55 protein-coding genes, 1 pseudogene and 1 riboswitch (2 of these 57 running past the window's edge) are annotated in these 55981 nt (G+C 73.8%); of the genes and pseudogenes, 32 read left to right on the top strand and 24 right to left on the bottom strand.

The genetic code is table 11. The annotated features are described in order from the left end of the window. From IE94_RS0117195 to IE94_RS0117170, 6 genes are all read left to right on the top strand, one after another. On the top strand, positions 1-491 hold the 3' portion of the coding sequence (locus IE94_RS0117195) for a CopD family protein (protein WP_030184859.1). 517 nt of this gene lie to the left of the window's left edge; only the last 491 of its 1008 coding nucleotides appear in the window; its start codon lies beyond the left edge, outside the window; the stop codon is at positions 489-491. Between the two features lie 139 nt (positions 492-630). Then, a complete protein-coding gene (locus tag IE94_RS0117190; protein ID WP_030184855.1) occupies positions 631-1617 on the top strand; it encodes a DEDDh family exonuclease in 987 nt (328 codons plus the stop codon). A gap of 63 nt (positions 1618-1680) precedes the next feature. After that, the gene (locus tag IE94_RS0117185; RefSeq protein WP_051777537.1) at positions 1681-1914 is read left to right on the top strand and encodes a hypothetical protein; all 234 of its coding nucleotides are present in this window, start codon (positions 1681-1683) and stop codon (positions 1912-1914) included. A 49-nt stretch (positions 1915-1963) separates the two neighbouring features. Further along, a complete protein-coding gene (locus IE94_RS0117180) occupies positions 1964-2755 on the top strand; it encodes an SURF1 family cytochrome oxidase biogenesis protein (RefSeq protein WP_030184850.1) in 792 nt (263 codons plus the stop codon). A 64-nt stretch (positions 2756-2819) separates the two neighbouring features. Continuing rightward, on the top strand, positions 2820-4607 hold the full coding sequence (locus IE94_RS0117175; RefSeq protein ID WP_030184847.1) for a glycoside hydrolase family 15 protein: 1788 nt from the start codon (positions 2820-2822) through the stop codon (positions 4605-4607). A gap of 5 nt (positions 4608-4612) precedes the next feature. Next, positions 4613-5368, top strand: a complete 756-nt coding sequence (locus tag IE94_RS0117170; protein WP_030184845.1) for an SDR family oxidoreductase — start codon at positions 4613-4615, stop codon at positions 5366-5368. 22 nt (positions 5369-5390) lie between these two features. On the opposite strand, the gene amaP is transcribed toward IE94_RS0117170, so the two are convergent. Genes amaP through IE94_RS0117145 form a run of 5 tightly spaced genes read right to left on the bottom strand, consistent with a single transcriptional unit; the run spans position 5391 to position 7751 of the window. Further along, positions 5391-5978, bottom strand: coding sequence for an alkaline shock response membrane anchor protein AmaP (gene amaP / locus IE94_RS0117165; RefSeq protein ID WP_030184843.1), 588 nt, complete (start codon positions 5976-5978; stop codon positions 5391-5393). Then, positions 5975-6655 carry a DUF6286 domain-containing protein gene (locus IE94_RS0117160; RefSeq protein ID WP_030184837.1) on the bottom strand — a complete coding sequence of 227 codons (681 nt, stop codon included), beginning with the start codon at positions 6653-6655 and terminating at the stop codon, positions 5975-5977. Before IE94_RS0117160 ends, amaP begins: the two co-directional genes overlap by 4 nt. After that, positions 6652-7035 (bottom strand): hypothetical protein, encoded by a 384-nt coding sequence (locus IE94_RS0117155; protein WP_030184835.1) that lies wholly within the window; start codon positions 7033-7035, stop codon positions 6652-6654. Before IE94_RS0117155 ends, IE94_RS0117160 begins: the two co-directional genes overlap by 4 nt. Beyond that, positions 7032-7217: a hypothetical protein gene (locus IE94_RS0117150; RefSeq protein ID WP_030184832.1), complete on the bottom strand. Its 186-nt coding sequence runs from the start codon at positions 7215-7217 to the stop codon at positions 7032-7034. The genes IE94_RS0117155 and IE94_RS0117150 overlap by 4 nt, the downstream gene beginning before the upstream one ends. Before the next feature lie 51 nt (positions 7218-7268). Next, positions 7269-7751, bottom strand: a complete 483-nt coding sequence (locus tag IE94_RS0117145; RefSeq protein ID WP_030184829.1) for an Asp23/Gls24 family envelope stress response protein — start codon at positions 7749-7751, stop codon at positions 7269-7271. 88 nt (positions 7752-7839) lie between these two features. On the opposite strand from IE94_RS0117145, the gene IE94_RS0117140 reads away from it, so the two are divergent. After that, positions 7840-8604, top strand: a complete 765-nt coding sequence (locus IE94_RS0117140) for a hypothetical protein (RefSeq protein ID WP_030184825.1) — start codon at positions 7840-7842, stop codon at positions 8602-8604. Positions 8605-8620: 16 nt separating this feature from the next. Here IE94_RS0117140 and IE94_RS0117135 read toward each other — a convergent pair whose 3' ends face one another. The 3 genes from IE94_RS0117135 to IE94_RS0117125 form a co-directional block, all read right to left on the bottom strand. Then, the gene (locus IE94_RS0117135) at positions 8621-9424 is read right to left on the bottom strand and encodes an enoyl-CoA hydratase/isomerase family protein (protein WP_030184822.1); all 804 of its coding nucleotides are present in this window, start codon (positions 9422-9424) and stop codon (positions 8621-8623) included. Between the two features lie 157 nt (positions 9425-9581). Beyond that, the gene (locus IE94_RS0117130; protein ID WP_030184821.1) at positions 9582-9803 is read right to left on the bottom strand and encodes a helix-turn-helix domain-containing protein; all 222 of its coding nucleotides are present in this window, start codon (positions 9801-9803) and stop codon (positions 9582-9584) included. A gap of 335 nt (positions 9804-10138) precedes the next feature. Then, positions 10139-11737, bottom strand: coding sequence for an ABC-F family ATP-binding cassette domain-containing protein (locus tag IE94_RS0117125; RefSeq protein ID WP_030184820.1), 1599 nt, complete (start codon positions 11735-11737; stop codon positions 10139-10141). Between the two features lie 210 nt (positions 11738-11947). On the opposite strand from IE94_RS0117125, the gene IE94_RS0117120 reads away from it, so the two are divergent. Further along, positions 11948-12361, top strand: a complete 414-nt coding sequence (locus IE94_RS0117120; protein WP_030184819.1) for a VOC family protein — start codon at positions 11948-11950, stop codon at positions 12359-12361. Positions 12362-12406: 45 nt separating this feature from the next. On the opposite strand, the gene IE94_RS0117115 is transcribed toward IE94_RS0117120, so the two are convergent. From IE94_RS0117115 to IE94_RS0117105, 3 genes are all read right to left on the bottom strand, one after another. After that, positions 12407-13825 (bottom strand): hypothetical protein, encoded by a 1419-nt coding sequence (locus IE94_RS0117115; RefSeq protein WP_209441072.1) that lies wholly within the window; start codon positions 13823-13825, stop codon positions 12407-12409. Positions 13826-14018: 193 nt separating this feature from the next. After that, complete coding sequence (locus tag IE94_RS0117110; RefSeq protein WP_030184810.1) at positions 14019-15149, bottom strand: alpha/beta hydrolase family protein; 1131 nt, start codon at positions 15147-15149, stop codon at positions 14019-14021. Positions 15150-15263: 114 nt separating this feature from the next. Then, the gene (locus tag IE94_RS0117105; RefSeq protein WP_030184808.1) at positions 15264-15986 is read right to left on the bottom strand and encodes a class II aldolase/adducin family protein; all 723 of its coding nucleotides are present in this window, start codon (positions 15984-15986) and stop codon (positions 15264-15266) included. A gap of 224 nt (positions 15987-16210) precedes the next feature. On the opposite strand from IE94_RS0117105, the gene pitH reads away from it, so the two are divergent. The 9 genes from pitH (at position 16211) to cobI (ending at position 28987) form a co-directional block, all read left to right on the top strand. Further along, on the top strand, positions 16211-17473 hold the full coding sequence (gene pitH / locus IE94_RS0117100) for a low-affinity phosphate transporter PitH (protein ID WP_030184806.1): 1263 nt from the start codon (positions 16211-16213) through the stop codon (positions 17471-17473). 34 nt (positions 17474-17507) lie between these two features. Beyond that, a complete protein-coding gene (locus IE94_RS0117095) occupies positions 17508-17729 on the top strand; it encodes a hypothetical protein (RefSeq protein ID WP_030184804.1) in 222 nt (73 codons plus the stop codon). 151 nt (positions 17730-17880) lie between these two features. Further along, positions 17881-18026, top strand: a riboswitch (cobalamin riboswitch). A gap of 104 nt (positions 18027-18130) precedes the next feature. Further along, entirely contained in the window at positions 18131-19096 is a 966-nt protein-coding gene (locus IE94_RS0117090; protein WP_030184801.1) for a cobalamin biosynthesis protein, read from the top strand. After that, a complete protein-coding gene (locus IE94_RS0117085; protein WP_030184800.1) occupies positions 19093-20601 on the top strand; it encodes a cobyric acid synthase in 1509 nt (502 codons plus the stop codon). The genes IE94_RS0117090 and IE94_RS0117085 overlap by 4 nt, the downstream gene beginning before the upstream one ends. Beyond that, entirely contained in the window at positions 20598-24251 is a 3654-nt protein-coding gene (cobN, locus tag IE94_RS0117080) for a cobaltochelatase subunit CobN (RefSeq protein ID WP_030184798.1), read from the top strand. Before IE94_RS0117085 ends, cobN begins: the two co-directional genes overlap by 4 nt. Further along, entirely contained in the window at positions 24248-26275 is a 2028-nt protein-coding gene (locus IE94_RS0117075; protein WP_030184796.1) for a putative cobaltochelatase, read from the top strand. Before cobN ends, IE94_RS0117075 begins: the two co-directional genes overlap by 4 nt. Further along, positions 26275-26874 carry a cob(I)yrinic acid a,c-diamide adenosyltransferase gene (gene cobO / locus IE94_RS0117070; RefSeq protein WP_030184795.1) on the top strand — a complete coding sequence of 200 codons (600 nt, stop codon included), beginning with the start codon at positions 26275-26277 and terminating at the stop codon, positions 26872-26874. The genes IE94_RS0117075 and cobO overlap by 1 nt, the downstream gene beginning before the upstream one ends. Continuing rightward, on the top strand, positions 26871-28241 hold the full coding sequence (locus IE94_RS0117065; RefSeq protein WP_037922858.1) for a cobyrinic acid a,c-diamide synthase CobB: 1371 nt from the start codon (positions 26871-26873) through the stop codon (positions 28239-28241). The genes cobO and IE94_RS0117065 overlap by 4 nt, the downstream gene beginning before the upstream one ends. Then, positions 28238-28987, top strand: a complete 750-nt coding sequence (gene cobI, locus IE94_RS0117060; RefSeq protein WP_030184793.1) for a precorrin-2 C(20)-methyltransferase — start codon at positions 28238-28240, stop codon at positions 28985-28987. The genes IE94_RS0117065 and cobI overlap by 4 nt, the downstream gene beginning before the upstream one ends. A 32-nt stretch (positions 28988-29019) precedes the next feature. Here the strand turns inward: cobI and IE94_RS0117055 are convergent, their stop codons facing one another. Beyond that, the gene (locus IE94_RS0117055) at positions 29020-29748 is read right to left on the bottom strand and encodes a ZIP family metal transporter (protein WP_030184792.1); all 729 of its coding nucleotides are present in this window, start codon (positions 29746-29748) and stop codon (positions 29020-29022) included. 95 nt (positions 29749-29843) lie between these two features. On the opposite strand from IE94_RS0117055, the gene cobM reads away from it, so the two are divergent. The 5 genes from cobM to cobC are packed head-to-tail and all read left to right on the top strand — an operon-like array spanning position 29844 to position 35616. After that, the gene (gene cobM, locus IE94_RS0117050; RefSeq protein WP_030184791.1) at positions 29844-30656 is read left to right on the top strand and encodes a precorrin-4 C(11)-methyltransferase; all 813 of its coding nucleotides are present in this window, start codon (positions 29844-29846) and stop codon (positions 30654-30656) included. Then, positions 30653-31891, top strand: a complete 1239-nt coding sequence (locus IE94_RS0117045) for a bifunctional cobalt-precorrin-7 (C(5))-methyltransferase/cobalt-precorrin-6B (C(15))-methyltransferase (protein WP_030184788.1) — start codon at positions 30653-30655, stop codon at positions 31889-31891. Before cobM ends, IE94_RS0117045 begins: the two co-directional genes overlap by 4 nt. Next, complete coding sequence (cobJ, locus tag IE94_RS0117040) at positions 31888-33648, top strand: precorrin-3B C(17)-methyltransferase (protein ID WP_245235270.1); 1761 nt, start codon at positions 31888-31890, stop codon at positions 33646-33648. The genes IE94_RS0117045 and cobJ overlap by 4 nt, the downstream gene beginning before the upstream one ends. Continuing rightward, positions 33645-34562, top strand: coding sequence for a sirohydrochlorin chelatase (locus tag IE94_RS0117035; RefSeq protein WP_030184783.1), 918 nt, complete (start codon positions 33645-33647; stop codon positions 34560-34562). The genes cobJ and IE94_RS0117035 overlap by 4 nt, the downstream gene beginning before the upstream one ends. Further along, on the top strand, positions 34534-35616 hold the full coding sequence (gene cobC, locus IE94_RS0117030) for an Rv2231c family histidinol phosphate aminotransferase CobC (RefSeq protein WP_030184781.1): 1083 nt from the start codon (positions 34534-34536) through the stop codon (positions 35614-35616). The genes IE94_RS0117035 and cobC overlap by 29 nt, the downstream gene beginning before the upstream one ends. A gap of 399 nt (positions 35617-36015) precedes the next feature. On the opposite strand, the gene IE94_RS0117025 is transcribed toward cobC, so the two are convergent. The 3 genes from IE94_RS0117025 to IE94_RS0117015 all read right to left on the bottom strand — a co-directional run bounded on the left by IE94_RS0117025 (position 36016) and on the right by IE94_RS0117015 (position 38759). Beyond that, the gene (locus IE94_RS0117025) at positions 36016-36948 is read right to left on the bottom strand and encodes an SCO1860 family LAETG-anchored protein (RefSeq protein WP_030184779.1); all 933 of its coding nucleotides are present in this window, start codon (positions 36946-36948) and stop codon (positions 36016-36018) included. Between the two features lie 196 nt (positions 36949-37144). Then, positions 37145-38236 (bottom strand): amidohydrolase family protein, encoded by a 1092-nt coding sequence (locus IE94_RS0117020; protein ID WP_030184777.1) that lies wholly within the window; start codon positions 38234-38236, stop codon positions 37145-37147. A gap of 43 nt (positions 38237-38279) precedes the next feature. Then, positions 38280-38759, bottom strand: a complete 480-nt coding sequence (locus IE94_RS0117015) for a hypothetical protein (protein WP_030184774.1) — start codon at positions 38757-38759, stop codon at positions 38280-38282. A gap of 178 nt (positions 38760-38937) precedes the next feature. Between IE94_RS0117015 and IE94_RS0117010 the strand changes: the two genes are divergently transcribed. The 5 genes from IE94_RS0117010 (at position 38938) to thpD (ending at position 43727) form a co-directional block, all read left to right on the top strand. Continuing rightward, positions 38938-40065, top strand: a complete 1128-nt coding sequence (locus IE94_RS0117010) for a pyridoxal-phosphate-dependent aminotransferase family protein (protein ID WP_030184771.1) — start codon at positions 38938-38940, stop codon at positions 40063-40065. A 329-nt stretch (positions 40066-40394) separates the two neighbouring features. Further along, positions 40395-40907 (top strand): diaminobutyrate acetyltransferase, encoded by a 513-nt coding sequence (ectA, locus tag IE94_RS0117005; protein ID WP_030184768.1) that lies wholly within the window; start codon positions 40395-40397, stop codon positions 40905-40907. A gap of 126 nt (positions 40908-41033) precedes the next feature. Beyond that, positions 41034-42305: a diaminobutyrate--2-oxoglutarate transaminase gene (gene ectB, locus IE94_RS0117000; protein WP_030184766.1), complete on the top strand. Its 1272-nt coding sequence runs from the start codon at positions 41034-41036 to the stop codon at positions 42303-42305. A 117-nt stretch (positions 42306-42422) separates the two neighbouring features. After that, positions 42423-42821 (top strand): ectoine synthase, encoded by a 399-nt coding sequence (locus tag IE94_RS0116995; RefSeq protein WP_030184764.1) that lies wholly within the window; start codon positions 42423-42425, stop codon positions 42819-42821. A 6-nt stretch (positions 42822-42827) separates the two neighbouring features. After that, complete coding sequence (thpD, locus tag IE94_RS0116990; RefSeq protein ID WP_030184762.1) at positions 42828-43727, top strand: ectoine hydroxylase; 900 nt, start codon at positions 42828-42830, stop codon at positions 43725-43727. Positions 43728-43887: 160 nt separating this feature from the next. Here thpD and IE94_RS0116985 read toward each other — a convergent pair whose 3' ends face one another. The 4 genes from IE94_RS0116985 to IE94_RS0116970 all read right to left on the bottom strand — a co-directional run bounded on the left by IE94_RS0116985 (position 43888) and on the right by IE94_RS0116970 (position 48121). After that, the gene (locus tag IE94_RS0116985; protein WP_030184761.1) at positions 43888-44982 is read right to left on the bottom strand and encodes an aminotransferase class V-fold PLP-dependent enzyme; all 1095 of its coding nucleotides are present in this window, start codon (positions 44980-44982) and stop codon (positions 43888-43890) included. Between the two features lie 82 nt (positions 44983-45064). Further along, positions 45065-45778 carry a DsbA family oxidoreductase gene (locus tag IE94_RS0116980; RefSeq protein ID WP_030184760.1) on the bottom strand — a complete coding sequence of 238 codons (714 nt, stop codon included), beginning with the start codon at positions 45776-45778 and terminating at the stop codon, positions 45065-45067. An 87-nt stretch (positions 45779-45865) separates the two neighbouring features. Further along, positions 45866-46474, bottom strand: a complete 609-nt coding sequence (locus tag IE94_RS0116975; RefSeq protein WP_030184757.1) for a DUF1349 domain-containing protein — start codon at positions 46472-46474, stop codon at positions 45866-45868. Between the two features lie 117 nt (positions 46475-46591). Continuing rightward, complete coding sequence (locus tag IE94_RS0116970) at positions 46592-48121, bottom strand: aldehyde dehydrogenase (NADP(+)) (RefSeq protein ID WP_063829715.1); 1530 nt, start codon at positions 48119-48121, stop codon at positions 46592-46594. A gap of 121 nt (positions 48122-48242) precedes the next feature. On the opposite strand from IE94_RS0116970, the gene IE94_RS0116965 reads away from it, so the two are divergent. The 5 genes and pseudogenes from IE94_RS0116965 to IE94_RS35730 all read left to right on the top strand — a co-directional run bounded on the left by IE94_RS0116965 (position 48243) and on the right by IE94_RS35730 (position 52042). After that, positions 48243-49016, top strand: coding sequence for an IclR family transcriptional regulator (locus IE94_RS0116965; protein ID WP_030184743.1), 774 nt, complete (start codon positions 48243-48245; stop codon positions 49014-49016). Positions 49017-49019: 3 nt separating this feature from the next. Further along, positions 49020-49490: a GNAT family N-acetyltransferase gene (locus IE94_RS0116960; protein WP_030184741.1), complete on the top strand. Its 471-nt coding sequence runs from the start codon at positions 49020-49022 to the stop codon at positions 49488-49490. A gap of 112 nt (positions 49491-49602) precedes the next feature. Continuing rightward, positions 49603-51057, top strand: a complete 1455-nt coding sequence (locus IE94_RS0116955; protein WP_030184739.1) for a peptidoglycan D,D-transpeptidase FtsI family protein — start codon at positions 49603-49605, stop codon at positions 51055-51057. 87 nt (positions 51058-51144) lie between these two features. Continuing rightward, positions 51145-51608, top strand: a pseudogene (locus IE94_RS38155) (sigma factor-like helix-turn-helix DNA-binding protein); the annotation flags it as partial. After that, positions 51605-52042: a hypothetical protein gene (locus tag IE94_RS35730; protein ID WP_342450759.1), complete on the top strand. Its 438-nt coding sequence runs from the start codon at positions 51605-51607 to the stop codon at positions 52040-52042. The pseudogene IE94_RS38155 and the gene IE94_RS35730, both read left to right, overlap by 4 nt. Positions 52043-52121: 79 nt before the next feature. On the opposite strand, the gene IE94_RS0116945 is transcribed toward IE94_RS35730, so the two are convergent. The 5 genes from IE94_RS0116945 to IE94_RS0116925 all read right to left on the bottom strand — a co-directional run. Next, on the bottom strand, positions 52122-52919 hold the full coding sequence (locus tag IE94_RS0116945) for an HAD family acid phosphatase (RefSeq protein ID WP_030184737.1): 798 nt from the start codon (positions 52917-52919) through the stop codon (positions 52122-52124). Positions 52920-53049: 130 nt separating this feature from the next. Beyond that, entirely contained in the window at positions 53050-53346 is a 297-nt protein-coding gene (locus IE94_RS41855) for a hypothetical protein (protein WP_030184735.1), read from the bottom strand. A 67-nt stretch (positions 53347-53413) separates the two neighbouring features. Next, on the bottom strand, positions 53414-54748 hold the full coding sequence (locus IE94_RS0116935; protein WP_030184733.1) for a pectate lyase family protein: 1335 nt from the start codon (positions 54746-54748) through the stop codon (positions 53414-53416). Between the two features lie 46 nt (positions 54749-54794). Beyond that, a complete protein-coding gene (locus IE94_RS0116930) occupies positions 54795-55598 on the bottom strand; it encodes a rhamnogalacturonan acetylesterase (RefSeq protein WP_030184731.1) in 804 nt (267 codons plus the stop codon). A gap of 127 nt (positions 55599-55725) precedes the next feature. Beyond that, a protein-coding gene (locus IE94_RS0116925; protein ID WP_030184730.1) for an ABC transporter substrate-binding protein crosses the window boundary here: on the bottom strand, positions 55726-55981 show its 3' portion. The gene runs 1115 nt beyond the window's last position; 256 of the gene's 1371 nt are visible here — the last part of the coding sequence; its start codon lies off the right edge, out of view; the stop codon is at positions 55726-55728.

Genomic DNA, 55981 nt, shown 5'->3' with positions numbered 1-55981 from the left:
CGGTGATCGTCGCGGACGCGCTGCGCGCGCACCCCACGACCGAGTACAGCCCGCTGCTCGGCTCCGGTCTGACCCTCGTCCATCTGACGTGCGCCGCCCTGTGGGTGGGCGGTCTGCTGTACGCGCTGCGGGTGCTGCTGCGGTGGCGGGGCACGGAGGTGGGAGGGGCCCTGCTGGGGCTCTACGCGCGCGTGGCGGCCGTTCTGCTGGCGGTGCTCACGGCGACCGGGGTGTGCAGTTCGCTGCGCCGGATGCCGGCGGGCACGATCCTGGACCAGTTGACGGACACGGCGTACGGACGGGTCCTGCTCGCCAAGGTGCTCCTGGTGGCCGCCGTCGCCGTCCTCGCGCTGTGGGCCAGGATCCGGCTCGGTCGCGCCGCCGACCCGCTGACCGCGTGCTCCCCCGCGCGCGCGGAGGTCGCCGCGCTGGGCGTGGTGGTCGCGGTGTCGGGGCTCCTGACGGCCCTTCCGGTGCCGATCCGCTGGTGACCCTCACGCGGTCCGCCGGTGCCCCGGCCGGGGCACGTGCGCGCGTGGGGGGCGCAACGCCGCCCGTTCGCGCGGAACTTGACGGCACGGGGCCCCTGCGGGACCGGAGTGTCGGTTCCGGCCCGTATCCTCATTGACCATGCTCGAAGACCGCACGACCACAGCGCCGTCCGCCACGGCGTGGCCGGCCGCGTATCCGCAGGGGTACGCGGTCGTCGACGTGGAGACCACCGGCCTGGCCCGCGACGACCGCATCATCTCGGCGGCCGTCTACCGGCTGGACGCCCGCGGCGAGGTCGAGGACCACTGGTACACCCTGGTCAATCCGGAGCGCGATCCGGGCCCGGTGTGGATACACGGTCTGACGAGCGAGGTGCTCCGGGACGCGCCACTCTTCCCGGACGTCGCCGAGGAGTTCGCGGCCCGGCTGGACGGGCGGGTCCTCGTCGCGCACAACGCGGTCTTCGACTGGCAGATGATCGCCCGTGAGTACGCGCGTGCGCAGCGCGAGGCGCCGGTGCGTCAACGGCTGTGCACCATCGCCCTGTCCAAGGCGCTGGACCTGCCGCTGCCCAACCACAAGCTGGAGTCGCTGGCCGCGCACTTTGGCGTCGTGCAGCAGCGGGCGCACCACGCGCTGGACGACGCGCGGGTGCTGGCGGAGGCGTTCCGGCCGAGCCTGCTCGCCGCGGCGGCGGGGGACGTGCGGCTGCCGCTGCACGAGTGCCGGCCGCTGACCGAGTGGTCGGACCGGCCCGCGGCCCGGATCGGACAGCAGGCGGGCTACGGGAGCTACCGGCCGAACAGCTGGCGCCCCTCCCGCAAGAGGCCCGCATGCCCCCATCCCAACCCTGGACGGTACGAAGAGGGCAAACGGCTCAAGCAGGGCATGCGGGTGGCCTTCTCGGGCGACACCTCCGTCGAGCGTGACCTGCTGGAGGACCGCGCCGTCGAGGCGGGGCTGCACGTCGCGACGAGCCTGTCCCGGCTGACCAGCCTGCTGGTCACCAACGACCCGGACTCCGGCACCTCCAAGGTGGTCAAGGCCCGGCAGTTCGGCACGCCGGTGGTGGACGAGGCGGCGTTCGGGCAACTGCTCGCGGACGTCGAGCCTGCGGACGGGTGATTCCGGGCGACTCGCCCGGCACCCGACGGCCCGCGTCCGCGGCGACGGCCCACCCTGTGGCGCATGGCGACATGTGAAGTCTGCGGCAACAACTACGGAATGTCCTTCGAGGTCCACGCCCAGGGAGCGGTGCACGTCTTCGACTGCTTCTCCTGCGCGATCCACCGGATGGCCCCGATCTGCGAGCACTGCCGGGTGCAGATCATCGGCCAGGGCGTCGAGGTCGACGGCCACTGGTTCTGCGGCGCCCACTGCGCCCGCGCGGAGGGGAGGGCGGGGATCGTCGACAAGGTCTGAGCCCGGACCCGGCGCGGGACGCCCCACGGCCCAGAGGTACCGTCGTGGGGTGTACCGCTTCCTGTTGTCCCGCCAGTGGGTGATCCTCACGCTGGTCGCCGTGCTGCTCATCCCCACGATGATCCGGCTGGGCTTCTGGCAGATGCACCGCTACGAGGAACGCACCGCCCGGAACGACCTGGTCGCGAGCGCGCTCGAGGCCTCACCGGTGCCCGTGGAGTCGCTGACCGCGCCCGGCGAGAGGATCACCACGCGTGAGCGGTACCGCACCGTCACCGCGAAGGGCCGCTTCGACACCGACCGCGAGGTCGTCGTCCGCCGCCGCACCGACTCCGACGACAACATCGGCTACCACGTACTGACCCCGTTCGTGCTGAACGACGGCAAGGTCCTGCTGGTCAACCGGGGCTGGATCCCCGCGGACGGCCCCAGCCAGACCGCGTTCCCGAAGGTGCCGGCGCCGCCCCGGGGCGAGCTCACCCTCACCGGGCGGCTGATGCCCGACGAGACGACCGAGGCGAGCGGCATCAAGGACCTCCAGGGCCTCCCGGACCGGCAGATCATGCTCATCAACAGCGAGCAGCAGGCCGAGCGCCTGGACGCCCGGGTGCTCGGCGGATACGTCGTCCTGAAGACGCCGGAGCCGAAGAACGGCACCCCGGAGCCGATCGGCAGTCCCGGCGACGAGAACGCCGCGCTGAACTTCGCCTACGCCATCCAGTGGTGGCTGTTCGCCGCGGCCGTACCGGTCGGCTGGTGGTTCCTGGTCCGCCGCGAGAAGCGGGACCGGGAGACCGCCGAGGACGTGCGACCGGCGGAGGCGGAACCCGCGGCGGTCTAGCCGCGCGGCGGGAGCGCGCGGGCGGACCCGATTGCTCCGGCTGTGGCCGGGAAGAGGTCAACCCGTGCACCCCCGCATCGAGGACTACGCGCTCATCGGCGACCTGCAGACCGCGGCCCTGGTCGGCACGGACGGCTCCGTGGACTGGCTCTGCCTGCCCCGCTTCGACTCGGCCGCCTGCTTCGCCAGACTGCTCGGCGACGAGGACAACGGCCACTGGCGCATCGCCCCCGAGGGCGCCGAGCGCTGCACCCGGCGTGCCTACCGGCCGGACACCCTCGTCCTGGACACCGAGTGGGAGACCGAGGACGGCGCGGTCCGCGTCACCGATCTGATGCCCCAGCGCGACCGCGCCCCCGACCTCGTGCGCGTCGTGGAGGGCCTGAGCGGCGAGGTCACCGTGCGCAGCGTGCTCCGGCTGCGCTTCGACCACGGCTCGATCGTCCCGTGGGTGCGCCGCTCCGACGGGCACCGGGTGGCGGTCGCCGGACCGGACTCGGCGTGGCTGCGCAGCGAGCCCGAGGTGCACAGCTGGGGCGAGGACTTCGGGACCCACGCGCGGTTCACGGTCGCCGCGGGCGAGAAGGTCGCGTTCGTGCTGACCTGGCACCCCTCGCACGAGCCCCGGCCGCCCCTGATCGACCCGTACGTGTCGCTGGAGCACAGCGTCGAGGACTGGCGCGCGTGGGCGGCGCACTGCCGCTACGACGGTCCGCACCGGGACGCCGTGGTCCGCTCGCTGATCACGCTGAAGGCGCTCACGTACCAGCCCACCGGAGGCATCGTGGCCGCCCCCACCACCTCGCTGCCGGAGGAGCCGGGCGGCGTGCGCAACTGGGACTACCGCTTCTGCTGGCTGCGCGACTCCACGCTCACCCTGGGCGCCCTGCTGTCAGCCGGGTACCTGGAGGAGGCCGAGGCCTGGCGCGACTGGCTGCTGCGCGCGGTCGCGGGCAACCCGGCGGACCTGCAGATCATGTACGGCGTCGCGGGTGAACGACGGCTGCCCGAGTTCGAGCTGCCCTGGCTGTCCGGCTTCGCCGGGTCCGCTCCCGTACGGATCGGCAACGACGCCGTGAACCAGCTCCAGCTGGACGTGTACGGCGAGGTCATGGACTCCCTGTCGCTGGCCCGGCTGGCGGGGATGCGCCCCCGTCCGCAGATGTGGGAGCTGCAGTGCGCCCTGATGGAGTTCCTGGCCACGGCGTGGCGGGAACCGGACGAGGGGCTGTGGGAGGTGCGGGGCGGGCGCCGGCAGTTCGTGCACTCGAAGGTGATGACGTGGGTGGCCCTGGACAGGGCGGTGCGCACACTGGAGGACCGTCCCGAGCTGGACGGCGGTGACCTCGACGGCTGGCGCGCGCTGCGCGACGAGGTGCACCGCGAGGTGTGCGAGAAGGGCTACGACCCCGTGCGCAACACCTTCACCCAGTACTACGGCTCGCGGGAGCTGGACGCCTCGCTGCTGCTCGTCCCGCGCGTGGGCTTCCTGCCGCCGGACGACCCGCGCGTGGTCGGCACGGTCGACGCCATCGGCGCGGAGCTGACCCGGGACGGCCTGGTGCGGCGCTACGGCACCGAGGGCGATCCCGTCGACGGCCTGCCGGGCGGGGAGGGGACGTTCCTGGTGTGTTCGTTCTGGTACGCGGATGCGCTGCACGCGACCGGCCGGACCAAGGAGGCCCGTGAGCTGTTCGAGCGGCTGGTGGCGCTCGCCAACGACGTGGGGCTGCTGGCCGAGGAGTACGACCCGGTGGCCGGGCACCAGCTCGGCAACTTCCCGCAGGCCTTCAGCCACGTCGGGCTGGTGAACACGGCCCTCGCCCTGTTCGGGGGCGAGGGGGCAGGATAGGAACCATGGATCTTGGACTGAAGGACCGGGTGTACGTCGTCACGGGAGCCACCCGGGGCCTGGGCAACGCCGCCGCGCGCGAGCTGGTCGCCGACGGGGCGAAGGTGGTCGTCACGGGGCGGGACGAGAAGAGCGTCGCGCAGACGGTCTCGGCACTGGGGCCGGACGCGGTCGGGGTGGCCGCGGACAACGCCGACCCCGAGACCGCCGGGCGACTGGTCGCGACCGCACGTGAGCGCTTCGGCCGCTTCGACGGCGTACTGATCAGCGTGGGCGGGCCGCCGCCCGGGTTCGTCGCCGACACCACGGACGAGCAGTGGCAGTCGGCATTCGAGTCGGTGTTCCTCGGCGCGGTGCGGCTGGCCCGGACGGCGGCGGCCGAGCTGGCGGAGGGCGGGGTGATCGGGTTCGTGCTGTCGGGCTCGGTGCACGAGCCGATCCCGGGTCTGACCATCTCCAACGGCCTGCGCCCCGGGCTCGCGGGCTTCGCCAAGTCCCTCGCCGACGAGCTGGGCCCGCGCGGCATCCGCGTCGTCGGCCTGCTGCCGGGCCGCGTGGACACCGACCGGGTGCGCGAGCTGGACGGGCTGTCCGCCGACCCGGTGGCGACCAGGGCGGCCGCCGAGTCCCGCATCCCGCTGCGCCGCTACGGCGCCCCGGAGGAGTTCGGCCGCGCGTCCGCGTTCCTGCTCTCCCCCGCGGCGTCGTACATCACGGGTGTGATGCTGCCGGTGGACGGCGGCGTGCGGCACGGGTTCTAGAGCCTCCCGGGCTCCCCAGCCCTCAGCTGACCCGCTCCGCCCCGTGCTTGACGCCCCGGAGGTGGACCTCCGCGGGGAGGGCCGTGAGGTTGGCCGAGCGGCGGGCGTGGGTCAGGGCCCCGGTGGTCAGCTCGTGCAGGGCGGTGCCGGGGTCCACGTGCGGAGCCAGCAGCAGCCGGACGCGGGCCGCCGGGGCGTCGCGGCGGCCGGTGAGCCGCACGCCGGCCCGTTCGACCCCGTCCACCCGGTCCGCCTCACCGGCGAGGACGTCCTCGAGCGCCCTGCCGCGCAGCGAGGCACCCTCGCCGTCCCCGGTGTCGACGAGGACCTCGGTGAGCCGGCGGCGCCGTACCACCGCGACCAGCCACCACAGGGCGAGCAGCAGCAGGACGGCGAGGGCCGCGATGACGACCGGCCACCACCAGCCGGCGTCCCGCCACCGGGTCCGTTCGGCGTCGCTCAGCAGCATGTCGTGCGGCCCCTGGTGGACCCACCAGGAGGGCGCGGGGGCGTCGAAGCCCACGGCCAGCACCGCGCCGCCGACAGCCAGCAGGATCAGGCCCGCCAGTCCGGTCAGTACCCGGTTCACCGTCCTGAGCACCGCGCTCACCCCTTCCGTCCGGGTCGCGCCACCCGCAGCGAGACGGCGGGCGGCCGGGCCAGGCCGAGGCCGCGCACCGCGTCGTCGAGCACGCCGTCCAGATCGGCCCGTACGTCGTCCAGTTCCCGGAAGTGCGACAGCGCCCGTACGCGGGCCCTGCGGCGGCGCATCCGCACGCGTGCCGACTGGACCCCGGAGACCTCCATGGCCCGGTCGCGCAGCACCGTGGCGGCGGCGTCCCGGTGCAGCCCGGCGCGTACGTCCGGGTGGGTGCGGCGCATCGGCAGCTCCCGGCGCAGTCCGGGGGTGAGGGCCAGCAGGAGCAGCCAGAGCCCGAGGGCCGCGGCGACCCCCGCGCCGACCAGTACCCAGGTGTCGTCGACGGGCCGTTCGGCCAGCTGCCGGGCCAGGTCGCGGCGCCAGCCCAGCGCGGACCGGCCGGCGCGCACGGCGACGACGTCGTAGAGGAAGGCCCCGGCGAGGAGCAGGAGGAGCAGGGCGACGATGCCGGCGGGGACGCGCCGCGCGGACCAGAAGCGGCCGGCCCGTCCGCCGCCGGACGTCTCCGGCAGGTCCGGCCCGTGCTGCTCCGGGGGCGGGGCCGTGCCCGGCTGCTCGCCGCGTTCCACGACGGGCAGCCGCTGGGTGCTGCCCTCTCCCGTCCCGGCGCCCTGGGGCTCGCTCATCGCGTCCTCCCGTGCCTCGCACCGTATTCCGCCGACAGGTGCAGCCGCTCCACCTGGACGGCGACCTCCGGCACCGCCATGCCCACCAACGCACGTACCCGCTGGACGACTTGGTGACGCACCCGGCCGCAGCGGGCGCCGATGTCGCACGGGTAGTCGAGTTCCAGATGGACCCGGACGCGGGCGGTGTCGTGGTGGACGTCGACGGTGGCGTACGGCCGTGCGGCGTCCGGGTGGAGCGGGCCGAGCGCCTCGCGCGCCGCCCGCGCGGCGACCTTGGCGACGACCCGGTCGGCGATCCGCGTGGCACCGCGCTCGCCCGGCGCCACGCGGGCCAGGGGTTCGAGGAGCTCACCGACCGCGTCGCTCACGCCGGTCACCGCCGCCGGTCGCTGCGGCTGCGGAAGAAGTCACCGAGTTCCATGTCTCCCTCCAGCAGGCGGCCGACGACCAACCCGACGGCTCCCAGGGCCGCCACCAGCAGGAAAGCACCGAATCCGCCGAAGTATCCGGCGAAGCCCAGTGCCATGCCGGCGATCATGCCGACCACGGCCATGCTCATGGCGCGCTCCCCTCAATCACTGTTTCCTCCACCGTTCGGCCGGCGTCCGCGTCACCTGATCCGGGGCTCCGGCTCCTCGTCCTCCTCGTCGGGCAGCTTCACGTCGGTCACCGCGATGTTGACCTCGACGACCTCCAGGCCGGTCATCCGCTCCACCGCCGCCACCACGTTCTCCCGTACGTCGCGGGCCACGTCCGCGATCGACACGCCGTACTCGACGACGATCTCCAGGTCGAGGGCGGTCTGCTTCTCGCCGACCTCGGCCTTCACCCCGCGCGTCACTCCGGACTTGGTCCCGCCGGGCACCCGGTCGCGCACGGCGCCGAAGGTGCGGGACATCCCGCTGCCCATCGCGTGCACACCGGCGACGTCCCGTGCCGCCATTCCGGTGATCTTCTCCACGACTCCGTCGGCGATGGTGGTCCGTCCCCGGGTGCCGGGGTCTCCGCCACCGCGCCGAATCGTCTGGCCCTTGGCCGTTCCGGAGGTCTCGATCGTGTCCTGCCCGCTCCGGTGGCTCTCCATGTCACTCATCGCCATACGTCCCTTTCGGTCGTAGTCCTGATGTCCACGTTAGGCGGGGTTGCGGCGCCCCGCGCCGTGGATGCGGCAGGCTGGAGGAATGACTACGGCGGACCGATGGACGCGGGCGGTGCGGGAGCAACTGGGGCTCGGCAGGCTGCTGCCGCTGGGCGGCCCGCGGGACGGCGCGTGGATCGCCGAGCGGGCGGCCCGGGACGTGCTGCTCACGGCGGCCCGGGAGGTGACGGGGGTGCGTCCGGGTGACCTGCGGATCGGCTCGGCCGACCCGGACGACGCACAGGAACCCGCCGTGCCGTCCCCGCCGGGCGCGCTGCCGCCCGGCCCGCTGCGGGTGAGCGCCGACTTCGCGGCGGTGGTGGGGCCGGCTGCGGCCGCGGAGCCCCTGCCGGCGACGGCCGCGCGCCTGCGGGCCGCGCTGACGCAGGCGGCGGCGCGGATCGGCCTCGCGGCGCCGGAGGTGGACCTGCGGGTGACCGGCCTGCTCGACGGGACTCAGGCCCCCGAGGCGGGCGGCGGACCCGGGCCGGGACCCTCCGACGGGCCCGAGGAGGCGGACGGCGAGGGGGATGCCGAAGGCGGGGGCGGCGGCGACGAGGGGCGCGTCGCCCGGGCCGCGCTGGCGGTGCCGGGCGTGGCGCGGCTGACGGGCGTGCTGGGCCGTCCGGTGCACGTGACGGAGCCGCCGGCGGAGGAAGGGGCGCTGTCGCGCCGCCATGTACGGGTGGAGCTGGCGGTGCACGCTGACCACCGGGCCGTCGAGGTGGCCCGGCGGGTCCGCGCGGTGGTCTCCGAGGCGCTGCCGGACCGGCCGTCGGTGGCGGTGGTGGTGACGGACGTCGGCTGAGAGGCCGTCGGCGCCGTTACTCGCCGAGCCCCGCCAGGTCGCGGAGCCGGCGTCCCTGCGCCGCCCGTTCGGCGGTGCGCTGGGCCTCGTGGTCCCGCGTCAGGGCGCCCTGGAGCAGCGCCTTGGTCTCGACGACCGCGTCGCGCGGTGCGGCCAGGATGGCGGACACCAGGTCGTGCACGGCGGGGTCGAGCTGGTCCACGGGCACGGCGAGGTTGGCCAGGCCGGTGCTCACGGCCTCCTCGGCCGCGACGAAGCGCCCGGTGGCGCAGATCTCCAGCGCACGGGCGTACCCGACCAGGGACACCAGGGGGTGCGTGCCCGTCAGGTCCGGCACCAGGCCCAGGCTGGTCTCGCGCATGGCGAACTGCACGTCGTCCGCGACGACCCGCAGGTCGCAGGCGAGGGCCAGCTGGAAGCCCGCCCCGATGGCGTGCCCCTGCACGGCGGCGACCGACACCAGGTCGCTGCGCCGCCACCAGGTGAACGCCTCCTGGTACTCGGCGATGGTCGCGTCCAGCTCGGCGTCGCCGCCCCGCGCGAGGTCGATGAACGACGGTTCGCCGTCGAAGCCCTCGGGGGTGAAGGCCTGCCGGTCGAGCCCGGCCGAGAAGGACCTGCCCTCGGCCCGCAGCACCACGGCGCGGACGGAGCCCGGCAGCAGCCGACCGGCCTCGGCGAGCGCCCGCCACAGAGCGGGGCTCTGCGCGTTGCGCTTGGCCGGGTTGGTCAGCGTCACCGTGGCGATCGCGTCGTCGACGGTGAGCCGCACGCCGTCCTGGTCGAGTGCGGGTACGGGGTCCTGGGCGGGCGAAGCCATGGGGCGCCTCCGAAAGGTGCGGTGGTCGTCCCCGCCGCGCGCCGGACGGTGCGCCGTGCGACGGCAGGGCTGAGTGACTGCACAGTAACCACCCGGACGGCCGGAAGACCGACCGGGTGGCCACCGTCACTTTCGGAGTCGAGGGGCCGCCGGGGTGTCAGGCCGAAGTGGCCTTTTTGCCCCGGGTAGCCCCGCCACGCCCTCGGAGCGTGACGCCCGACTCGCTGAGCATGCGGTGCACAAAGCCATACGAGCGGCCGGTTTCCTCGGCCAACGCCCGGATGCTCGCACCGCCGTCGTACTTCTTCTTCAGGTCTGCCGCGAGCTTGTCGCGCGCGGCGCCGGTAACCCGGCTGCCCTTCTTCAGAGTCTCGGCCACCCGTGCCTCCTCATGGGAAGTGCGCTCTGGTACTCCTCATGATCACCCCTCCCGGCCCTCATGGCCACCCATTCGGCAAGGTCGATGAGGCAGGGATGTGACGACAGGAGCGTGCCCCCACATACGGAATCGTTGATTCCAGAGAATCGGCCGCGTTCGGCCGATCGGGTTTCTCCGCGTCGTTCCAGGTCAGAAAGGCGTCGCGGCCGGGACCCCGGCAAAGGGGGCCCGGCCGCGAAATCGATGTAGGACACACCTCTTGATGAGGAGATCTCACACAGATGGTGGATCACGGATCGGCCGAATGATCCATCACCAGTGGATCATCCATTCGGTCAAGCGAGGGCGACGAGGTCCGCGTAGTCGGCGCCCCACAGGTCCTCCACGCCGTCCGGGAGCAGGATGATCCGCTCCGGCTGGAGCGCCTCCACGGCGCCCTCGTCGTGGGTGACGAGGACGACGGCACCCTTGTAGGTGCGCAGCGCGCCGAGGATCTCCTCGCGGCTGGCCGGGTCGAGGTTGTTGGTGGGCTCGTCGAGGAGCAGCACGTTCGCCGAGGACACCACGAGGGTGGCCAGCGCCAGACGGGTCTTCTCGCCGCCGGAGAGGACACCGGCGGGCTTGTCGACGTCGTCGCCGGAGAACAGGAACGAGCCCAGCGTCTTGCGGACCTCGACCAGGTCCAGGTCGGGGTTGGCCGAGCGCATGTTCTCCAGGACGGTGCGCCGGGGGTCGAGGGTCTCGTGCTCCTGCGCGTAGTAGCCCAGCTTGAGGCCGTGGCCCTCGATCACCTGGCCGGTGTCGGGCTTCTCGACGCCGCCGAGCAGGCGCAGCAGCGTGGTCTTGCCGGCGCCGTTGAGACCGAGGATGACGACCCGGGAGCCCTTGTCGATGGCCAGGTCGACGTCGGTGAAGATCTCCAGCGAGCCGTACGACTTCGACAGCCCCTCGGCGGTCAGCGGCGTCTTGCCGCAGGGCGCGGGCTCCGGGAAGCGGAGCCTGGCGACCTTGTCGGACTGGCGGACCGCCTCCAGGCCGGAGAGCAGCTTGTCGGCGCGGCGGGCCATGTTCTGCGCGGCGACCGTCTTGGTGGCCTTGGCGCGCATCTTGTCGGCCTGCGAGTGCAGGGCGGCGGCCTTCTTCTCGGCGTTGGCGCGCTCGCGCTTGCGGCGCTTCTCGTCGGCCTCGCGCTGCTGCTGGTAGAGCTTCCAGCCCATGTTGTAGACGTCGATCCGGGAGCGGTTGGCGTCCAGGTAGAACACCTTGTTGACGACCGTCTCCACCAGGTCGACGTCGTGGGAGATCACGATGAAGCCGCCGCGGTAGGTCTTCAGATAGTCGCGCAGCCAGACGATCGAGTCGGCGTCGAGGTGGTTGGTCGGCTCGTCGAGCAGCAGGGTGTCCGCGTCCGAGAACAGGATCCGGGCCAGCTCGATGCGGCGGCGCTGACCTCCGGAGAGCGTGTGCAGGGGCTGGCCGAGCACCCGGTCGGGCAGGTTGAGCGCGGCGGCGATGGTGGCCGCCTCGGCCTCGGCGGCGTACCCGCCCTTGGTGAGGAACTCGGTCTCCTGGCGCTCGTACTGCCTGAGGGCCTTCTCGCGGGTGGCGCCCTGGCCGTTGGCGATGCGCTGCTCGTTCTCGCGCATCTTGCGGATCAGGACGTCCAGGCCGCGGGCGGACAGGATGCGGTCGCGGGCGAGCACGTCGAGGTCGCCGGTGCGCGGGTCCTGCGGGAGGTAGCCGACCTCGCCGGAGCGGGTGACGGCGCCGGCGGCGGGCTGGCCCTCACCGGCCAGGACCTTGGTCAGGGTGGTCTTGCCGGCGCCGTTGCGGCCCACCAGGCCGATGCGGTCGCCCTTGGCCACGCGGAAGGTGGCGCTCTCGATGAGGACACGGGCACCGGCGCGCAGCTCGATGCCGGAGGCGGAGATCACGGTCAGACTCCTGGGCGGGTGTGGGCGGGATGGGCGGCTGTGGAGGTTCCCGCCGCTCTAATGCACGAGCACGAGGAGAAAGGCCATGGGGGCCAGTCTAACGGGGCCGTGCAAGCACTTTTCGCCGCGAGCGTTGTCGGTGGCCGGTGGAAGACTGGTCGAAAGGGCCCAAAGCACCACGGGCAACCGGCTCACAAGGAGGTGGTCGGCATGGCAGGCAACGAGGTCGGACGTCCGGACATCTGCCCGACGCTCCGGTACGCGGACGCCCGGGCGGCGATCCGGCAGCTCACCGGGGCCTTCGGCTTCACCGCGCGCGCGGTGTACGAGGGCGCGGACGGCTCGGTGGCCCACGCCGAGCTGGCCCAGGGCAACGGCGTGGTCATGCTCGGCTCGAAGGGCACGGGCGGCCGCTTCGACGAGGCGATGAAGGGCGGGGGCCCCGCGGGGGTGTACGTGGTGGTGGCGGACGTCGACGCCCATCACCGGCGGGCCGTGGAGCACGGCGCGGAGATCCTGATGCCCCCGACCGACCAGGACTACGGCTCGCGGGACTACATGGCCCGCGACCTGGAGGGCAACGTCTGGAGCTTCGGGACGTACGCGCCGGAGGCAGGCGGGTAGCCTCCGGCGGTTCGTCCCCCGGGTCGGTCGGCCCGGGCCGGCCGGTCAGCTGCCCCCGGTGTGGACCTGGAAGGCCGCCCGGCGCACGGCCTTGGCCAGCGCGGGGTCCGGGTGCGCGGCGGCGAGCGCCACCAGCACCTGCACGGTGCGGGGGTGGCCGACCGCGCGGACCTCGTCCAGCAGGGCCGGGACGGTGGCCTGCACGGCCGACTCCAGGTGCCGCACCAGCAGCGGGGCCTCCCCGTGGTCCGCGACGGCCGCCGCGGTGTCGACCCACAGCCAGGTGGCCTCCGTGCGGGTGAGGACCTCGTGGGCGTCCTCGGGGTCGGCGCCGTCGTGCTCGGCCAGCCACAGCAGGGCGTACGGCCTGAGGGTGGGCTCGTCGAGGACGCCGCGGACGTCGGGCTCGGCGGGGGCCCCGACGACGCGCAGCGCCTCGAAGGCGAGGCCGCGCAGCAGGGCGTCCTCACCGCGGGCGGCCCCGAGCAGTTCGGCGACGGCGCTGCCGACGGGACGGGCGGCGAGCCAGGCGCGGTACTCGGCGCGGGCCGCGTTGGGACGGAGCTGGGCGCAGCCGCGCAGCATGCCCTCGGCGGACTGCTCGATGTTGCCGGCGGGGCTCTGCGCGGCGACGCAGATCTGCTCCAGCTTGACCCAGACCGCCCAGCTGCCGAGCGGGGTGAGCGTGGCGTGGCCGTCGCCGCAGGTGAGTGCGCCGACGGAGGCGAGGGCGTGCAGGGCCCAGTCGAGGAGCGGGGCGAGCGCCGTGTCGGTGGCCGGGGCCGGGGCCGGGGCCGGCTCGGCGCCCGGGGTGCCCGGTTCGAGCCGGGGGCCGTAGGGCACCTCGCAGCGCTCGGTGCGCAGTTCGGTGACGCGCTGCTCCAGCAGGTCCAGGAGCTGCTCCACGGGGACGGGCCCGGCGGAGAGCTGGAGGAAGGAGAGCACCTGGGGCATCGCGGAGACGACCTCGGCGACCGCGGCGGGCTCCTGCCCGGCGGGCTCCGGGTGGGCGAGCGACCAGGCGTCGAAGAGGGCGACCCAGCCGCGCAGTACGGCGCTGTCGTCGCGGTTCCAGGCGCGCAGCCGCCAGCCGGGGCGGGCGGTGCCGCCGTGCACCTCGACCAGTCCGGCGAGGCGTGCGGTGTCCCAGTCGGCGCGGACCTTGGCCACGGGCAGGCCCAGTTCGCGGGCCGCCTGGTCGGCGGTGGCCTCGGACAGGGTGGCCTTGCCGTCGGCGGTCGCGCTGCCGGGGCCGAGTGCGGAGTCGGCCCAGCGGGCGACGCGGGCCGCGTCGGCAAGACCGGAGCGCGCCATTCCGGCCAGTTCCGACCGGGCCGGTGTGCCTTCCGGGGGGCGCGGCGCGGGGCGGCGCGGACGCCGCTGGTTCATCGCTTGGGGGGCGGCGGCCAGGGGTCGCGGGCGGACGAGTCGGAGCCTGGAGTCGCGCGGGATACGGGACGTCACGGGTGCAGTCTTCCGGTTGACGGTCCGAAAACCCAAACGGAATGCCCCGGCGGCCTCCTGGGACGGTGGAGGAGGGGGCCGGGCGCGCTGCCGGGGCACCGGATCAGGCCAGTGCCGCGCCGCTAAACGGAACCGGTTCGCCCCACCCGGGGACAGGCGTCACGGGGGCGCACGAGGGGGCCGCGGGACGGGATCACACCAGCGGGGTCATGAAGCGGCGGAGGGTCTCCTCGTAGTCCGCGGGGTCGGCGTTCCACATGGCGCCGTGCGGGGCGTCCCGGACGGTGTGGAGGGCGACCAGGCGCGGGTGGGTGTCGGCCAGGCGGCGGGAGAGGCGCCAGGGGGCCACCGCGTCGCCGGGGCCGTGGAAGATCAGGGTGGGCACGGCCGGGCGGTGGAGGCCCGCGGTGCCCGTGTCCCGGTCGGCGTGCAGCCCGGCGCGGCCCTGTGCGGCCCGGACGGCGAGCGGCAGGAACGCGCCGGGGGTGCGGCGGGCGGCGGCCAGGGCGCGCAGGGTGGTCTCCCAGCTGAGCACCGGGGAGTCCAGGACGAGCCCCGCGATGCGCTCGCGCACGCCGGAGAGCGCTGCGGTGCGCAGGGCCATGGTGGCGCCGGTGGACCAGCCGAGCAGGACGACCTGGCGGGCGCCGTGGTCGAGGGCGTAGCGGACGGCCGCGTCCACGTCGCGCCACTCGGTCTCGCCGAAGTGGTGCAGGCCGTCGGGCGAGGGCGGTGCCCCGACGTCGCCGCGGTAGGCGAGGGCGAGCACCGGGACGTTGCGGCGGTGCAGCGGGGCGATCAGGTTCAGGGCGTGTTCGCGGGTGGCGGCCAGGCCGTGCACGGCGATGATCCAGGTCGGGCGGGCCCCGGGCAGGAACCAGGCCGGGAGCGGGCCGAGTTCCCCCGGGACCTCGACGTCGGCGTGCTCGAGGTCGAGGGCGGTGCCCGGGTTCCCGACGTACAGGTTGGGGGTGAACCACGCCCGGTCACCGGTCTCCAGGGTGCCGTGCGTGACGCGTTCCAGGCGGCGTACGACGGTGTCGGCGCCGTGTTCGGCGGTGCCGAGGACGGGGCCGACGACCGCGTGGGAGCCGTCACCGGCGAGCCCGTACCGGCCGGGGCGCAGTGCGGCCAGGTCCCGGGTGAGGGTGATCTGCCCGGCGGCGGTGCCGTGCACGGTGAGCCGGGGCTCGGTGGGCAGGGGCCGGCCGGGGGGCGCCTTGAGCGCCGCGTCGCTGGCGAGCCGGCCGACGGCGACGCTCGCCGCCCCCGTCGCCAGAGCTGCGGTGACGGCGGCTGCTGCCGCTGCGGTGACAGTGCGCATGGGGCCAGTCTCCTGCTGGAGTCCTCGGGCGGCCAGTGGACGGGTGACGGGGGGTGACGAGACCCTCCTGTCCTGTGGCCGGTACCCGCGCAGCCGCCCGGCACGCATCCCGCGTCAGCCGTGCTGCCCGTATCCCCGGAGGCGTTCGGCCACCTCCGCCAGCTGGTCCGGTGTCAGCAGGGACGGCGAGTGGCCCGGCACCGAGGAGGCGGTCAGCCAGAGGCGGCACATCCACTCGAGCTGGGCGGTGCGGTCGTAGGCCTGGTCGAGGGAGGTGCCGTAGGTGACCGTGCCGTGGTTGCGGAGCAGGCAGCCGGTGCGGTCGGCGAGGGCGTCGAGCATGGCGCGGGCGAGTTCGTCGGTGCCGTAGGCCGCGTAGCGGGCGACCCGGACGGGGCCGCCGAGCGCGGCGGTCATGTAGTGCACCGGCGGGAGTTCGTCGACGAGCAGGGAGACCGCGGTCGCGTGCACGGCGTGGGTGTGGACGACGGCCCGGGCGCCGGGGTCGGCGCGGTACACGGCCAGGTGCATGGGCAGTTCGCTGGTGGGGACCAGCGTGCCGAGCACCCGCCGTCCGGCCAGGTCGACGCCGGTCGCGTCGCCCGGGGTCAGCCGGTCGTAGGGCACACCCGACGGGGTGACCAGGACCGTGTCGCCGACGCGCACCGAGACGTTGCCGGAGGTGCCGACGACCAGCCCGTCGGCCACCGTCCGCCGGGCCGTCGCGACGAGTTCCCCCCAGGCCGACTCCATGGCCGAGTCGGTGGCCGACTCCGTGGCCGAGCCAGTGGCCGACTCCGTGGCCGACTCCGTGGTCCCAGCCCGCGATTGCGTCACAGTCAGCCTCTCCTCCGGAGCGCCCGCGCGCCCCTCACGTCCCGTCGCCGAACGGCCTCGCGGTGATCCTGCCAGGGACGTCTCCGGAGAGCACCGGAGCGGGCACGCAGAGGGACGCTCCGACACCGCTTCCGGTCACCGTGATGCCCTGCTCAGTTCATCTTCCGTTCACCCTGGTTACCTACGTTCGTCGCGCCAACGACCTCGAACGATTGCCTGGGTAAATGGAAAGCTTCTCGCTGATCCTCGCGATTGTGGTGGTAACCGCACTCGCGTTTGATTTCACGAACGGTTTCCACGACACCGCGAACGCGATGGCAACGACCATTTCGACCGGTGCGCTCAAGCCCAAGGTGGCGGTGGCGATGTCCGCCGTCCTCAACCTTGTAGGCGCCTTCCTCTCCGTGGAGGTCGCCAACACGATCTCCAAAGGTCTCGTCGACGAGACCGGCATCCGTCCCGAGGTCATCTTCGCCGCCCTGGTCGGCGCGATCCTCTGGAACCTGCTGACCTGGCTGGTCGGGCTCCCCTCCAGCTCCTCCCACGCCCTGCTGGGCGGCCTGATCGGTGCCGCCGTCGCCTCGGCCGGCATCGGCGCGGTCAACGGCGACGTGCTCGTCACCAAGGTGCTCCTCCCGGCGGTCGCCGCGCCCATCGTGGCCGGGGTCGCGGCGATGCTCGCGTCCCGGCTGACGTACACGCTGGGCCGCAAGGCCGACGGCAAGGCCGCCGCGAAGGGCTACCGGGCCGGTCAGATCGCCTCCGCCGGTCTGGTCTCGCTGGCCCACGGCACCAACGACGCCCAGAAGACCATGGGCATCATCACCCTCGCCCTGATCGCGGGCGGCTCCCTCGCCCCCGACTCCGACCCGCCCGTGTGGGTCATCCTGAGCGCGGGTCTGGCCATCGCGCTCGGCACCTACCTGGGCGGCTGGCGCATCATCCGCACCATGGGCAAGGGCCTGACCGACCTCCAGCCCCAGCAGGGCTTCGCCGCCCAGACCAGTGCCGCCACGGTCATCCTGGCCTCCTCCCACCTCGGCTTCTCCCTGTCCACCACGCACTCGGTCTCCGGCGCGGTGATGGGCGCGGGCCTCGGCCGCAAGGGCGGCGTGGTCCGCTGGTCCACGGCCACCCGGATGTTCGTCGCCTGGGGCCTGACGCTGCCGGCCGCGGCCGTGGTCGCCGCGCTCGCCGAGTGGATCTGCCGCCTCGGCGACTGGGGCACGGCACTCGTCGCGGTGATCCTGATCGCGTCCAGCTTCGCCATCTGGCGGATCTCCCGCCGCGAGGTCGTCGACCACACCAACGTCGTCGACGACGACACGGCGGGCGCCCAGGAGCCGGAGCCGGCCGGTGTGGTCACCACGGCGATGGCCGCCGTGTCCCCGCCCCCGGCGGGCGTGACCGAGGACCTGGCGGCCACCCTCCCGGCCCCCGCCGCCACCCCCGACCCCAAGGCCCCCTCGGCCGCCACCACCGTCTGAGCCCGCGTCCCGGGTACGAAGGAAGCGAACCTCCATGAGCATCGACTGGGCAGCCCTCGGCTCCGTCTTCGGCGTCAGCCTCGTGGTCACGGTGACCCTGGTGGGCCTGTTCACCCTCGGCATCGTCGGCCTCTCCCGCCAGGAGCGGGCCACCGCCGAGGGCGGCTCCGCGACCCTCGCGGTCACCGGCGCGTACGCGTGCTTCGCGGCCTGCACGGCGGCGGTGGCGTACGGGATCTATCTGATCGTCGCCTGAGCCTCGCCCGGGCCACGGGCGTATACGCCGGGGCGGGGCGTGGAACGGACTCGAACCGTTCCGCGCCCCGCCCCTTCGCGCGCCCGGCGCACACCACTCGTGTGTGGGCCTTCGCACACTCCCCCGTCGCAGGTCAACGCCAGGTTGACGGGTGTTCGCGGGGCGTGGTGGACTTCCGGGGCCATCTACGGCGGCAGGAGAGGAAGCCCGGTGCGAATCCGGCGCGGTCCCGCCACTGTGACCGGGGAACAGGAAGCCCCGGGAGCCAGGAACTCTCACCGCCGGACTCTTCGAACCAGGGCGTGGACACCCTGAGTGAGGACATGACGCGATGCCCGGCTGCCGCCACCGCTCGACACCCCGTGCCAGGTGCTTCCCCGACCGTGTGACCGGCTGAGCCCATGCCTGCCGGACGCGTCTTCGCGTACGGCGCCGCCGCCGGCCTCCTCGGTGACCTGCTCCTCGGCGATCCTCGCCGCGGACACCCGGTCGCCGCGTTCGGCCGTGCCGCGGGCGCCGTGGAACGGGTGCTGTGGCGGGACCACCGGGGGTGGGGCGCCCTGCACACCGGTGTGTGCGCCGGTGGCGCCGCCGCCCTCGGTGCGGCCGCCACGCACGCCGTACGCCACTCCCCCGCCGCCCGCGTCGCGCTGACCGGCGCGGCCACCTGGGCCGTGGTCGGCGGCACCTCGCTCGCCCGCGAGGCCGGTGCGATCGGCCGGGCCCTGGAGGCCGGGGACGTCGAGGCGGCGCGGGCGCGGCTGCCGCACCTGTGCGGGCGGGACCCGCAGGCGCTGGACGCCGACGGGATCGCCCGGGCCGTCGTGGAGTCCGTCGCGGAGAACACCTCGGACGCGGTCGTGGGCGCCCTGGTGTGGGGCGCCGTGGCGGGCGTGCCCGGGCTGCTCGGCTTCCGGGCCGTCAACACGCTGGACGCCATGGTCGGCCACAAGTCGCCCAGGTACCGCCGCTACGGCTGGGCCTCCGCCCGCCTGGACGATCTCGTGGGCTGGCCGGGCGCCCGCCTCACCGCCGTCCTGACCACCGTGGCCGGGGGCGATCCGCGGGGCGCCGCAGGGGCCTGGCGCGCGGACGCCGCACAGCATCCGAGCCCCAACGCGGGGCCCGTGGAGGCCTCGTTCGCGGGCGCCCTGGGCCTGCGGCTCGGCGGGACGCTCTCCTACGGCGGGCGCGTCGAGCACCGGCCCGTCCTCAACGGCGCCGCGGGACGCCCGGTACGGGCCGGTTGCGGCGACATCGACCGGGCCGTACGGCTGTCCCGGCGCGTGGGCTGGCTGGCGCTGGGCGTGTGCGCGGGCGCACGGCTGCTCGCGCGCGGCATCGTCAGGAAGGGACGTACGTCATGAACGGTGGCCTGCTCGTCGCCGGCACCACCTCCGACGCCGGCAAGAGCGTCGTCACCGCCGGGATCTGCCGTTGGCTGGTGCGGCAGGGCGTGAAGGTGGCGCCGTTCAAGGCGCAGAACATGTCCCTCAACTCGTACGTGACCCGCGAGGGCGCGGAGATCGGGCGGGCCCAGGCCATGCAGGCCCAGGCCTGCCGGGTGGAGCCGACCGCGCACATGAACCCCGTGCTGCTCAAGCCCGGCGGGGAGCGCAGCAGCCAGGTCGTGCTGCTCGGCAGGCCCGTCGGCGAGATGAGCGCGCGCGGCTACCACGGCGGGCGTCAGCAGCGGCTGCTCGGCACGGTGCTCGACTCGCTCGCCGAACTCCGCGCCTCCTACGACGCGGTGATCTGCGAGGGCGCGGGCAGCCCGGCCGAGATCAATCTGCGCCGCACCGACATCGTGAACATGGGGATCGCCCGGGGTGCCGGACTGCCGGTCCTGGTCGTCGGCGACATCGACCGCGGGGGCGTCTTCGCCTCCTTCTTCGGCACGGTGGCGCTGCTGGCGCCCGAGGACCAGGCGCTGGTCGCCGGGTTCCTCGTGAACAAGTTCCGCGGTGACGTGTCGCTGCTGGAGCCGGGCCTGGACATGCTGCACGGGCTCACCGGCCGGCGGACGTACGGCGTGCTGCCCTTCCGGCACGGCCTCGGCATCGACGAGGAGGACGGGCTGCGCGTCTCGCTGCGCGGCACCGTGCGGGAGTCCGTCGTCGCCCCGCCGGTCGGCGCGGACGTGCTGCGGGTCGCGGTCTGCGCGGTCCCGCTGATGTCCAACTTCACGGACGTGGACGCCCTGGCCGCCGAGCCGGGGGTCGTGGTGCGGTTCGTGGACCGGCCGGAGGAACTCGCCGACGCGGACCTGGTGATCGTGCCGGGAACGCGCGGGACGGTGCGGGCGCTTCGGTGGCTGCGGGAGCGGGGGCTCGCGGAGGCGATCGCCCGCAGGGCCGCCGAGCAGCGGCCCGTGCTCGGCGTCTGCGGCGGTTTCCAGCTCCTCGGCGAGCACATCGAGGACGAGGTCGAGTCCCGCGCCGGTCACGTGGACGGGCTCGGACTGCTGCCCGTGCGGGTGCGGTTCGCCCGCGAGAAGACCCTCGCCCGGCCGGTGGGCGAGGCCCTCGGTGAGCGTGTCGAGGGGTACGAGATCCACCACGGGGTCGCCGAGGCGACCGGCGGGGAGCCCTTCCTGGACGGCTGCCGGGTCGGCCGGACCTGGGGCACCCACTGGCACGGTTCGCTGGAGTCGGACGGCTTCCGGCGGGCGTTCCTGCGCGAGGTGGCCGCCGCCGCGGGCCGCCGCTTCGTGCCGGCCCCCGACACGTCGTTCGCCGCGCTGCGCGAGGAGCAGCTCGACCGGCTCGGCGACCTGATCGAACACCACGCGGACACCGACGCGCTGTGGCGGCTCATCGAGTCCGGCGCGCCGCAAGGACTGCCCTTCATCCCACCGGGAGCGCCCGCATGAGCACTGTGCTGTTGTTGTCGACCGCCGACACGGACCTGCTGGCGGCCCGCGCCTCGGACGCCGCCTATCGGATCGGCAACCCGACCCGGGTCGACGTCCGGGAGGAGCTGCCGGGCCTGGTCGAGGGCGCGGACCTCGCCGTGGTGCGCCTGCTCGGCGGCAAGCGCGCCTGGGAGGACGGGCTGGCCGCGCTGAGGGCCGCCGGCGTCCCGACCGTCCTGCTGGGCGGCGAGAGCGTGCCGGACGCGGAGCTGATGGCGGAGTCCTCGGTCCCGGCCGGGGTGGTGGCGCAGGCGCTGCGCTACCTGGTCGAGGGCGGCCCGGACAACCTCACCCAGCTCGCCCGGTTCCTGTCGGACACCGTGCTGCTGACCGGCGAGGGCTTCGACGAACCGGAGAGCATGCCGGAGTACGGCGTCCACGGCTCCGGGGCCTTCGTCGAGGGCCGCCCGACGGTCGGCGTGCTCTTCTACCGCGCCCACCAGCTCAGCGGCAACACCGCCTTCGTCGACACGCTGTGCGAGGCGATCGAGGCGCGCGGCGCCAACGCCCTGCCCGTGTACTGCGGTTCGCTGCGCGGCGCGGATGCCGGGCTGTTCGAGCTGCTGGGCCGGACCGACGCCCTCGTCGCCACCGTCCTCGCGGCCGGCGGCACGCACGCCTCGCAGGCCTCGGCGGGCGGTGACGAGGAGGCCTGGGACATCGGGGCGCTGGCCGATCTGAATGTCCCGGTGCTGCAGGGGCTCTGCCTCACCTCCTCCCGGTCCGCCTGGGAGGCCTCCGACGCCGCCCTGTCCCCGATGGACGCGGCGATGCAGGTCGCGATCCCGGAGTTCGACGGTCGCCTGGTCACCGTGCCGTTCTCCTTCAAGGAGCAGGGTCCCGACGAGGTGCCGGTGTACGTCGCCGACCCGGAGCGGGCCGGGCGGGTCGCCGGGATCGCCGTGCGGCACGCGGCGCTCGGGCACAAGGCGAACGCCGACAAGAAGCTCGCGCTGGTCTTCACGGCGTACCCGACCAAGCACTCCCGCGTGGGCAACGCGGTCGGCCTGGACACCCCGGCGTCGGCGGTGCGGGTCCTGGACGCGCTGCGGGAGGCGGGCTACTCGCTCACCGAATACCCCTCCGGCGGCGACGAATTGATCCACCGGCTCATCGAGGCGGGCGGCCACGACGTCGAGTGGCTGACCGAGGACCAGCTCGCCGCCGCGCCCGCGCGGGTGCCGCTGGCCGACTACCGGGCCTGGTTCGAGAAGCTGGACCCCGAGCTGCGGGACGGCATGCGGGAGGCGTGGGGCGAGCCGCCGGGGTCGCTGTACGTCGACGGGGACGACATCGTGCTGGCGTCGCTCCGGTTCGGGAACGTCGTCGTGATGATCCAGCCGCCGCGCGGCTTCGGGGAGAACCCGATCGCGATCTACCACGACCCGGACATGCCGCCGTCGCACCACTACATGGCCGCCTACCGCTGGCTGGACAGCAGCTTCGGCGCCGACGCGATCGTGCACATGGGCAAGCACGGCACCATGGAGTGGCTGCCGGGCAAGGGCCTCGGCCTGAGCGCCGGCTGCGCACCGGACGCCGTACTCGGCGACCTGCCGCTGATCTACCCGTTCATCGTCAACGACCCCGGCGAGGGCACCCAGGCCAAGCGGCGCGGCCACGCCACGGTGGTCGACCACCTCGTCCCGCCCATGGCGCGCGCCGACACCTACGGCGACCTGGCCAAGCTGGAGCAGCTGCTCGACGAGTACGCGCTCGTCTCCGACCTGGACCCGACGAAGGCGCCGGCGGTCCGGGCGCAGATCTGGACGCTGGTCAAGGCGGCCGAGCTCCACCACGACCTGCACGTCGACGACCAGCCGGACGACGACGACTTCGACGCGTTCGTCATGCACATCGACGGCTACCTGTGCGAGATCAAGGACGTGCAGATCCGCGACGGACTGCACGTCCTGGGCGGCGGCCCGGTCGGCGAGCCGCGCGTCAACCTGGTCCTCGCGGTGCTGCGCGCCTCGCAGGTGTGGGGCGGGCGGGCGAACGCCCTGCCGGGCCTGCGGGCCTGTCTGGCCGCGCACTTCGGCCTGGTGGAGAAGGAGCTGCTGGCCGAGCCGGGCGCCCCGGTGAAGTCGCCGGTGGAGCTGACGGACCTGGTGGACGGCCCGGCGCGGTCGGCGGCCGACGCGATCGACCTGCTGGAGCAGCTGTGCCGGCGGTTCGCGCAGGGCATGGAGTCCCGGGGCTGGGACGTCACCGCCGTACCGGGTCTGGTGCGCGACGTGCTGGGCACCGAACTCCCCGACGCGGTCGCGGTGCTGGAGTTCGCCTGCGCGGAGGTCGTACCGCGCCTCGCCCGGACCACGGACGAGATCGGGCACATCCTGCGGGCCCTGGACGGCGGCTACGTGCCCGCCGGACCGTCGGGCTCCCCGACCCGCGGGCTGGTCAACGTCCTGCCGACCGGCCGGAACTTCTACTCCGTCGACCCGAAGGCGATCCCCTCCCGGCTGAGCTGGGAGGTCGGGCAGTCGCTGGCGGACTCACTGATCCAGCGGTACCTGGACGACACGGGCGAGTACCCGAGGTCCGTCGGCCTCACCGTCTGGGGCACGTCCGCGATGCGCACCCAGGGTGACGACATCGCGGAGATCCTGGCCCTGCTGGGGTGCCGTCCGGTGTGGGACGACGCCTCGCGCCGGGTGACGGGCTTCGAGGTGGTGCCGGTCGAGGAGCTGGGCCGGCCCCGGGTCGACGTCACGGTGCGCATCTCGGGCTTCTTCCGGGACGCCTTCCCGCATGTGGTGGGGCTGGTCGACGACGCGGTGCGGGCGGTGGCGGAGCTGGACGAGCCCGCCTCGCAGAACTTCGTCCGCGCGCACGCCGACGAGGACACCGCCGAGCACGGCGACCGGCGCCGGGCCACCTCCCGCATCTTCGGCTCCAAGCCGGGCGCGTACGGCGCGGGCCTGCTCCCGCTGATCGACGCCCGCAACTGGCGCAGCGACGCGGACCTCGCCGAGGTGTACGCGGTGTGGGGCGGCTACGCCTACGGGCGGGGGCTCGACGGGCGGGCGGCGCGCGGGGACATGGAGACGGCGTTCCGGCGGATCGCGGTGGCGGCGAAGAACGTGGACACGAGGGAGCACGACCTCGTGGACGCCGACGACTACTTCCAGTACCACGGCGGCATGGTGGCGATGGTGCGCCACCTCACCGGGGAGTCCCCGGAGGCGTACGTCGGTGACTCCGCCACTCCGGACCAGGTGAAGACACGCACGCTGGGCGAGGAGACGCACAGGGTCTTCCGGGCCCGGGTGGTCAACCCCCGCTGGATGGCGGCGATGCGACGGCACGGCTACAAGGGTGCTTTCGAGATGGCGGCCACCGTGGACTACCTCTTCGGGTACGACGCCACGGCCGGGGTGGTGGACGACTGGATGTACGAGCGGCTCAGCGCCGAGTACGTCTTCGACCCGGAGAACCGGGACTTCATGAAGAAGTCCAACCCCTGGGCGCTGCGCGGCATCACGGAGCGGCTGCTGGAGGCCGCGGACCGGGGCCTGTGGGCGGAGCCGGACGCGGAGACGCTGGACCGGCTCCGGGCGACCTATCTGGAGCTCGAAGGCGACTTGGAGGGCGACGACAAGTGAGTACCCCGTTCCCGTTCACGGCCGTCGTGGGTCAGGACGACCTGCGGCTCGCGCTGCTGCTGAACGCCGTCTCCCCGGCCGTCGGCGGTGTGCTGGTCCGTGGTGAGAAGGGCACCGCCAAGTCCACCGCCGTGCGGGCGCTGTCGGCGCTGCTCCCGGAGGTGGACGTCGTCTCCGGGTGCCGTTTCTCCTGCGATCCCGACTCTCCCGACCCGGGCTGCCCGGACGGCCCGCACGAGCCGGGCGCCTTCGCCTCGCGCCCCGCGCGGATGGTCGAGCTGCCCGTCGGTGCCTCCGAGGACCGGCTGGTGGGCGCCCTCGACATCGAGCGGGCGCTGGCGGAGGGCGTCAAGGCCTTCGAGCCGGGACTGCTGGCCGACGCGCACCGGGGGATCCTGTACGTCGACGAGGTCAACCTGCTCCACGACCACCTGGTGGACCTGTTGCTGGACGCCGCCGCGATGGGTGCCTCCTACGTCGAGCGCGAGGGCGTCTCCGTGCGGCACGCCGCGCGGTTCCTGCTGGTCGGGACCATGAACCCCGAAGAGGGCGAGCTGCGCCCGCAGTTGCTGGACCGCTTCGGCCTCACCGTCGAGGTCGCCGCCTCGCGCGAGCCCGACCAGCGCGTGGAGGTCGTACGGCGCCGGCTGGCGTACGACGACGACCCGGCGGGTTTCGCGGCGCGCTGGGCCGACGAGGAGGCCGCCGTACGGGCGCGGATCGTGGCGGCGCGCAAGCTGCTGCCGTCGGTGCGGCTGGGCGACGGGGCGCTGCGGCAGATCGCGGCGACCTGCGCGGCCTTCGAGGTGGACGGCATGCGGGCCGACATCGTGATGGCCCGTACGGCGACCGCGCTGGCGGCGTGGGCCGGGCGGACGGAGGTGCTCGCGGAGGACGTGCGGCAGGCGGCGCTGCTGGCGCTCCCCCACCGGCGGCGGCGCAATCCCTTCGACGCGCCGGGGCTGGACGAGGACAAGCTGGACGAGACGCTGGAGGAGTTCGGCGGGCCGGACGAGGGCGACGGCGACGGCGACGACGATCCGGACCCCGGTCCCGGTGGCGGCCCCGGCGGTCAGCCGGAGCCCGACGACGCGCCGCGGGGCGAGGGGGACGCGGCCGCGCGACCCGAGGCCGGGGAGGGCGGTGAGCCGCAGGCCGGCGCGGGTGGTGCGGGTGAGCAGTCTCCCGCGCGTGCCGCCGAGCCGTTCCGGACCAAGGTGCTCAGCGTCCCGGGGCTCGGCGAGGGTGCCGCCGGGCGCCGTTCGCGGGCGCGGACCGAGCACGGGCGGACCATCGGGGCCCGGCGGCCGAGGGGGGCGCTGACCAAGCTGCACCTGGCGGCCACCGTGCAGGCCGCCGCCCCGCACCAGCGGGCGCGGGGGCGCAGCGGGCCCGGTCTCGTGGTGCGCCGGGACGATCTGCGGCAGGCGATGCGGGAGGGGCGCGAGGGCAACCTCGTCCTCTTCGTCGTCGACGCCTCGGGGTCGATGGCCGCGCGGCAGCGGATGGGCGCCGTGAAGGGAGCCGTGCTGTCGCTGCTGCTGGACGCGTACCAGCGGCGGGACAAGGTGGGGCTGGTGACCTTCCGGGGTGCGGCCGCCGAGGTCGCCCTGCCGCCGACCTCGTCGGTGGACGCGGCCGCGGTGCGGCTGGAGTCGCTGCCGACGGGCGGGCGTACGCCGCTCGCGGCCGGGCTGCTCAAGGCGCACGAGGTGCTGCGGGTGGAGCGGCTGCGGGATCCGGCGCGGCGGGCGCTGGTCGTGGTGGTGACGGACGGGCGGGCGACCGGTGGTCCGGAGCCCGTGGCGCTGGCGGGGCGTGCGGCGCGGCTGTTCGCGGCCGAGGGCACCGCTTCGGTGGTCGTGGACTGCGAGTCGGGGCCGGTGCGGCTCGGGCTGGCCGGGCGGCTCGCGGGTGAGCTGGGCGGTACGGCGGTGACGCTGGACGAGCTGCGGGCGGAGTCGATCGCCGGGCTCGTGAAGGACGTGCAGGGCAGCAGGCCGGGCAGCGGGAGGGCCGCGTAATGCCGCAGGGGAAGCCGAGTGCCGTACCGGACGACGGGCTGACGACCCGTCAGCGGCGCAACCGTCCGCTGGTCGTGGTGCACACGGGCGTCGGGAAGGGCAAGTCCACCGCCGCCTTCGGGCTGGCGCTGCGCGCCTGGAACCAGGGGTGGCCGATCGGGGTGTTCCAGTTCGTCAAGTCGGCCAAGTGGAAGGTCGGCGAGGAGAACGCCCTGCGGGTGCTGGGCGCCAGCGGCGAGGGCGGCTCGGTCGACTGGCACAAGATGGGCGAGGGCTGGTCCTGGGTCCAGCGCGACGCGCAGCTGGACAACGAGGAGAAGGCCCGGGAGGGCTGGGAGCAGGTCAAGCGGGACCTGGCCGCCGAGACGTACAAGCTGTACGTGCTGGACGAGTTCGCCTATCCGATGCACTGGGGTTGGGTCGACACCGACGAGGTCGTGTCCGTGCTGCGCGCGCGGCCGGGGACCCAGCACGTGGTGATCACCGGGCGGAACGCGCCCGCCGCGCTGGTGGAGTGCGCCGACCTCGTCACCGACATGTCCAAGGTCAAGCATCCGATGGACGCGGGGCAGAAGGGGCAGAGGGGCATCGAGTGGTGACCTCCCCGGATTCCGGTGTTCCTCGGCTGGTCGTCGCCGCGCCCTCGTCCGGGAGCGGCAAGACCACCGTCGCCACCGGGCTGATGGCCGCGCTCGCCGGGCGCGGGCTCGCCGTGTCCCCGCACAAGGTCGGGCCGGACTACATCGACCCCGGCTACCACGCGCTCGCCACGGGACGGGTGGGGCGCAACCTCGACGCGTACCTGTGCGGGACCGAGCTGGTCGGACCGCTGTTCCTGCACGGGGCGCGCGGGTGCGACATCGCCGTGGTCGAGGGGGTGATGGGCCTGTACGACGGGGCTGCCGGGGAGGGTGAGCTGGCGTCCACCGCGCAGGTCGCGAAGCTGCTGCGGGCGCCGGTGGTGCTGGTCGTGGACGCGTCGTCGCAGTCGCGGTCGGTGGCGGCGCTGGTGCACGGGTTCGTGTCCTGGGACCCGGAGGTGCGGATCGGCGGCGTGATCCTGAACAAGGTCGCGTCGGACCGGCACGAGGCGTTGCTGCGGGAGGCGGTGGACTCCGTCGGGGTGCCGGTGCTGGGGGTTCTGCGGCGGACCGCGCGGGTCGACGTGCCGTCGCGGCATCTGGGGCTGGTGCCTGTCGCCGAGCGGGGCCCGGAAGCGGTGGACGCCGTGACGGCGATGGGTGCGCAGGTGGCCGCGGGGTGTGACCTGGAGGCGTTGGTCGGGCTGGCGCGGGCTGCCGGGCCGTTGCCGGAGGGCTCCGCCCCCTGGACCCCCGTCCCGACCCGGTCGGTCAAGAAGTCGACGCCACGCGTTGCCGTCGCGGGAGGCGCGGCCTTCACGTTCTCCTACGCCGAGCACACCGAGCTGCTCGCCGCCGCCGGGGCCGAGGTCGTCACGTTCGACCCGTTGCGGGACGAGGAACTGCCCGAGGGCACCCGAGGGCTCGTCATCGGGGGCGGGTTCCCCGAGGTGTACGCCTGCGAGCTGTCCGCCAACGAGGGGCTGCGCAAGTCCGTCGCCGAGCTGGCGCTCGCCGGTGCTCCCGTCGCCGCCGAGTGTGCGGGGCTGCTGTACCTGTGCCGGGAGCTGGACGGGTTGCCGATGTGCGGGGTGCTGGACGCCGCCGCCCGGATGTCGGAGCGGCTGACGCTGGGCTACCGGGACGCCGTGGCCGTGTCCGACAGCGCGCTGGCCGGCGCGGGGACGCGGCTGCGGGGGCACGAGTTCCACCGGACGGTCGTGGAACCGGGGGCCGGGTCGTCGCCGGCGTGGGGGATGCGGGCGCCCGAGCGGCGCGTCGAGGGATTCGTGGAGCGCGGTGTGCACGCGAGCTATCTGCACACGCACTGGGCGGCCGAGCCCGGTGTCGCCCGTCGGTTCGTGGAGAGGTGCCGGACGTCATGAGCAGCAGGCTGATCGGGGTGGGGGTCGGGCCGGGGGACCCCGAGCTGGTGACCGTGAAGGGTGTCAACGCGCTGCGGGACGCCGACGTCGTGGTCGTCCCGGTGATGGGCGGGGCCGACGGAAGCGACGGGGGTGAGCGGGGACGCGCCGAGGCGACCGTGCTGCACTACGTGGGCGGCGAGAAGGTCGTACGGGTCGTGTTCGCGCTGAACGAGCGGACGGACCGGGCACGGCGCGAGGCGGCCTGGGACGTGGCCGGGGAGCGGGTGGCCGGGCTGCTGCGGGAGCACGCCGCCGTCGCCTTCGCGACCATCGGCGATCCCAACGTGTACTCGACCTTCACCTATCTCGCGCAGACCGTCGGCGCGCTGGTGCCGGGCGCCGTCGTGGAGACCGTGCCCGGGATCACCGCCATGCAGGACCTCGCGGCGCGGTCGGGGGCGGTGCTGACCGAGGGCACCGAGCCGTTGACGCTGGTGCCGGTCACGGCGGGGGCCGCCGTGCTCAAGGAGGCGTTGCGCGGGCCGGGCACGGTCGTCGCCTACAAGTTCGGCCGGCAGGCCGCCGAGGTGGCCGAGGCGCTGCGGGAGAGCGGGCGCCTCGACGACGCCGTGTGGGGGTCGGCGCTCGGGCTGCCGGAGGAGTCCGTGCGGCCGGCCGGTGAGCTGGGCGGGGCGCCGCTGCCGTACCTGTCGACGCTCATCGCGCCCGCGCGGCGCGAGGGCGGGCGGGGCGGGAAGCTGTGAGCGCGCGTGCGGGCTCGGGCGGCCCGGTCCGCTCATTCGGCGATGCCCACCACCAGCCAGATGAACGCCGCGCCCGCGACCGTGCACAGCAGGGTCGAGCGGGCGGGGTGCTCGTGGTGGGCCTCGGGGAGGATCTCGGCGGCGGCGAGGTAGAGGAGCACGCCGCCGAAGAGGCCGAGATAGGCGCCGAGCGCGCCTTCCGGGATGGTGAACAGGAGGGTGGAGGCGGCGCCGGCGACGGGGGCCAGGGCGTCGGCGACCAGCATGGCGACGGCCCGGCGGCGGGCGTTGCCGTACAGGCTGGTCAGTGTGTAGGTGTTGAAGCCGTCCGCGAAGTCGTGGGCGATCACCGCCATCGCCACCGCCACGCCCATGCCGCCGCCGACCTGGAAGGCGGCACCGATCGCCACGCCGTCCATCGCGCTGTGCCCGACCATCGCCGCGGCGGCCGTCAGGCCCACCTCGGGCGAGCGGTGGCCGTGCTCGTCCGCGCCGTGTGCGGCGCGGCGCGCGGCCAGCAGGCGTTCCACCAGGTGCGCCAGCAGGAATCCGGCGACGAAGAGCAGCAGGGCCGCGGGGACGCCGAACACCTCGTCGCCCGCCGCCTGAAGGGCCTCCGGCAGCAGGTCGAGGCCGACCACGCCCAGCATGAGGCCGCCGGCCAGGCCCAGGACCAGGTGGCGCCGGTCGGTCACGCGCTGTGCCGTCCAGCCGCCGGCCAGCGTCATCAGGAACGCGCCGAGCGCGACGAAGACCGCCATGGGCCCTTGGTATCCGATCACGCCGCGTTCACGCGCGTACGACAGCAGCAACCGCAGTAAATATGCGCAGGACGCACAGGAGAGGACCGAAAACGATGGATTCCGAGGCCAAGGTGACCTTCGTCGGTGCCGGTCCCGGCGCCGCCGACCTGCTGACGTTCCGTGCGGCGCGCGCCATCGCCGAGGCGGACGTGGTGATCTGGGCGGCGAGCCTCGTCCAGGCGGAGGTGCTCCGGCACGCCCGGGAGGGCGCCGAGGTGCTGGACTCGGCGACGATGTCGCTGGAGGACGTGGTGGCCGTCTACCGGCGGGCGTCGCGGGAGGGGCTGCGGGTGGCCCGCATCCACTCCGGCGACCCGGCGCTGTGGGGCGGTACGCAGGAGCAGCTCGACCGGTGCGCGGAGATCGGTGTGGCGACCGAGGTGGTGCCGGGGGTCTCCGCGTTCTCGGCCGTGGCCGCGCTCGCGCGGCGCGAGCTGACCATTCCGGAGGTCGCGCAGTCCGTGGTCCTCACCCGGCTCGGCGGGGGCAAGACGCCGATGCCGCCCGGGGAGGAGGTCCGCGAGTTCGCGAAGCACGGCACGACCATGGCGGTCTTCCTGTCGGCGGCCCGCAGCGGTCAGCTGGTGCGGGAGCTGCTGGAGGGCGGCTACCCGACCGACACCCCGGTCGTCGTCGCCCACCAGGCCACCTGGCCGGAGGAGCTGGTCGTGCGGTGCACGATCGGGACGCTGGAGGAGACGGTCAAGGAGCACAAGCTCTGGAAGCACACCCTGTTCCTGGTCGGCCCGGCGCTCGACGCGCACGGCACGCGCTCGCACCTGTACCACCCGGGGCACTTCCACGGCTATCGCAGGGCCGACCCCGAGGCACGCCGACAGCTGCGCTCGCGGGGTGCGAGCACGTGATCACCGTGGTCGGGATGGGGGCCGCCGGCGCGGTTCCCGCCGGGGACGTGGCCGCCGGTGCGGAGCTGGTGGTCGGCGGGCGGCGGCACCTGGACGCCGTACGGCTGCCGGAGGGGGCCCGGACGGTCGTGCTCGGGGCGCTGGCACCCGCCCTGGACACGGTCGCGCGGTACGTCGCCGAGGAGCGGCCGGTGACCGTGCTGGCCTCCGGTGATCCGGGGTTCTTCGGGATCGTGCGGGCGCTGGCCGAGCGGTTCGGGTCCGAGCGGCTGGACGTGCGGCCCGGCGTCTCCTCGGTCGCCTCGGCCTTCGCGCGGGCCGGGCTGCCGTGGGACGACGCGGTGGTGGCGAGCGCGCACGGACGGGACCTGCGCACCGCGGTGCACCTGTGCCGGGCGTACCCGAAGGTCGCGGTGCTGACGGGTCCCGGGGCCGGTCCGGCGGAGCTGGGGGCCGCGCTGCGGTCGGACGGGCGGGTGCTGGTCGTCGCCTCCGCGCTGGGCTCGGCCGGGGAGCGCGTGGAGCGGGTGACGCCCGCTGAGGCCGCCGCCCGGGACTGGGGGACGGCGGTGAGCGTGGTGCTGTGCCTCGACGAGGCGCGGTCGCTTGGGCCGGTGCGCGCGGTGGCGGGGCCGCGCCCGGGGGCCGCCGGGTGGGCGTTGGAGGAGGACGCGTTCGCCCACCGGGACTCGATGATCACCAAGTTCGAGGTGCGGGCGCTGGCGCTGGCCCGCCTCGGGCCGCGCCCCGGCGACCTGGTGTGGGACGTCGGCGCGGGTTCCGGGTCGGTGGCCGTGGAGTGCGCGCGGCTGGGCGCGGCCGTCACCGCCGTGGAGAAGACGCCGGACGGTGTCGGGCGGGTCCGTGCCAACGCCGCCGCGCACGGTGTCGACGTGCGGGTGGTGCACGGGGCCGCGCCCACGGTGCTGTCCGGCCTGGACGAGGACCCGGACGCGGTGTTCGTGGGCGGTGGCGGGCGCGAACTGCCCGCGATCGTCGCCGAGTGCGCGCGTCGGGCCCGGCGGGCCGTGGTCGTCGCCGTGGCCGCGCTCGACCGGGTGCCCGCGGCCCGCGAGGCGCTGCTGGGCGCCGGTCTCGACTGCGACGGGGTGCTGCTCCAGTCCTCGCGCCTCGCTCCGCTGCCGGGGGACGTGACCCGGCTCGCGGCCACCAATCCCGTCTTCCTGCTGTGGGGCGTGAGGCCGCACAGCCGTACCGAAGGAGTTGCCCCTTGATCGGCCTCATTTCCGCCACGGCGGCGGGAGCGGCGGCGCGGGACCGGCTGGCCGCGGCGTGGCCGGACCGCACGCGGGTGTACGAGGGTCCCGTCGGGGACGCCGTGCGGTCCGCGTTCGCCGAGTGCGAGCGGCTGGTGTGCTTCCTGGCCACGGGGGCCGTGGTCCGGCTCGTGGCGCCGCTGCTGGACGACAAGCGCACCGACCCGGGTGTGGTGTGCGTCGACGAGGGCGGGCGGTTCGCCGTGTCGCTGGTCGGCGGGCACGGGGGCGGCGCGAACGAACTCGCCCGCGCGGTGGGCGAGGTGCTGGGTGCCGAGCCGGTGGTGACGACGGCGAGCGACGCGGTCGCACTGGCCGGGCTGGACACGCTCGGGCTGCCCGTGGAGGGCGATGTCGCCGGGGTGTCGCGGGCGCTGCTGGACGGTGAGCCGGTGGCGCTGCGCACGGAGGTGGCCTGGCCGCTGCCGCCGCTGCCGGTCGGCGCCGAGGGGGCCTACGGGATCCGGGTGACGGACCGTGCCGTGGAGCCGTCCGCGCGGGAGGTCGTCCTGCGTCCGCCGTCCCTGGTCGTCGGGGTCGGCGCGTCCAGGGGGGCGCCGGTGGACGAGGTGCTCGCCCTGGTGGGGTCCGCCCTGCGCGAGGCGGGGCTGTCGGCCGCGTCGGTCGCCGAGCTGGCCACCGTGGACGCCAAGGCCGAGGAGCCCGGGATCGTGGGCGCCGCCCGGCGGCTGGGCGTGCCCCTGGTGACGTACCCCGCGGACGTGTTGGCGGGCGTCGAGGTGCCCAACCCCTCCGACGCCCCGCTCGCGGCCGTGGGCACCCCGTCGGTCGCGGAGGCGGCGGCGCTGGTGCGCGGGGGCGAACTCCTCGTGCCCAAGCGGAAGTCGGCGGCGGTGCCCGCGATGGCGACCTGCGCGGTGGTACGGCGGCCGGGGCGCGGACGGCTCGCGGTGGTCGGGCTCGGTCCCGGCGCCCGGGACCTGGTGACCCCGCGGGCGCGGGCGGAGCTGCGGCGGGCGTCGGTGCTGGTCGGCCTCGACCAGTACGTCGACCAGATCCGCGATCTGCTGCGGCCGGGCACGCGGGTGCTGGAGTCGGGGCTCGGCGCGGAGGAGGAGCGGGCCCGGACGGCGGTCGAGGAGGCGCGGCGCGGGCAGGCCGTCGCCCTGATCGGCAGCGGGGACGCCGGGGTGTACGCCATGGCCTCGCCGGCACTGGCCGAGGCGGGGGACGACATCGACGTGGTCGGGGTGCCGGGCGTGACGGCGGCGCTGGCGGCCGGGGCGATCCTGGGCGCGCCGCTCGGCCACGACCACGTGTCCATCAGCCTGTCCGACCTGCACACGCCGTGGGAGGTCATCGAGCGCCGGGTGCGGGCGGCGGCGCAGGCGGACCTCGTCGTGACGTTCTACAACCCGCGCAGCCGGGGCCGCGACTGGCAGCTGCCCAAGGCGCTGGCGATCCTCGCCGAGCACCGGGGGCCGACGACGCCGGTCGGTGTGGTGCGCAACGCGTCGCGTGCCGACGAGTCGAGCCGCCTGTCGACGCTCGCCGCGCTCGACCCGGCGAGCGTCGACATGATGACCGTCGTGACGGTGGGCAACACCGCGACCCGGGAGATCGCCGGGCGCATGGTGACACCGCGCGGCTACCGCTGGCAGGAGGACCCGGCCACCCGCCGCTCCCCCGCCGGTTCCTCCCGGGCCTCCGGGTCCGGGACGTCCGATTCCGAGCAACCCGAGGAGACCCTGTGACGACCCCGCCCGCCCTGCTCATCGCCGGACACGGCACCCGGGACGAGGCCGGAGCCGAGGCGTTCCGCGACTTCGTGCGCGAGCTGGGCCGACGCCACCCCGAGCTGCCCGTCGCGGGCGGCTTCATCGAGCTGTCCCCGCCGCCGCTGGGCGAGGCGGTCGCGGAGCTGGTGGAGCGGGGCGTGCGCCGGTTCGCCGCCGTGCCGCTGATGCTGGTGTCCGCCGGGCACGCCAAGGGCGACATCCCGGCGGCGCTGTCCCGCGAGCGGGAGCGCCACCCCGGCATCTCCTACACCTACGGGCGTCCGTTGGGTCCGCACCCCGCGCTGCTCAGGGTGCTGGAGCGGCGCCTCGCGGAGGCGGTCGACCCGTCCTGGGACCCGTCCGAGGTGACCGTGCTGCTGGTGGGCCGCGGGTCGACGGACCCCGACGCCAACGCCGAGGTGTTCAAGGCGGCGCGGCTGCTGTGGGAGGGACGCGGTTACGCGGCCGTGGAGACGGCGTTCGTGTCGCTGGCGCAGCCGGACGTGCCGGGCGGTCTGGACCGGTGCGTGCGGCTGGGGGCGCGGCGGGTCGTGGTGCTGCCGTACTTCCTGTTCACCGGCATCCTCCCGGACCGGGTACGGCACCAGTCCGAGGAGTGGGCCGCCGCGCACCCGCAGACCGAGGTGCGGTCGGCGGACGTGATCGGTCCCGAGCCGGAGCTGCTCGACCTGGTGTGGGAGCGGTACGAGGAGGCCGTCGAGGGCGACCTGCGGATGAACTGCGACAGCTGCGTGTACCGGATCGCGCTGCCGGGGTTCGAGGACAAGGTGGGGCTGCCGCAGCAGCCGCACTTCCACCCCGACGACGACGGCGACCACCACCACGGGCACCATCACGGGCATGGACACGCACACTCCTCCGCACACTGACGCCGACGGCCCGGACCTGCGCCATCACGGGGACGCCGAGGTGCGCGACGACGGTTCGGCGCTGGTGGACCTCGCGGTGAACGTCCGCGCGGACACTCCCCCGGCCTGGCTGCGTGCGCACGTCGCCGCCTCGCTCGGCTCGCTCGCCGCCTACCCGGACGGGCGGGCCGCGCGGGCGGCGGTGGCGGCGCGGCACGGGCTGCCGGTGGAACGGGTGCTGCTGACGGCGGGTGCGGCGGAGGCGTTCGTGCTGCTGGCGCGGGCGCTGAAGGTGCGCCGGCCGGTGGTGGTGCACCCCCAGTTCACCGAGCCCGAGGCGGCGCTGCGGGACGCGGGCCACACGGTCGGCCGGGTGCTGCTGCGGGCGGCGGACGGCTTCCGCCTCGACCCCGCCGCCGTCCCCGAGGACGCCGACCTGGTGGTGGTCGGCAACCCGACGAACCCGACCTCGGTGCTGCACCCGGCGGGCGTCCTCGCCTCGCTGGCCCGGCCCGGGCGGACGCTGGTGGTGGACGAGGCGTTCATGGACGCGGTGCCGGGCGAGCGGGAGGCGCTGGCCGGGCGGACGGACGTACCCGGCCTGGTCGTCCTGCGCAGCCTCACCAAGACCTGGGGGCTGGCGGGGCTGCGCATCGGGTACGTCCTCGCGGACCCGGAGACGGTCGGCGAGCTGGGGCGTGCCCAGCCGCTGTGGCCGGTGTCCACGCCCGCGCTGGCTGCGGCCGAGGTGTGCGTGGCGCCGCGGGCGCTGGCGGAGGCCGCCCACGCCGCCCACCGCATCGCCGCCGACCGGGACCGGCTCGTCGCCGGGCTGGCGGAGTTCGCCGGTGCCGGGGTGCGGGTCGTCGGCCCGGCCGAGGGTCCCTTCGTCCTGGTCGGCGTCCCGGACGCGGCCGCCGTACGGCACCGGTTGCGCGGCCTGGGGTACGCGGTCCGGCGCGGGGACACCTTCCCGGGGCTCGGCGAGGAGTGGCTGCGCCTGGCGGTACGGGACCGGACGACGACGGAGGCCTTCCTGCACGCGCTGAACCGAGCGCTGCCGGGTCCCGTCTGAGTCAGACACCCCGCCCCGAACCTCGCACCTGCACCTGCACCTGCACCTGCACCGGTGCAGGACCACCACCACCCGCCTCCCGCCGACACCACGCCATCCAGGCCCACCGCACCGCCGCCCATCCCCGCCAGGGCCCCCGCACGGACGCCCTGACCAGAACCGGCCCAAGGCGCCTGGCCCACCGAAGACGCCGCCCGCGACCGACCGACCCCGAACCGCCGCCCTCCCCGCCCAGAACCACCCCCGCACGAACGCCCCTGCCGGACCAGGCCCGAGCCGCGCCCCGCCCGCGACGCACCACTCCCCCGAACCGCCGCCCGCCCCGGCCAGGGCCCGGCGCAGGGCCGCCCCGACCGGAACCGGCGCGAGGCACGCCCCCCGGTCCGCCCTCCGTGGGGATCAGCCGCGCTTGCGCCTGGCCAGGGCCAGTGCGGTACCGCCCGCCAGGAGCAGGGCCGCGGCGCCGGCCGCGACGTACGGCGTCGCGGAGCTGCCGCCGGTCTCGGCCAAGTCGGCCTCGGTGCGGGCGCCCTGGGCCTTGACCTCGGCCGCGGGCTCGGCGGCCGGTTCGGCGGGGGGCTGCTCGGCCTCGTCCGCCGGTTCGGCCGGGGCGGCCGGGGACTCGCAGGTGGCCTTGGCCAGGGTGACGGTGCCGTCGACGTCGGCGACGTTGAGGTCCAGGGGGTTGACGGAGACCTTGAGTTCGAGCGCGGTGGCCGCGGCCGTGCGGGAGGTGGTCTCCTCCTTGGAGAGGTCGAGCCGCACCTCGCCGACCCCGGGCACCTTCACGTCCGTCGTCCCGGCGGTGGTGAGCGTGACCTTCTTGCCCAGGACGGTCACCGGACCCAGCAGATTGGCGTCGGCGACCGGCTTCTTCCCGGCCTCGCAGGTCGCCGTGGAGGTGACCTCCTGGACCTCGATCACCGACAGCAGCGGCAGCCCGGGGACGTGCAGCCGGGCGCGGGCCAGCGTGGTGGAGCCCTCGCTCCTGCCCGCGGTGGCCGTCGCCTTCGCCTCGGCGACGTCGGCGCGCAGGACGCTGAAGGGCCTGCCGCCATCGACGCCGTCCAGCCGGGCGCTGAGCGCGGTCTTCTCGGCGTTCCCGGGTGCCTGCACCTCGTTGAGGGTGACCGCGAGCGGGACGTTCACGGTCTTGTTGAGCAGCGAGACGTCGAGCCCGGTGCGCAGCACGGTGGCGCTCGCGCGGCCGTGGTCACCGGTCGCGTGGGCGGATCCCGCGCCGGCCAGGGTCGCGGGGCCCGCGGCCAGGGCCGTGGCCGCCGCGACGGTGGCGAGACGGCGTGCGGGCATGCGGAAGGTGTTGCCGTTCAAGGTGTGGGACCCCCAGTGAGACATACGTGCGGGGCACGCATGAGCGATGTGCTTGGGACCCGGACAGAATGTCCCCGCGTCCACTCAACCGTCAGCGAACCCAGGGCACTTCACCCCTTCGTGGGGTTTTGGCGAACCCTTTCGAATCCTCCGCACCACTTCCCGCACAGGTGTTCCCCGATGTCACTCCCGTCGGCTAACCGACGACCCGTCCGTTGAGCACCACACGGCGCGGAGCGGTGAGCACGCGCACGTCCGCGCGCGGGTCGCGCTCGTACACCACCAGGTCCGCCGGTGCGCCCTCCTCCAGACCCGGGCGGCCCAGCCAACGCCGGGCGGCCCAGGTCGTCGCGGCGAGGGCCTCGACGGGCGGGATGCCCGCGGTGACCAGCTCCGCGACCTCGGCCCCGGCCAGCCCGTGGGCGAGGGCGCCGCCCGCGTCGGTGCCCACGAAGACCGGGACCCCGGCGTCGTAGGCGTTGCGGACGGTGTCGTAGCGGCGCTCGTGGAGTCGGCGCATATGGGCCGACCAGCGGGGGAACCGGGACTCGCCACCGTCGGCCAGCGCGGGGAAGGTGGCGATGTTGACGAGGGTGGGCACGATGGCGACGCCCCGCTCGGCGAAGAGGGGGATCGTGTCGTCCGTGAGCCCGGTGGCGTGCTCGACGCAGTCGATGCCGGCCTCGACCAGGTCGCGCAGGGAGTCCTCGGCGAAGCAGTGCGCGGTGACGCGGGCGCCCAGGCGGTGGGCCTCCCCGATGGCCGCCTCGACGGCGCCGCGCGGCCAGCAGGCCGACAGGTCGCCGAGGTCGCGGTCGATCCAGTCGCCGACCAGCTTCACCCAGCCGTCGCCGCGCCGGGCCTCCTGGGCGACGTACGCGACGAGGTCCTCGGGCTCGATTTCCCAGGCGTAGTTGCGGATGTAGCGGCGGGTGCGGGCGATGTGCCGGCCGGCCCGGATGATCTTCGGAAGGTCCTCCCGGTCGTCGATCCAGCGGGTGTCGGAGGGCGAGCCGGCGTCGCGGACGAGAAGGGTGCCCGCCTCGCGGTCGGTCAGTGCCTGCTTCTCGGCGACGTCCGCGGGGACCGCCCCGTGCTGGTCCAGGCCGACGTGGCAGTGCGCGTCGACCAGGCCGGGCAGCGCCCAGCCCTCCACGGTGCGGACGTCGGCCGCGCCGGTGGGGCGGTCGTACGAGATCCGGCCGTCGATCACCCACACCTCGTCCCGGACCTCCTCCGGTCCGACGAGCACCCGACCCTTCACGTGCAGCACCGCGCGATCGCTCATGCCCCGCACCCTAGACGGTGCCCGCACACCCGTCCGGGGCCGGTCACCGGCGCCCGCCGCCCGCAGCCGCACGGGTGCGCGACTCGCTCGCGCACCCGGCCCCGACGGCGCTCGCGACGGCGGTGAGGGCCAGGACGGCGGTGGCGGGGTTGACGTAGCCGGGGACGTCGTCGCTGGTGTAGTCGGCACCGTCGGTGGTCTCGCAGACGAACCCCAGGGGCAGGAAGGAGACCGACTGGTCGGTGACGTGGAGGGCGCGCGCCTCGTACCCGGGCATGCGGCAGGGGGGCGCCGGCGCGGAGCCCGCGCCGCCGTCCGACTCCATGACGGCGCCCGTCACGTGCAGCAGCCCCCAGGCGTACATGGCGACGGCGGCGGCACCGGCGAAGGCGGCGAGGGCGTGCAGCACCGGTCCGGCACCCGTCCCCCGGGCGCGGCGGGCGGCGAGGACGCTCGCGCCGTGGCCGGTCAGGCCGACGGCGGCCACCACGGCGACCACGACGACCAGCAGCAGGAGGAACACGGGGCCAGTCCATCAGGCGATCGATCGCTCCGGCTGTGACGGAAGCCACGATTCCGGGCGTGGGGGTGTCGCAACGGAAACACTCCGGCGCGAGTGCCGGCGGACGCCATGGTTACTCTCGACTCCGTACGCCGCGTACCCGCGCCGCACACCCGCCGTGACCGAAGAGAGCACCGCCGTGACCCATCCCTTCCTGGACCTCCCCCCGCTGAGCGCCGGACGGTTCGCCGTGATCGAGGACCGGGTCGCGCGCCTGCTCGGCACCGGGCAGGACGTGGTGGTCATGCAGGGCGAGGCGCTGCTGCCGCTGGAGGGCGCGATCCGCGCCGCCGCGGGTCCCGGCACCGTCGCGCTGAACGTCGTCACGGGGCCGTACGGGCAGACCTTCGGCGACTGGCTTCGGGACTGCGGCGCCACCGTGCACGACCTCGCCGTGCCGTTCCACACGGCCGTCTCCGCCGAGCAGGTCCGCCGGGCCCTCGCCGAGCACCCGGAGATCGATTTCGTCTCCCTCGTGCACGCCGAGGCGGCGACCGGCAACACCAACCCGGTCGCGGAGATCGGCGAGGTGGTGCGGGCGCACGGCGCGCTCTTCTACCTGGACGCGGTGGCCGCCGTGGGCGCCGAGCCGGTGCTGCCGGACGCGTGGGGCGTGGATCTGTGCGTGATCGGCGCGCAGAAGGCGATGGGCGGCCCCGCCGGGGTCTCGGCGGTGTCGGTGAGCGAGCGGGCCTGGGCGCGGATGGCGGCGAACCCGAACGCCCCGCGGCGGTCGTACCTGTCGCTCCTCGACTGGAAGGAGCGCTGGATCGACGGCGGACGCAAGGCGCTGCTGCACGCCCCGGCGCAGTTGGAGATGCTCGCGCTGGAGGCCTGCGTCGAGCGCATCGAGGCGGAGGGCCCCGAGGCGGTGATGGCGCGGCACGCGTCCGCCGCGGCGGCCACCCGGGCCGGCGCGCTGGCGCTGGGCGGCCTGGAGCCGTACGTGTACGAGGCGCGGGACGCGGCGCCGGTCGCGACGACCCTGCGGACGCCGCCGGACGTCGACGCGTCCGCGTTGGTGGCCCGCGCCCTGGAGTCGGACCCGGCGCTGCCGCTGGCCGCGGGCGGCGGCGCGCTGGCGGGCGGGATGATCCGGGTCAACCACTACGGCGCGGACGCGAGGCGCGGGGCCGTCCAGGACTGCCTGGCGGCACTGGGTGCCGCGCTGGCCGAGCGGGGCCTGAAGGCCGACCCGGAGGCCGCCCGGCGGGCCGTCGAGGAGACATGGGGGCGGCGGGCCGGAACCGGCTCTTCGGAAGCGTGAATTCAAGGGAATTCCTGAAACTCACACAAGCTGAATTCAGGAATTCCACTCAGCGCAGCTTCCCGTATTCTTTTGCCCGCTTTTCCGGGACCTAAACACGGGGATTTCGCCACGCCGGAACCTGGCATTTCGGGCACGTCTCCTCCAGGTTACCTGATTGTGACCCGATCCACATGCTGACCGATATGTGACCTTCGCACCGGGCAAAGCGCCACAAATCGCCGCCACTTCGCGCGCGAGCACGCGCCTGCGTGATAACACAGAGCGCCTCGGCGCGTAACCCCGTCCGGCGATGCAATTTCGAATTTCTCTGGGTAAATTCAATTTGCATGACTGCCGCGCAAGCAGACCTGCAAATCGACCGTCCGAGAGTGGCCGACGGAACCGCGCTGTGGCGCATAGCGAAGGATTCCGAGGTCCTGGACCTGAACTCCTCGTACAGCTACCTGCTCTGGTGCCGGGACTTCGCCTCGACCTCGGCCGTCGTCCGCGACGGGCACGGCGTGCCGGTCGGCTTCATCACCGGCTACGTACGGCCCGACAGCCCCGACACCCTGCTCGTGTGGCAGGTGGCGGTGGACGGGACGTACCGTGGTCGTGGGCTCGCGGCCACGCTGGTCGACCAGTTGGCAGCCCGAGTGGCGCGCGAGTGCGGGGTCACCACCCTGGAGACGACGATCTCCCCCGACAACACGGCGTCCCAACGACTGTTCACCTCGTTCGCCGAGCGTCGCGGCGCCCGGCTTGAGCGCGAAGTCCTGTTCGACACGGCGGTGTTCCCCGACGGGCCGCACGAGCCCGAGGTCCTGTACCGCATCGGCCCCCTGCCCGCCGGCGGCTGACCCCCGCCGCGCCGTCGGGGCGCCGACAGTCCGCCCCCCAGACTTCCCGGCCCGGGACCGCGACCGGTCCCACCGGATCCGTACGACCTCCCTCTCCCACCCTCACCCCACGAGGAGCGATTCGTCGTGACCATCACCCAGCCCGACCTCAGCGTCTTCGAGACGGTCGAGTCCGAGGTGCGCAGCTACTGCCGCGGCTGGCCCACCGTCTTCGACCGTGCGGTCGGCAGCCGCATGTACGACGAGGACGGCCACGAGTACCTCGACTTCTTCGCCGGAGCGGGCTCGCTCAACTACGGGCACAACAACGCCGTCCTGAAACGCGCGCTGATCGACTACCTGGAGCGGGACGGCGTCACGCACGGTCTCGACATGTCGACGACCGCCAAACGCCGCTTCCTGGAGACGTTCCAGAACACCGTCCTGCGCCCGCGCGACCTGCCGTACAAGGTCATGTTCCCGGGCCCGACGGGCACCAACGCCGTCGAGTCCGCGCTCAAGCTGGCGCGCAAGGTGAAGGGGCGCGAGTCGATCGTGTCCTTCACCAACGCCTTCCACGGCATGTCGCTGGGCTCCCTCGCGGTGACCGGCAACGCCTTCAAGCGGGCCGGCGCGGGCATCCCGCTGGTGCACGGCACGCCCATGCCGTTCGACAACTACTTCGACGGGACCGTCGAGGACTTCATCTGGTTCGAGCGGCTCCTCGAGGACCAGGGCTCCGGTCTGAACAAGCCGGCCGCGGTGATCGTCGAGACCGTGCAGGGCGAGGGCGGCATCAACGTCGCCCGGGCCGAGTGGCTGCGCGCCCTGGCCGACCTGTGCGAACGCCAGGACATGCTGCTCATCGTCGACGACATCCAGATGGGCTGCGGCCGTACCGGTGCCTTCTTCTCCTTCGAGGAGGCGGGCATCACGCCGGACATCGTCACGGTCTCCAAGTCGATCAGCGGCTACGGCCTGCCCATGTCGCTGTGCCTGTTCAAGCCGGAGCTGGACGTGTGGGAGCCGGGCGAGCACAACGGCACCTTCCGCGGCAACAACCCGGCCTTCGTCACGGCGACCGCCGCGCTGGAGGCCTACTGGGCCGACGGGTCGGCGATGGAGAAGCAGACCCGCACCCGCGGTGAGCAGGTCGAGCAGCACCTGATCGCCATCACCGAGGAGAACCTGGCCGACATCAAGGAGTACCGGGGGCGCGGTCTGGTCTGGGGCCTGGAGTTCCACGACAAGGACCGCGCGGGCCGCATCGCCAAGCGCGCCTTCGAGCTGGGGCTGCTCATCGAGACGTCCGGCCCGGAGAGCGAGGTCGTCAAGCTGCTGCCGGCGCTCACCATCACGCCCGACGAGCTGGACGAGGGCATGAAGACCCTGGCCCGGGCCGTGCGCGAAACCGCGTGAGCGTCCGACGGCGCGACCGTCGGACACCACCACCATGACTGCCGGCGTCCTCGGCCCGCGCGGCCGAGGACGCCGGGGACCCCTGCACATCCTTCACCTAGGAGGCATCGCAACACCGTGATCGTCCGTTCGTTCAAGGAGTTCGAAGGCACCGACCGGCACGTGAAGAGCGCGTCCGGCACCTGGGAAAGCACCCGGATCGTCCTCGCCAAGGAGAAGGTCGGCTTCTCCCTGCACGAGACGATCCTGTACGCGGGCACGGAGACGTCGATGTGGTACGCCAACCACATCGAGGCCGTCGTCTGCACCAAGGGCGACGCCGAGTTGACCGACCGCGAGACGGGGAAGACGTACCACATCACGCCGGGCACGATGTACCTCCTCAACGGCCACGAGCGGCACACGCTCAAGGTCAAGGAGGACTTCCACTGCATCTGCGTCTTCAACCCGCCCGTGACCGGACGGGAGGATCACGACGAGAACGGCGTCTACCCGCTGCTCACCGAGGAGGTGTGAGTCACCGTGACCATCACGACCACGAACATCACCGATCTCTATCCCACCCGCGGCGCCACCGAGGTGGCGACCCCTCGGCAGGACCCGGTCGTGTGGGGCTCCCCGGACACGCCCGGTCCCGTCCCGGCGGGCGACCTCCAGGCGCTGGAGCGTGACGGCTTCCTCGCCGTCGACCAGCTGATCGCGCCGGACGAGGTGGCCGAGTACCAGCGGGAGCTGGAGCGGCTCACCACCGACCCGGCCATCCGCGCGGACGAGCGCTCGATCGTGGAGCCGCAGTCCAAGGAGATCCGCTCGGTCTTCGAGGTGCACAGGATCAGTGAGGTCTTCGCCAAGCTGGTGCGCGACGAGCGCGTGGTCGGGCGGGCGCGGCAGATCCTCGGTTCGGACGTCTACGTCCACCAGTCGCGGATCAACGTCAAGCCGGGCTTCGGGGCCAGCGGCTTCTACTGGCACTCGGACTTCGAGACCTGGCACGCCGAGGACGGCCTGCCCAACATGCGCACGATCTCGGTCTCGATCGCGCTCACCGAGAACTACGACACCAACGGCGGCCTGATGATCATGCCGGGGTCGCACAAGACGTTCCTCGGGTGCGCGGGGGCCACACCGAAGGACAACTACAAGAAGTCCCTGCAGATGCAGGACGCGGGGACGCCGTCCGACGAGGCGCTGACGAGGATGGCCTCCGAGTACGGCATCAAGCTGTTCACCGGCAAGGCGGGTTCGGCGACCTGGTTCGACTGCAACTGCATGCACGGTTCGGGCGACAACATCACGCCGTTCCCGCGCAGCAACGTGTTCATCGTGTTCAACAGCGTGGAGAACACGGCGGTCGAACCGTTCGCGGCACCGATCAGGCGGCCGGAGTTCATCGGGGCACGGGATTTCACGCCCGTACGGTGAGCCGGGCCGGCCGGGGGTCCGGGGGTTGTCCCCCGGAGATCGCAGCATCGGTGCACGGGACTTCACGCCGGTGAGGTGACCCGTATCCGATCTCGGGCAGGGGCTTCTTCGTGTGGGACGGGAGGCCCCTGCCCGATGCTGTCCCGGGGTGGGCTCCGGCTCAGCCCGCCAGCACGTCCAGCAGCCGGTCCACGTCGGCTTCGGTGTTGTACACGTGGAAGGCGGCCCGCAGGTTGCCCGCCCGGTCGGAGACCTGCACGCCCGCCCGGCCGAGTTCGCCCTCGCGGTGCCCCAGCCCCGGCACGGACACGATCGCCGAGCCCGGCGCGGGCACCGGCTCGTGGCCCAGCGAGCGCACCCCCGCGCGGAACCGGTCGGCGAGGGCGGTGTCGTGGGCGTGCACGGCGTCGACGCCCAGTTCCTCGATGAGGGCCAGGGAGTGCCGGGCACCGGTGTACGAGAACAGGGCGGGGCTCTCGTCGAACCGCCGGGCGGAGTGCGCGAGTTCCTCGACGGGGCCGTAGCAGCTGTCCCAGGGGTGCTCGCCGGACGCCCACCCGGCGAACAGCGGCCTCAGCCCGGCCGCCGCCCCCAGGTCCTCCGGCACCACGAGGAAGGCGACGCCGCGCGGGCACAGGACCCACTTGTAGCCGACGGCGGCCACGTAGTCGAAGTCGTCCGCGGCCGTCGGCAGCCAGCCGCCCGCCTGCGAGGTGTCGATCAGCGTCCGCGCCCCGTGCGCCCGGGCGGCGTCCCTGAGCGCGGCGAGGTCGGCGAGCCGCCCGTCGGCGGACTGCACGGAACTGACCGCGACGAGCGCGGTCTCCGGCCCCACCGACTCGGCCAGCCGCTCCAGCGGCACGCTGCGCACCTTCAGGTCGCCGCGCGTGTACAGCGGGTTCACCAGGGAGCTGAAGTCGGCCTGAGCGGTGAGGACTTCGGCCCCCGGTGGCAGCGACGCGGCGACCAGTCCGCTGAAGGTGGCGACGGACGCGCCGGTGGCGACCCGGGTGGCGGGCACCCCCACGAGGCGGGCGTACACGGCCCGGGACGCCTCGACGTCGGCGAACATGTCCAGCTGCCGGCCTTCCGCCGCGGCGGCCGCCGCCTCCCGCAGGGCCACGAGGGTGCGGGCGGGCAGCAGGCCGGTGCTGGCGGTGTTCAGGTACGTGGTCTTCGGGGCGAACTCGGTACGGACGAGATTCTCGAAGCTCTCCATGGCACCACTGTGCGACCCCCGGACCTCCCCGTCCATCGCGTATTTCTACGCGGTTTCTCCAAGCATCGCTTATGCACGGCTCCTGACCTGGGCCTTCGGCCGCCCGGTCACCGCCCGGTCACTCCTGGGGCACCGCGCACCCGTCCGGACCGCAGGCCTGAGCGCCGCCGTCGTCGATCAGCTTCAGCGGCGTGCGCTCGCCCCACGCCTGGGTCAGCGCCTGCGCGAAGACCTCGGCGGGCTGGGCGCCGGAGACGCCGTATTTGCGGTCCAGCACGAAGAACGGCACCCCGGTGGCCCCGAACCGGGCGGCCTCGCGCTCGTCGGCGCGCACCTCGTCGGCGTAGGCGGCCGGGTCGGCGAGCACCGCGCGGACCTCGTCCGCGTCGAGCCCGGCGGCGACGGCCAGCTCCACGAGGCGCTCGTCGTCGTTGAACACGGAGCGCTCCTCCGCGAAGTTGCCCCGGTAGAAGGCGTCCAGGAGCGCCTCGTGCCGGCCCCGCTCCTTTGCGAGGTGCAGCAGGCGGTGCATGTCGAAGGTGCTGCCGTGGTCGCGGTCCCGGGTGCGGTAGTCCAGGCCCTCGGCGGCGGCCTGCGCACCGAGGTTGTCCTCACCGGCCCGCGCCTGCGCCTCGCTCATGCCGTACTTCGCGGTGAGCATCGTCAGCACGGGCTGTACGTCGTCCTTGGCCCGCCCGGGGTCCAGCTCGAAGGAACGGTGGACCACCTCGACCCCGTCCCGGTGCGGGAAGGCCGCGAGCGCCTTCTCGAAGCGGGCCTTGCCCACGTAGCACCAGGGGCAGGCGATGTCGCTCCAGATCTCGACGCGCATGTCTCGGCTCTTCTCCAGGTCGTACGGCGGCGGAGGCCTTCCCCGCCTCGTACGTGAACGTTCAAGCAGCGGGTCCCATTCCCCCCGTCAGCTGCCGTCCCGCAGGTCCCCGGGCCAGTGCGGCCGGAACTCCAGGTGGTCGTACGTCACCGTGCAGCCCTCCCCGGTGGGCGCCTGCGCCAGGAAGCCGACCAGGGCCGCGCCCGTCTCCCGCTCGTCACCCAGCGTGAAGAGCCGTACGAAGGTCCAGTGCTCCCCGTCGAGGGAGGCGTGGAAGGCGAAGGCCCGTCCGCTCCGGCTGACCCGGAACCAGACGGAGTCGCCCGCCACGGTGAAGGAGTTGCAGTCGTCGGAGTGCCCCCGGGTGACCACCGTGCAGACGGTGGGCAAATCCGGGGAGTACTCCAGGCACAGCTTGGCCCAGGCCCGCTCCCCCACGTGCACGTAGAGCACCCCGGCGTCGAAGGCACCCCGGAATCCGACCGACACCCGCGCGATCAGCTGGAAGTCCCCCTCGGGCGCCCCCAGCAGCCGCGGCGCGTCGGACACGGACTCCAGCGATTCCCCGGTCGGCGGCACGAACCGGTCCTGCCGGGGCCCGGCGACACCGGTGAGTACACCGTCGGCGTAGGACCAGTGCCCGTCGGGCCCGTAGGGACGGAGGGGAAACGGCAGTTCGGCAAGTTCAAGGCTCATGGCCTGATCATCGCAGGCCCGAAGTACGGACCCAGGGGGCGCGGGGAACTGCGCGACACGCCACGGCGGCGCCGCACCCGCCGCGCAACCGCCCCCCCCTGCGGCGCAACCGCGAAGCTACCGCTCGAGCACCCCGTTGAACCGCCGGGGCAGCCCCAGCGGATTGTCGTCCCGGAGCTCCACCGGCAGCAGCGCCTCCGGCACCCCCTGGTAGGCCACCGGTCGCAGCCACCGCTCGATGGCCGTCCCGCCCACCGACGTGGACGTCGAAGTGGTCGCCGGGTACGGACCGCCGTGCTGCTGAGCCGCGGCCACCGCGACCCCCGTGGGCCAGCCGTTGACCAGCACCCGCCCCGCCAGCGGCGTCACCTCCGCGAGGAGTGCCGCCCCGGCGCCCTCCCCGGCCACCTCCTCGGCGGAGAGCTGCACGGTCGCCGTGAGGTTCCCCGGCAGCCGGGACAGCACGCCCCGCACCTCGCCCTCGTCCTCGTAGCGGGCCACCACGGTGACCGGCCCGAAGCACTCCTCCAGGAGCAGGTCGTGCTCGCCCTCCGCCGCCAGCCGCGCGGCCGGCACCGTGAGGAAGCCGGGGCTGACGGTGTGCTCGCCGCCCGCGCCCGGCGTCACCGGGGAGTCCACGTCGGGCAGCGCGGCGCGCTCGGCGACGCCCGCGACGAAGTTGTCCCGCATGCGGTGGTCGAGGAGCACACCGGCGTCGGTGGCGCTGACCGCGTCGGTGAGGGACTTGACCAGACCGTCACCGGCGGCACCGGCCGGGACGAGCACCAGACCGGGCTTCACGCAGAACTGGCCGACGCCCAGCGTCATCGAACCGGCCAGCCCCGCGCCGATCGCCTCCGCCCGCTCGGTGGCCGCCGCCTGAGTGACGACGACCGGGTTGAGCGAGCCCAGCTCGCCGTGGAACGGGATCGGCACCGCACGCGCCGCCGCCGCGTCGAACAGCGCGCGACCGCCGCGCACCGACCCGGTGAAGCCGGCCGCGGCGACCAGCGGGTGCTTGATCAGCTCGACGCCCGCCTCGAAGCCGTGCACCAGGCCGAGGACGCCGTCCGGGATGCCGTGCCGGGCGGCGGCCCGACGCAGCACCTTGGCGACCAGCTCGGACAGGGCCGGGTGGTCGGGGTGGGCCTTGACGACGACCGGGCAGCCGGCCGCGAGGGCGCTGGCGGTGTCGCCGCCGGGGACGGAGAAGGCGAAGGGGAAGTTGGAGGCCGAGTAGACGGCGACGACGCCGAGCGGCACCTTGTAGCGGCGCAGGTCCGGGATGGGCGGGGTGGCGGTGTCGTCGGGGTGGTTGACGACCACGCCGAGGTACTCGCCCTCGTCGACGATGTCGGCGAAGGCCCGCAGCTGGTAGCAGGTGCGGGCGAGTTCGCCGGTGAGCCGGACCGGGCCGAGCGCGGTCTCCGCGTCGGCGACCTCGACGAGGGTGCTCTCGGCCGCCGTCAGCTCGTCGGCGGCGCTGCGCAGGAAGGCCGCGCGGACGGTGCGGTCGGCGAGGGCCTCCCGGGCGGCGTGCGCGGCGCGGACGGCGGCGTCCACCTCCTGGGCCGTGGCTTCCACGGCGACCTGTTCACGCTGCTTCCCGGTACGGGGGTCGACACTCCAGACTGGTGCTGCTGCCACCGCGGGTCCCTCCACGTGCTCTGCACAGATGTCGTTCGATATACTGAACGCTGTCTCTACTGATGAATATGCTGTCGAGACTATATCTTCAGCTTCTCGTCGAACGAAGGGGTCAAGGGCGATGTCGGCTGTCGAGACGGGGGGCGGAGCGCAGGTCAAGTCCGCGGTGCGGACGGTTGAGCTGCTCGAGTACTTCGCCGGGCGCCCCGGAATGCACTCCCTCGCGTCGGTCCAGGAGGCCGTCGGTTATCCCAAGTCCAGTCTGTACATGCTGCTGCGCACGCTGGTGGAGCTGGGCTGGGTGGAGACGGACGCCACGGGCACGCGGTACGGCATCGGGGTGCGGGCGCTGCTCGTCGGCACCTCGTACATCGACGGCGACGAGGTGGTCGCGGCGGCCCGGCCGACGCTGGACCGGCTCTCCGACGACACGACGGAGACCATCCACCTCGCGCGCCTGGACGGCACGAACGTGGTCTACCTGGCCACCCGCCAGTCCCAGCACTACCTGCGGCCGTTCACCCGGGTCGGCCGCCGGCTGCCCGCGCACTCGACCTCGCTGGGCAAGGCGCTGCTGAGCACGTACAGCGACGAGCAGGTCCGCAAGATGCTGCCGGAGACGCTCCCCGCGCTGACCGAACACACCATCACCGACCGGGAGAAGCTCATCGAGGAGCTGCACCTGGTGCGGGAGCAGGGCTACGCCGTGGACCGCGAGGAGAACACGCTGGGGCTGCGCTGCTTCGGCGTGGCGGTCCCCTACCGCACCCCCGCGCGGGACGCGATCAGCTGCTCGGTGCCGGTGGCGCGGCTGACGCCCGCGCACGAACAGATGGTGAAGGACGCCCTCTTCGACGCGCGGGACCGGCTGACGCTGGCCACGCGTAGGCTCTGATCCATGCACATCGCACTGCGCGAGGTACACGACAGCGATCTGCCCGTCTTCTTCCGGCAGATGAACGATCCCGAAGCCCTGCGGATGGCGGCCTTCACGGCGAAGGACCCCGCCGACTGGGAGGCGTTCTCGGCGCACTGGAGAAGGATCCGCGCCTCCCGCGACGTGGTGCGGACCATCCTCGGCGACGGCGACGTCATCGGCAGCACGGCGGTGTACGGGGAGCCGGGCGAGCGCGAGGTGACGTACTGGGTGGACCGGGCGTACTGGGGGCGGGGCGTGGCCACCGCCGCGCTGCGTGCCCTGCTCGCCGAGGTGCCCGACCGCCCGCTGTACGCGCGCGCGGCGGCCGACAACGCGGGCTCGCGCCGGGTGCTGGAGAAGTGCGGTTTCGTGACCAGCGCGCGGGCGCGGGGGTTCGCGACGGCCCGCGGCGAGGAGATCGACGAGGTCGTCCTGCACCTTGCGCGATGAGGTCCGGGCTCAGGGCGCGGGCTTCATGAACGCGCGCCGAGAAGTATGAGAAAGATGAGAAAACGGGGCACAGGGGAACGACCGCCTCCCGCCCGTTCGTCCTGTCATCGGGATGAACAAGACGATCAGGCGCGCATCGGTCTTCACGCTGCTCCTGGTGTTCGCTCTGCTGATCAGGGCGACCTGGGTGCAGTTCTACGAGGGCCAGGCGCTCGCGGACGACAAGGACAACCGGCGGGGCGCGATCAAGACGTACGCGGACCCGCTCGGGAACATCATCGTGGCCGGCCGGTCGGTCACCGGCTCGGCGCCGACGAAGGGCGGCGACCTCGCATACAAACGCACGTACGAGAACGGGAAGCTGTACGCGGCGGTGACGGGCTACGCCTCGCAGGCGTACGCGCCGACCCAACTGGAGGGCATCTACCAGGACGTGCTCAACGGGACCGACCCGCGGCTGAAGTCCGTGCTGGACACCGTCACCGGCGCCCGGGCCGAGCCGGGCAACGTGGTGACGACGATCGACCCGGACGTGCAGAAGGCCGGGTTCGAGGCGCTGGGCGACAACAAGGGCGCCGCCGTCGCGATCGACCCGAAGACCGGCAGGATCCTCTCGGTCGTGTCGACCCCGTCGTACGACCCGACGTCGCTCACCGACGCCAACACCGCCGGTGAGGCCTGGAAGGAGCTCACCGGTGACCCGGACAAGCCGCTGACCAACCGCGCGCTGCGCCAGCCGCTGCCGCCGGGCTCCACGTTCAAGCTGGTCGTGGCGGCCGCCGCGCTGGAGAAGGGGCTGTACGGCTCGGTGGACGAGCCCACCGACAGCCCCGACCCGTACACCCTGCCGGGCACCACGACGGACCTGAGCAACGAGAACCCGAACGCCCCCTGCGAGAACGCCACGATCCGCACCGCGCTGCGGTACTCGTGCAACAACGTCTTCGCGAAGATGGCCGTCGATCTCGGCCAGGACGAGCTGCGCGCCATGGCCGAGAAGTTCGGCTTCAACGACGAGACGCAGGACGTGCCGGTCCGGGCCTACACCAGCGTCTACCCGAAGGGCATGGACCGCTCGTCGACGGCGCTGACGGGCATCGGCCAGTTCGACGTGACGGCGACCCCGCTCCAGATGGCGATGGTCTCCGCCGCCCTCGCCAACGGCGGCGAGCTGGTCTCCCCGCACATGGTGTCGCAGGTCACCGACAGCGGCGGCGACGTCCTGGAGGACCACACCGACGCGGACACGAAGCGGATCGTCAGCTCCTCCACCGCCGAGCAGCTGCGGTCGGCCATGCAGACCGTCGTCGAGAAGGGCACGGGGTCCAACGCGCGGATCTCCGGGGCGACGGTGGGCGGCAAGACGGGCACGGCCCAGCACGGCGAGAACAACAGCAAGACGCCGTACGCCTGGTTCACCGCGTACGCCAAGTCCGGCACCTCGGACAAGGAGGTCGCCGTGGCGGTCGTCGTCGAGCAGTCCGACGCGGCCCGCAGCGAGGTCAGCGGCAACGGCCTGGCGGCCCCGGTGGCCAAGGCGATGATGGAGGCGGCGCTCAGGGGCTGACCTCGCGGGGGGCCATTCGGGTTCGGTCTGCCGTACGGTTCGGCACCGGGGAAGCCGCTACGAGGCGAGTCCGCCGTGAGGACAGTCGCCGACGGCCTCGCGGCGGACGCCCTGCTGGCGCTGTGGCACCGCTGGGACCGGGTCCGCGCGGCCGACCACCCGGTGGCGTACGCGCGCGGGGTCGTCGCCCATCTCGCCCGCACCCGCGTGCGGACCGCCGTGCGCGTACGCAGACCTGTCGCACTGTTCTGGTCGCAGCGCGAGGAGCGGGCCGAGAACCCGGACGTCGCGGGCGTGGTCGACGTGCGGGAGGCGCTGCGCCGACTGCCGTTCCGCAAGCGGGCGTGCGTGGTGCCGCGGCACGCCTTCGACCTCTCCGAGAGGGACACGGCGCCCGCCCTCCGCGTCTCGGTGGGCAGGGTCAAGAGCCGGACCTCCAAGGGGTGGCCGATTTGCGGCGGCTGCTCGGCGGCAGGGGCGCTCCCCGGGTTCCCCGGCAGGTGCGGGCGGCGGTCGCGCACGGCGGCGACGCCGCGGGAGGCACCCGGTGACCGGGCGGCGGGAGGCGGCCGGGGAGCTGCGCGCCCGGCTGCGCGAGGCGGCCGGGCGCACCGGCCCGACCGGGCCCGGATGCCGGCCCGGGTGGAAACGCGGCAGGACGGCCGGGACCGGCGGCCCGGCCCGTCCTCGGCTGCCGGGCCGGGTGTGGGTGGCCGCCGCGACGGCGGCGGTGGCGGGCGTCCTGGTGGCCGGCGGCTACACCCCCGCCTCGGCGGTGCGGGACGACGGTCCCGCACCGCGCCCGGTCGCCGCCCCGCCCGGGTCGCCGGAGCCCGGGCCCGCTGCGGTCGAGCGGCGTGGTGGACCCGCACAGCAACGAGTTCTGGCAGAGCAACCTCACCCTGACGACGCGTGCCCGCTCACCGCGCTCACCGTCGAACTGCGGGTGGCGCAGACCGGCTCGGTGACCTCCACCGGGGCCTGACGGTCCCTGCCGGAGGTGACTTCGCCTTCGCGCTCGCCGAGCGGGGCGGCTTCACCCCGGACGGCTGAGCGGCGGCCCGCTACTCGACGAAGTACGTCGGGTTGGGCAGCTTGTACGTCCGGTCCGCGTAGCCGCCCTGGAGGTCGGAGTACTGGTCCCCGAAGTTGGCGACGATGTCGTATCCGAGGTCCCGCTCGATGTGCCGGCGGGTGCCCGCCTTGTACTCCACGGTGGTGCACTTCCAGGTGCCCGGGGTGGCGCAGTGGGCCAGGTAGGACGGCGGGTTCGCCTTGTCCTTCAGGAAGACGTGGCCGGTGTCGAGGTTCACGTCGGCGCCGACCTTCTTCAGGTTCTCGACGGCGGCGGCGCGCTGCGCCTCGCTCAGCCCGGAGTTGTAGAAGACCTCGACGCCCTTCTTCTCGGCGTACCGGGCCAGTTCGGGGCTGCCGGGGACGGCCGGGCGGTCGGCGCGGTCGACGTAGGCGGCCCAGGTGGCGCTGTCGTAGCCGTAGTTGTTCCGCTTCTCGTAGTCGAGGCTGAGCAGCAGCGTGTCGTCGATGTCGAAGACGACCGCGGGCCTGGTGTGCTGGTGGTCCGCCGTGCGGGCGGCCCGGTCGATCTGCTTCTTCGCGGCGGCGTCGAGGCGGGCAAGGTCGGCGGCGTAGGGGCTGTCCGGGGAGGCCTGGTAGACGCCGTCGGCGTCGAGGGTGGTGCCGTAGTAGGCGTCGATGTCCTTGGCCAGCACCCCGATGTTGTACGGCTCGTGGGTGGAGTTGGCCGTCGACTGGCCGGCGGTGGCGGCGCCCGTGCCGTACAGGACGGCACCGGCGACGGCACAGGCGGTGGTGACGGTCGCGATGCGCAATGGTTTATGCATGACACAGGTTTCTACGCGCGTCACCCTGGTGAGCGCGAGACCCGTGGCCGGATTCGCGCCCCCGTATCTGGCAAAAATCGCGTCAAGCAGGTCAAGTACCCGCCGTCGGCGGACCGGTCGTCCCCGCCGGTCAGGGCCGCCGTTCGTAGGGCCGCCAGTCGCCGAGGTACGCCTCCCGGGTGTGCGCGGCGGCCTCGGCCCGGGTGAACCGGGGCCGGTTCTCCGGGACGGTGAGCGGGTCGGCGTACAGGGTCTTCGGGGTGCGGCGGGCGGCCGGTGAGCCGTACCGGCCGAAGGGGTGGGGACGCGGGTGCGTCGGGGTGCCGGCGCCGGCGGGACCGGCCGACGCGAGGCCGAGACCGAGGGCGGCGCCCGCGCCGGCGGTCGCCAGGAGGAAGCCTCTGCGGCACGGGGCGGGTCGGTGCATGCTCATGCTCCTTCGGGGGGTGGGCCGGGGCGGTGCGGGCGCCCCGGCCCGGTTCGCGGGAGGGGGGTCAGCGCAGCCGGCCGGCGCCCGCGCCGTGGTCGACGACGAACGGGACCGCCCGGGACGGCAGGACCCGGGTGCGCAGCGAGGGCGTCCAGCCCGCGCCGGTCCGCAGCTCAGTGCCCGGGTTCTCGGCGTTGTGCGCGGCGATCAGGTCGACGCCGGCGCCGTTGACGCGGTTGTGGGCGGCGCTGAGCGGCGCGTCGTTCCAGCGCTTGAGCACCTTCGCGGGACTGACGCCGGCCGGCAGGGTGAAGGCGTTGTACTCGGCCACGAGCGCGGACTCCTTGCCGACGCCGAAGCTGTAGGCGTAGTCGTCCGAGGCCACGAAGTGGTTGTTGTAGACGTCGACCTGGCCGAAGCGGACGCGGGGCGCGCGCTCGACGAGGTTCTTGAAGAGGTTGTGGTGGAAGGTCGTCCTCAGGTGGCCGCGGTCGACGGCGGCGGTGGACTCGCTGTCGCTGTTGCCGATGAGGATGGTCTTGTCGTGCTCGGTGAAGACGTTCCAGGACGCGGTGACGAGGTCGGCGCCCTTCACGATGTCCAGTTGGCCGTCGTGCTGCTGGTAGAGCATGCCGAAGTAGGTGGGCGCCGCGCCGTCGGGGTGCTCGCCGTCGGTGAAGGTGTTGTGGTCCAGCCACACGTGCGTCGAGCCGTACACGACGGCGCTGTCGTACTCGGAGTTCCAGTTGCCCCGGTCGCCGTCCGTGGGGTCCCACTGGGGGAAGCAGTCGACGGGGCTCTCGAAGGTCAGGTTGCGGACGATGACGTTGTCGACGCCCTTGGTCTGGAGGCTGGCGCCCTTGAGCGCGGCGCCCCGGCCGACGCCGACGATGGTCGTGTTGGAGGGGACGTCCGCCTTGATGGACCGGTCCTGCTGTGCGGCGGAGGCGCGGCGCAGACCCTCGGGGCTGTCGTCGGGCTCGGCGCTCAGGTCGGTCTCCCTGCCCCAGTTCTCGGGGGAGTACTTCTCCAGGTAGGCGTCGAAGTCGTAGCCGGGGGCGGCGAAGGCCTCGCAGCCCTCCGAGACGGCGTCGACGGTGCCCTTGACCTTGATGATCCGCGGCGCGGTGCCCTCGGCGGCGAGGGCGGCCCTGAACTCGGCCCAGGTGGAGACCGTGTAGACGTGCTCCGCGTCGGCGGCGGCCCCGCCGGTGGTGCCGGTGCCGTGGGAGGCCCAGCCGTCGCCCGCGGGCAGGGTCTGCCGGGCGGTGTCCCGGGGGTGGTGGTGGCCGGGGCGGGCCTCTGCGGCGGCGGCCGTCAGGCTCAGTACGAGGGCGGTGCAGCCCACGAGTGCGGCGGTTCTCTGCGTGGCATGCCCATGCCATCTGTGGGTGCTCATACTGCGGCTCTCCCTTGCTCTGGGGGTCGGTCGACGGTCGTGGGTGTTACGCGGTGGCCGGTGCGGGCCGGCTGATCCAGGACTCGGGGATCTCCCCGTCCAGCCGGCGCACGTCCCGGTGCGCCAGTACGCGCCCGCGCAGCAGTTCCCGGGCGACGAGCCGGGCGACCGCGATCGCGCCCGGCGGATTGAAGTGGGTGTTGTCCTGCTCGGTGGCGGTCCGGTTGAAGTACGCCTTGGTCCCCTCGACGCCGAGCCGCTGCCACAGCGCGAGCGACAGCGCCTGCACGTCGAGCAGCGCCACGCCCTCCTCCCCCGCCGGCGCCCGCATCGCCGCCGGGTACTCGCCGTGGCTCGGCACGGCGTTGCCCCCGGCGTCGAACCGCCGCCGCTCGACCGGCGTGGCCAGCACCGGCCGCGCCCCGCGGGCCCGGGCGCCCTCGACGTACAACCGCAGGTGGTCCTGGTACGTCGTCCAGGGCTCGGTGTGGCGGGCGGGGTCCTCGGCCTTCTCGTCGTTGTGCGCGAACTGCACGAGGAGCAGATCCCCGGGCCGGATCACACCGAGGATCGCGGCCAGCCGCCCCTCGTCGACGAAGCTCTTCGAACTCCGCCCGTTCACCGCGTGGTTGGCGAGCGCCAACTCCTCGCGGAGGAAGAAGGGCAGGGCCATGCCCCACCCGGTCTCGGGCGCGGCGTCGGCGTACTTCTGCGCGGCGGTGGAGTCCCCGGCGATGTAGAGGGTGCGGGGGCGGGGGCGTCCGCCGGCTTGGGCGGTGCCGGTGGCCGCGAATGCCGAGGGAAGGGAGGCAACGGCGGCTGAGGTGACGTGCCTTCGGCTGAGTGACACGCAGGGTACCTTTCGACGAAGGGTGGGAATGTCCCCCTGGGGGCGCGGGGAACGGCGCGATCAACCACAGGCGGCCCGCAGCCCGCGACCAACCACGGACCACCCACGGCGAAACCGGAACCGCCGGCTAACCCATCTGCTCCGTCCACTCGGCCTGCGCGTCGTTCAGCTTCTCGGCCAGCCCGTCCAGGAAGTCCTTCGCGCTCATGTCACCCAGCAGCACCTTCTGGAACGCCGGCTCGCTCTCCGACTTGGACATCGTGTTCCAGTCCGGCAGGTAGTACGGCAGCTGAACGATGGTCGTGGACCCGTCGTTCAGCGCCTGTGCCGCCAGGTTCGTCGGCTCGGCCTTCTGGATCCACGCGTCGTTCGCGGCCTCGGTG

This window comes from Streptomyces violaceorubidus, assembly GCF_000717995.1.
GTDB lineage: Bacteria > Actinomycetota > Actinomycetes > Streptomycetales > Streptomycetaceae > Streptomyces > Streptomyces violaceorubidus.
This window is presented reverse-complemented; position numbering and strand designations above follow the sequence as displayed.

What these genes read in the sequence shown, in the direction of transcription:
- IE94_RS0117190 (WP_030184855.1), top strand. Translation starts at nt 631, where the DNA reads ATGCTCGAAGACCGCACGACCACAGCGCCGTCCGCCACGGCGTGGCCG.
- IE94_RS0117185 (WP_051777537.1), top strand. Translation starts at nt 1,681, where the DNA reads ATGGCGACATGTGAAGTCTGCGGCAACAACTACGGAATGTCCTTCGAG.
- IE94_RS0117170 (WP_030184845.1), top strand. Translation starts at nt 4,613, where the DNA reads ATGGATCTTGGACTGAAGGACCGGGTGTACGTCGTCACGGGAGCCACC.
- IE94_RS0117160 (WP_030184837.1), bottom strand. Translation starts at nt 6,655, where the DNA reads ATGAGCGAGCCCCAGGGCGCCGGGACGGGAGAGGGCAGCACCCAGCGG.
- IE94_RS0117150 (WP_030184832.1), bottom strand. Translation starts at nt 7,217, where the DNA reads ATGAGCATGGCCGTGGTCGGCATGATCGCCGGCATGGCACTGGGCTTC.
- IE94_RS0117145 (WP_030184829.1), bottom strand. Translation starts at nt 7,751, where the DNA reads ATGAGTGACATGGAGAGCCACCGGAGCGGGCAGGACACGATCGAGACC.
- IE94_RS0117140 (WP_030184825.1), top strand. Translation starts at nt 7,840, where the DNA reads ATGACTACGGCGGACCGATGGACGCGGGCGGTGCGGGAGCAACTGGGG.
- IE94_RS0117135 (WP_030184822.1), bottom strand. Translation starts at nt 9,424, where the DNA reads ATGGCTTCGCCCGCCCAGGACCCCGTACCCGCACTCGACCAGGACGGC.
- IE94_RS0117120 (WP_030184819.1), top strand. Translation starts at nt 11,948, where the DNA reads ATGGCAGGCAACGAGGTCGGACGTCCGGACATCTGCCCGACGCTCCGG.
- IE94_RS0117110 (WP_030184810.1), bottom strand. Translation starts at nt 15,149, where the DNA reads ATGCGCACTGTCACCGCAGCGGCAGCAGCCGCCGTCACCGCAGCTCTG.
- pitH (WP_030184806.1), top strand. Translation starts at nt 16,211, where the DNA reads ATGGAAAGCTTCTCGCTGATCCTCGCGATTGTGGTGGTAACCGCACTC.
- IE94_RS0117095 (WP_030184804.1), top strand. Translation starts at nt 17,508, where the DNA reads ATGAGCATCGACTGGGCAGCCCTCGGCTCCGTCTTCGGCGTCAGCCTC.
- IE94_RS0117090 (WP_030184801.1), top strand. Translation starts at nt 18,131, where the DNA reads ATGCCTGCCGGACGCGTCTTCGCGTACGGCGCCGCCGCCGGCCTCCTC.
- IE94_RS0117085 (WP_030184800.1), top strand. Translation starts at nt 19,093, where the DNA reads ATGAACGGTGGCCTGCTCGTCGCCGGCACCACCTCCGACGCCGGCAAG.
- cobN (WP_030184798.1), top strand. Translation starts at nt 20,598, where the DNA reads ATGAGCACTGTGCTGTTGTTGTCGACCGCCGACACGGACCTGCTGGCG.
- cobO (WP_030184795.1), top strand. Translation starts at nt 26,275, where the DNA reads ATGCCGCAGGGGAAGCCGAGTGCCGTACCGGACGACGGGCTGACGACC.
- cobI (WP_030184793.1), top strand. Translation starts at nt 28,238, where the DNA reads ATGAGCAGCAGGCTGATCGGGGTGGGGGTCGGGCCGGGGGACCCCGAG.
- IE94_RS0117055 (WP_030184792.1), bottom strand. Translation starts at nt 29,748, where the DNA reads ATGGCGGTCTTCGTCGCGCTCGGCGCGTTCCTGATGACGCTGGCCGGC.
- cobM (WP_030184791.1), top strand. Translation starts at nt 29,844, where the DNA reads ATGGATTCCGAGGCCAAGGTGACCTTCGTCGGTGCCGGTCCCGGCGCC.
- cobC (WP_030184781.1), top strand. Translation starts at nt 34,534, where the DNA reads ATGGACACGCACACTCCTCCGCACACTGACGCCGACGGCCCGGACCTG.
- IE94_RS0117020 (WP_030184777.1), bottom strand. Translation starts at nt 38,236, where the DNA reads ATGAGCGATCGCGCGGTGCTGCACGTGAAGGGTCGGGTGCTCGTCGGA.
- ectA (WP_030184768.1), top strand. Translation starts at nt 40,395, where the DNA reads ATGACTGCCGCGCAAGCAGACCTGCAAATCGACCGTCCGAGAGTGGCC.
- IE94_RS0116985 (WP_030184761.1), bottom strand. Translation starts at nt 44,982, where the DNA reads ATGGACGGGGAGGTCCGGGGGTCGCACAGTGGTGCCATGGAGAGCTTC.
- IE94_RS0116980 (WP_030184760.1), bottom strand. Translation starts at nt 45,778, where the DNA reads ATGCGCGTCGAGATCTGGAGCGACATCGCCTGCCCCTGGTGCTACGTG.
- IE94_RS0116975 (WP_030184757.1), bottom strand. Translation starts at nt 46,474, where the DNA reads ATGAGCCTTGAACTTGCCGAACTGCCGTTTCCCCTCCGTCCCTACGGG.
- IE94_RS0116965 (WP_030184743.1), top strand. Translation starts at nt 48,243, where the DNA reads ATGTCGGCTGTCGAGACGGGGGGCGGAGCGCAGGTCAAGTCCGCGGTG.
- IE94_RS0116960 (WP_030184741.1), top strand. Translation starts at nt 49,020, where the DNA reads ATGCACATCGCACTGCGCGAGGTACACGACAGCGATCTGCCCGTCTTC.
- IE94_RS0116955 (WP_030184739.1), top strand. Translation starts at nt 49,603, where the DNA reads ATGAACAAGACGATCAGGCGCGCATCGGTCTTCACGCTGCTCCTGGTG.
- IE94_RS0116945 (WP_030184737.1), bottom strand. Translation starts at nt 52,919, where the DNA reads ATGCATAAACCATTGCGCATCGCGACCGTCACCACCGCCTGTGCCGTC.
- IE94_RS41855 (WP_030184735.1), bottom strand. Translation starts at nt 53,346, where the DNA reads ATGCACCGACCCGCCCCGTGCCGCAGAGGCTTCCTCCTGGCGACCGCC.
- IE94_RS0116935 (WP_030184733.1), bottom strand. Translation starts at nt 54,748, where the DNA reads ATGAGCACCCACAGATGGCATGGGCATGCCACGCAGAGAACCGCCGCA.